The 49110-nt window shown below is 60.3% G+C and carries 48 protein-coding genes, 1 tRNA gene and 1 pseudogene (1 of these 50 running past the window's edge); 28 read left to right on the top strand and 22 right to left on the bottom strand.

What is annotated here, in order from left to right; genetic code table 11:
* Positions 1-17 precede the first annotated feature (17 nt).
* A tRNA-Met gene (locus FHT82_RS16440) sits at positions 18-94 on the top strand.
* 219 nt (positions 95-313) lie between these two features.
* Here the strand turns inward: FHT82_RS16440 and FHT82_RS16435 are convergent.
* The 4 genes from FHT82_RS16435 to FHT82_RS16420 form a co-directional block, all read right to left on the bottom strand.
* Entirely contained in the window at positions 314-556 is a 243-nt protein-coding gene (locus FHT82_RS16435) for a cysteine rich repeat-containing protein (protein WP_183732720.1), read from the bottom strand.
* Positions 557-724: 168 nt separating this feature from the next.
* On the bottom strand, positions 725-1264 hold the full coding sequence (locus FHT82_RS16430) for a hypothetical protein (RefSeq protein WP_183732717.1): 540 nt from the start codon (positions 1262-1264) through the stop codon (positions 725-727).
* 118 nt (positions 1265-1382) lie between these two features.
* Positions 1383-2720, bottom strand: a complete 1338-nt coding sequence (locus FHT82_RS16425) for an ATP-binding protein (RefSeq protein ID WP_183732713.1) — start codon at positions 2718-2720, stop codon at positions 1383-1385.
* A 2-nt stretch (positions 2721-2722) separates the two neighbouring features.
* Positions 2723-3439, bottom strand: coding sequence for a response regulator transcription factor (locus FHT82_RS16420; RefSeq protein WP_183732711.1), 717 nt, complete (start codon positions 3437-3439; stop codon positions 2723-2725).
* A 225-nt stretch (positions 3440-3664) separates the two neighbouring features.
* Between FHT82_RS16420 and FHT82_RS16415 the strand changes: the two genes are divergently transcribed.
* From FHT82_RS16415 to FHT82_RS16400, 4 genes are all read left to right on the top strand, one after another.
* Complete coding sequence (locus tag FHT82_RS16415; RefSeq protein WP_183732708.1) at positions 3665-4003, top strand: biotin/lipoyl-binding protein; 339 nt, start codon at positions 3665-3667, stop codon at positions 4001-4003.
* A 54-nt stretch (positions 4004-4057) separates the two neighbouring features.
* Positions 4058-4819 carry a hypothetical protein gene (locus FHT82_RS16410; RefSeq protein ID WP_246698142.1) on the top strand — a complete coding sequence of 254 codons (762 nt, stop codon included), beginning with the start codon at positions 4058-4060 and terminating at the stop codon, positions 4817-4819.
* A 240-nt stretch (positions 4820-5059) separates the two neighbouring features.
* A complete protein-coding gene (locus FHT82_RS16405; RefSeq protein ID WP_183732705.1) occupies positions 5060-5623 on the top strand; it encodes an ATP-binding cassette domain-containing protein in 564 nt (187 codons plus the stop codon).
* A gap of 90 nt (positions 5624-5713) precedes the next feature.
* Positions 5714-6403 (top strand): SH3 domain-containing protein, encoded by a 690-nt coding sequence (locus FHT82_RS16400; protein WP_183732702.1) that lies wholly within the window; start codon positions 5714-5716, stop codon positions 6401-6403.
* A 38-nt stretch (positions 6404-6441) separates the two neighbouring features.
* On the opposite strand, the gene pdxA is transcribed toward FHT82_RS16400, so the two are convergent.
* From pdxA to FHT82_RS16380, 4 genes are all read right to left on the bottom strand, one after another.
* Positions 6442-7434 carry a 4-hydroxythreonine-4-phosphate dehydrogenase PdxA gene (pdxA, locus tag FHT82_RS16395; protein WP_183732699.1) on the bottom strand — a complete coding sequence of 331 codons (993 nt, stop codon included), beginning with the start codon at positions 7432-7434 and terminating at the stop codon, positions 6442-6444.
* A 28-nt stretch (positions 7435-7462) separates the two neighbouring features.
* The gene (locus FHT82_RS16390) at positions 7463-8596 is read right to left on the bottom strand and encodes an iron-containing alcohol dehydrogenase (RefSeq protein WP_183732696.1); all 1134 of its coding nucleotides are present in this window, start codon (positions 8594-8596) and stop codon (positions 7463-7465) included.
* A 324-nt stretch (positions 8597-8920) separates the two neighbouring features.
* Positions 8921-10105, bottom strand: a complete 1185-nt coding sequence (locus tag FHT82_RS16385; protein WP_183732693.1) for an exo-alpha-sialidase — start codon at positions 10103-10105, stop codon at positions 8921-8923.
* 13 nt (positions 10106-10118) lie between these two features.
* Positions 10119-11024, bottom strand: coding sequence for a dihydrodipicolinate synthase family protein (locus FHT82_RS16380; protein ID WP_183732690.1), 906 nt, complete (start codon positions 11022-11024; stop codon positions 10119-10121).
* Positions 11025-11299: 275 nt separating this feature from the next.
* Between FHT82_RS16380 and FHT82_RS16375 the strand changes: the two genes are divergently transcribed.
* The 7 genes from FHT82_RS16375 (at position 11300) to FHT82_RS16345 (ending at position 18828) form a co-directional block, all read left to right on the top strand.
* On the top strand, positions 11300-12940 hold the full coding sequence (locus FHT82_RS16375) for an ABC transporter substrate-binding protein (RefSeq protein ID WP_183732687.1): 1641 nt from the start codon (positions 11300-11302) through the stop codon (positions 12938-12940).
* A 132-nt stretch (positions 12941-13072) separates the two neighbouring features.
* A complete protein-coding gene (locus FHT82_RS16370; protein ID WP_183732826.1) occupies positions 13073-14029 on the top strand; it encodes an ABC transporter permease in 957 nt (318 codons plus the stop codon).
* Positions 14030-14031: 2 nt separating this feature from the next.
* Positions 14032-14991 carry an ABC transporter permease gene (locus tag FHT82_RS16365; RefSeq protein WP_183732684.1) on the top strand — a complete coding sequence of 320 codons (960 nt, stop codon included), beginning with the start codon at positions 14032-14034 and terminating at the stop codon, positions 14989-14991.
* Positions 14988-15995, top strand: a complete 1008-nt coding sequence (locus tag FHT82_RS16360) for an ABC transporter ATP-binding protein (RefSeq protein ID WP_183732681.1) — start codon at positions 14988-14990, stop codon at positions 15993-15995. Before FHT82_RS16365 ends, FHT82_RS16360 begins: the two co-directional genes overlap by 4 nt.
* Positions 15995-16987, top strand: coding sequence for an oligopeptide/dipeptide ABC transporter ATP-binding protein (locus FHT82_RS16355; RefSeq protein WP_183732678.1), 993 nt, complete (start codon positions 15995-15997; stop codon positions 16985-16987). The genes FHT82_RS16360 and FHT82_RS16355 overlap by 1 nt, the downstream gene beginning before the upstream one ends.
* Positions 16984-18045 carry a four-carbon acid sugar kinase family protein gene (locus tag FHT82_RS16350; protein ID WP_183732661.1) on the top strand — a complete coding sequence of 354 codons (1062 nt, stop codon included), beginning with the start codon at positions 16984-16986 and terminating at the stop codon, positions 18043-18045. The genes FHT82_RS16355 and FHT82_RS16350 overlap by 4 nt, the downstream gene beginning before the upstream one ends.
* A gap of 24 nt (positions 18046-18069) precedes the next feature.
* Positions 18070-18828, top strand: a complete 759-nt coding sequence (locus FHT82_RS16345) for a FadR/GntR family transcriptional regulator (protein WP_183732658.1) — start codon at positions 18070-18072, stop codon at positions 18826-18828.
* A 28-nt stretch (positions 18829-18856) separates the two neighbouring features.
* Here FHT82_RS16345 and FHT82_RS16340 read toward each other — a convergent pair whose 3' ends face one another.
* Positions 18857-19744, bottom strand: coding sequence for a LysR family transcriptional regulator (locus FHT82_RS16340; RefSeq protein WP_183732655.1), 888 nt, complete (start codon positions 19742-19744; stop codon positions 18857-18859).
* A gap of 79 nt (positions 19745-19823) precedes the next feature.
* Between FHT82_RS16340 and FHT82_RS16335 the strand changes: the two genes are divergently transcribed.
* The 3 genes from FHT82_RS16335 to FHT82_RS16325 all read left to right on the top strand — a co-directional run bounded on the left by FHT82_RS16335 (position 19824) and on the right by FHT82_RS16325 (position 21678).
* Entirely contained in the window at positions 19824-20606 is a 783-nt protein-coding gene (locus tag FHT82_RS16335; RefSeq protein ID WP_183732653.1) for an MBL fold metallo-hydrolase, read from the top strand.
* Positions 20607-20654: 48 nt separating this feature from the next.
* Positions 20655-21368, top strand: coding sequence for an SDR family oxidoreductase (locus FHT82_RS16330; RefSeq protein WP_183732650.1), 714 nt, complete (start codon positions 20655-20657; stop codon positions 21366-21368).
* 64 nt (positions 21369-21432) lie between these two features.
* Positions 21433-21678, top strand: a complete 246-nt coding sequence (locus tag FHT82_RS16325; protein WP_183732647.1) for a 4-oxalocrotonate tautomerase family protein — start codon at positions 21433-21435, stop codon at positions 21676-21678.
* A 198-nt stretch (positions 21679-21876) separates the two neighbouring features.
* Here FHT82_RS16325 and FHT82_RS16320 read toward each other — a convergent pair whose 3' ends face one another.
* Positions 21877-23814 (bottom strand): mechanosensitive ion channel family protein, encoded by a 1938-nt coding sequence (locus tag FHT82_RS16320; RefSeq protein ID WP_183732643.1) that lies wholly within the window; start codon positions 23812-23814, stop codon positions 21877-21879.
* Positions 23815-24000: 186 nt separating this feature from the next.
* On the opposite strand from FHT82_RS16320, the gene FHT82_RS16315 reads away from it, so the two are divergent.
* Together FHT82_RS16315 and FHT82_RS16310 are read left to right on the top strand one after the other, a co-directional pair.
* The gene (locus tag FHT82_RS16315) at positions 24001-24300 is read left to right on the top strand and encodes a hypothetical protein (RefSeq protein ID WP_183732641.1); all 300 of its coding nucleotides are present in this window, start codon (positions 24001-24003) and stop codon (positions 24298-24300) included.
* A gap of 168 nt (positions 24301-24468) precedes the next feature.
* Positions 24469-26166 (top strand): hypothetical protein, encoded by a 1698-nt coding sequence (locus FHT82_RS16310; RefSeq protein WP_348647623.1) that lies wholly within the window; start codon positions 24469-24471, stop codon positions 26164-26166.
* Between the two features lie 247 nt (positions 26167-26413).
* Here the strand turns inward: FHT82_RS16310 and FHT82_RS16305 are convergent, their stop codons facing one another.
* Positions 26414-27436, bottom strand: coding sequence for an HAD family hydrolase (locus tag FHT82_RS16305; RefSeq protein ID WP_183732635.1), 1023 nt, complete (start codon positions 27434-27436; stop codon positions 26414-26416).
* Complete coding sequence (locus tag FHT82_RS16300; RefSeq protein ID WP_183732633.1) at positions 27405-28424, bottom strand: formylglycine-generating enzyme family protein; 1020 nt, start codon at positions 28422-28424, stop codon at positions 27405-27407. Before FHT82_RS16300 ends, FHT82_RS16305 begins: the two co-directional genes overlap by 32 nt.
* 227 nt (positions 28425-28651) lie before the next feature.
* Here FHT82_RS16300 and FHT82_RS30370 point away from each other — a divergent pair.
* Positions 28652-28768: pseudogene (locus tag FHT82_RS30370) on the top strand (transporter); the annotation flags it as partial.
* A gap of 37 nt (positions 28769-28805) precedes the next feature.
* Here FHT82_RS30370 and FHT82_RS16295 read toward each other — a convergent pair.
* From FHT82_RS16295 to FHT82_RS16285, 3 genes are all read right to left on the bottom strand, one after another.
* A complete protein-coding gene (locus FHT82_RS16295; RefSeq protein ID WP_183732630.1) occupies positions 28806-30017 on the bottom strand; it encodes an alpha/beta hydrolase in 1212 nt (403 codons plus the stop codon).
* Positions 30018-30117: 100 nt separating this feature from the next.
* Positions 30118-31221 carry a glycosyltransferase family 2 protein gene (locus FHT82_RS16290; protein ID WP_183732627.1) on the bottom strand — a complete coding sequence of 368 codons (1104 nt, stop codon included), beginning with the start codon at positions 31219-31221 and terminating at the stop codon, positions 30118-30120.
* Between the two features lie 69 nt (positions 31222-31290).
* Positions 31291-32202 (bottom strand): glycosyltransferase, encoded by a 912-nt coding sequence (locus FHT82_RS16285; RefSeq protein WP_183732625.1) that lies wholly within the window; start codon positions 32200-32202, stop codon positions 31291-31293.
* A gap of 283 nt (positions 32203-32485) precedes the next feature.
* Between FHT82_RS16285 and FHT82_RS16280 the strand changes: the two genes are divergently transcribed.
* Positions 32486-32782: a hypothetical protein gene (locus FHT82_RS16280; RefSeq protein WP_183732622.1), complete on the top strand. Its 297-nt coding sequence runs from the start codon at positions 32486-32488 to the stop codon at positions 32780-32782.
* 29 nt (positions 32783-32811) lie between these two features.
* Here the strand turns inward: FHT82_RS16280 and FHT82_RS16275 are convergent, their stop codons facing one another.
* The 4 genes from FHT82_RS16275 to FHT82_RS16260 all read right to left on the bottom strand — a co-directional run bounded on the left by FHT82_RS16275 (position 32812) and on the right by FHT82_RS16260 (position 38348).
* Entirely contained in the window at positions 32812-34263 is a 1452-nt protein-coding gene (locus tag FHT82_RS16275) for a hypothetical protein (RefSeq protein ID WP_183732619.1), read from the bottom strand.
* 133 nt (positions 34264-34396) lie between these two features.
* Positions 34397-35755 (bottom strand): polysaccharide biosynthesis/export family protein, encoded by a 1359-nt coding sequence (locus tag FHT82_RS16270; protein ID WP_246698150.1) that lies wholly within the window; start codon positions 35753-35755, stop codon positions 34397-34399.
* Positions 35756-35772: 17 nt separating this feature from the next.
* Complete coding sequence (locus tag FHT82_RS16265; protein WP_183732613.1) at positions 35773-36723, bottom strand: glycosyltransferase; 951 nt, start codon at positions 36721-36723, stop codon at positions 35773-35775.
* Positions 36720-38348 carry a Wzz/FepE/Etk N-terminal domain-containing protein gene (locus FHT82_RS16260; protein WP_348647622.1) on the bottom strand — a complete coding sequence of 543 codons (1629 nt, stop codon included), beginning with the start codon at positions 38346-38348 and terminating at the stop codon, positions 36720-36722. Before FHT82_RS16260 ends, FHT82_RS16265 begins: the two co-directional genes overlap by 4 nt.
* On the opposite strand from FHT82_RS16260, the gene FHT82_RS30690 reads away from it, so the two are divergent.
* Complete coding sequence (locus FHT82_RS30690; protein WP_301925011.1) at positions 38338-38460, top strand: hypothetical protein; 123 nt, start codon at positions 38338-38340, stop codon at positions 38458-38460. The genes FHT82_RS16260 and FHT82_RS30690 overlap by 11 nt on opposite strands.
* Before the next feature lie 98 nt (positions 38461-38558).
* Here the strand turns inward: FHT82_RS30690 and FHT82_RS16255 are convergent, their stop codons facing one another.
* Entirely contained in the window at positions 38559-39272 is a 714-nt protein-coding gene (locus FHT82_RS16255; RefSeq protein WP_183732607.1) for a sugar transferase, read from the bottom strand.
* A 460-nt stretch (positions 39273-39732) separates the two neighbouring features.
* Here FHT82_RS16255 and FHT82_RS16250 point away from each other — a divergent pair, with 460 nt between their 5' ends.
* From FHT82_RS16250 to FHT82_RS16230, 5 genes are all read left to right on the top strand, one after another.
* Positions 39733-40476 carry a Crp/Fnr family transcriptional regulator gene (locus FHT82_RS16250; protein WP_183732604.1) on the top strand — a complete coding sequence of 248 codons (744 nt, stop codon included), beginning with the start codon at positions 39733-39735 and terminating at the stop codon, positions 40474-40476.
* Positions 40477-40591: 115 nt separating this feature from the next.
* Positions 40592-41983, top strand: coding sequence for a glycosyltransferase family 4 protein (locus tag FHT82_RS16245; RefSeq protein ID WP_183732601.1), 1392 nt, complete (start codon positions 40592-40594; stop codon positions 41981-41983).
* Positions 41980-43224 (top strand): glycosyltransferase family 4 protein, encoded by a 1245-nt coding sequence (locus tag FHT82_RS16240; protein WP_183732598.1) that lies wholly within the window; start codon positions 41980-41982, stop codon positions 43222-43224. Before FHT82_RS16245 ends, FHT82_RS16240 begins: the two co-directional genes overlap by 4 nt.
* A gap of 77 nt (positions 43225-43301) precedes the next feature.
* The gene (locus FHT82_RS16235; RefSeq protein WP_183732595.1) at positions 43302-44783 is read left to right on the top strand and encodes a lipopolysaccharide biosynthesis protein; all 1482 of its coding nucleotides are present in this window, start codon (positions 43302-43304) and stop codon (positions 44781-44783) included.
* A gap of 50 nt (positions 44784-44833) precedes the next feature.
* Positions 44834-45664 (top strand): glycoside hydrolase family 16 protein, encoded by an 831-nt coding sequence (locus FHT82_RS16230; RefSeq protein WP_183732592.1) that lies wholly within the window; start codon positions 44834-44836, stop codon positions 45662-45664.
* Here the strand turns inward: FHT82_RS16230 and FHT82_RS16225 are convergent.
* On the bottom strand, positions 45661-46542 hold the full coding sequence (locus FHT82_RS16225; RefSeq protein WP_183732589.1) for a LysR family transcriptional regulator: 882 nt from the start codon (positions 46540-46542) through the stop codon (positions 45661-45663). The genes FHT82_RS16230 and FHT82_RS16225 overlap by 4 nt on opposite strands.
* A 99-nt stretch (positions 46543-46641) precedes the next feature.
* Here FHT82_RS16225 and FHT82_RS16220 point away from each other — a divergent pair, with 99 nt between their 5' ends.
* Genes FHT82_RS16220 through FHT82_RS16210 form a run of 3 tightly spaced genes read left to right on the top strand, consistent with a single transcriptional unit; the run spans position 46642 to position 49058 of the window.
* Entirely contained in the window at positions 46642-47421 is a 780-nt protein-coding gene (locus FHT82_RS16220; protein WP_183732823.1) for an SDR family oxidoreductase, read from the top strand.
* Between the two features lie 9 nt (positions 47422-47430).
* The gene (locus FHT82_RS16215; RefSeq protein ID WP_183732820.1) at positions 47431-48135 is read left to right on the top strand and encodes a ribonuclease activity regulator RraA; all 705 of its coding nucleotides are present in this window, start codon (positions 47431-47433) and stop codon (positions 48133-48135) included.
* Entirely contained in the window at positions 48132-49058 is a 927-nt protein-coding gene (locus FHT82_RS16210) for a dihydrodipicolinate synthase family protein (protein ID WP_183732586.1), read from the top strand. The genes FHT82_RS16215 and FHT82_RS16210 overlap by 4 nt, the downstream gene beginning before the upstream one ends.
* Before the next feature lie 41 nt (positions 49059-49099).
* On the opposite strand, the gene FHT82_RS16205 is transcribed toward FHT82_RS16210, so the two are convergent.
* On the bottom strand, positions 49100-49110 hold the 3' portion of the coding sequence (locus tag FHT82_RS16205; protein WP_183732584.1) for an NAD(P)-dependent oxidoreductase. The gene runs 949 nt beyond the window's last position; only the last 11 of its 960 coding nucleotides appear in the window; the start codon falls outside the window, past its right edge; its stop codon occupies positions 49100-49102.

Here is a 49110-nt window from a genome sequence, read left to right as displayed (position 1 = left end):
CGTCCGGAATGAAATATCGCGGGGTGGAGCAGCCCGGTAGCTCGTCAGGCTCATAACCTGAAGGCCGCAGGTTCAAATCCTGCCCCCGCAACCAAACTTTCCTTTCTTCCCCCGATACCAGGACCAGTTATCGCCAGCGCGAAAACGGCATCTTCCCTGGCAAGCGTAGTGCGTCGGCAGCTATGCTCACCATAAGGCGATGTAGCGGTTGAATGCCGGACCAAGGCTGATGTGAACTGGCCGCGCCATGTCGGCGAGGCCAGTTGCCTTCTGTCGGCGGGGATTCGCGCCGGGAAGGCGCGAGCTGGCCAGGTCAATTCGACTGACGGCTTGCCTTGATCTCCATCAGTTTGGCAGTGCAGGTCTCCGAGACGTTCGACGCGTTCTGCTGGAGGCATTGCAGCAGCCTTCCGCCGCCCGGCTGGACGCCGTTGCAGAGCCGCCGCACATCCGCTTCGCAGGCGGAGCGGATGTCTCGCATCTGTTGGCGGCTCACCTCCTGGGCATTGGCCGCGCCGGCAAGCGCCACGAAGGCGACGATCAAATAGATTTTCATTCCTGATCTCCCGAAAATGGGTTGCGTGAGAGGAAGGGCGGACGGGCCGCGGTGTGGTCTATGGGCGGCGGCCGTCCGTTCCGGCACTGGGGTACGTGCCGAAAGTCATAGCCGAGATGTGGTCAACGGAGGGAAAATGAATCGATCCGAAAACTCGGCCGAAGCATGTCACCCCCGGATGAGTCGCGGCATGCGGGCCGTTTCCAGTTGTTCCGCCGTCAATTTGGCGCGAAGGTCCGTGATCGCCTTCTTGAGTGTCTGCGCCTTGTCCGCATATCCTGCCATGACATCGGAAAGAGCCTCCGCCCGGCCGAATGCCTCCGGTCCCTTCAGGTCTTGATCGGGCGCCCCGATCACCGAAATGACCGCGTCGCGATCGGGAACCAACGCAAGCAAGGCCTCGGTATAGGCACGCCAGGCATCCTTCTGGTCGGCGCGGATGCCTATGGCCGTCTCCTGCGCCGAGAGCATGCCGGCAAGCCGAAGGCGAATTGCCTTGCCGGTATAATAATAGCGCAGATCGTCAAGGCGGTCGGCGAGGGCACGGATGTCGAGAAAACCGTTCCTGTACACCTCGAAACGCTGGTCGCCGTAGGTATCTTCGGCGGGGCTGACATTCGCGTTTTGATCCTGGGCCATCCCTGCCAGAGGGATGGCGGCAAGCAGCAGCGCGCCAGCGCCGACAGAGAATAGTACCGTTTTTTTCATGGCAACCTCCGTGGTTCGTTGATGGTGACACCATGAACGGCGCAGCTTGCGACGAATTTGCTCGCTTGTAGGAAAATGTAGCGATTTGTTGCTCGAAGGGCGGCATGTCCCGTCTGGTTCAAGTTGTCTCGAATAACGGAAGAGTAACAGTCACCAGACCGCCACGCTTGCCGTCCGCAAGCGTGATCGTCCCGCCTTGTGCTTTCAGAAGGGTTTGCGCGACAGCAAGGCCAAGCCCCGCTCCACCCGTTTTTCGTGCGCGGGATGGCTCTGCGCGAACGAAAGGCTCCAGCAGCAGCTCCCGTTCTTCTTTTGAAAATCCCGGCCCCTCATCTTCGATTGAAATTCTTGCCCGGCCTTCTTCGACCGCCATCGTCACATGCGCTCGCCGGCCATATTTGACGGCATTGTCGACGAGGTTGCCGATGATCCGCCGAAGCGCCAGCCGATCGCCGATGATCCATGTTTCGGCCTGCGTTGTGTCTGTTTCCAGAATGACAGGCAGGCCCGCGCTCCTGAAATCCGCTATTTCGGCGCGCAGCAATTCAGCGAGGTCGAGCATCTCCTCATTGAGCGCTCCGACACCCGCCTGCGACGTCAGAAGCGCATTGTCGAGGAGATCGATCATGTCCGCAATATCGGACGTGGCCCGTTCTCTTTCCGCGTCATCGGGCAGTTGTTCGAGCCGGAGCCGCAGTCGCGTCGCAAAGCTGCGGACGTCGTGCTGGATCCCCCCGATCAACGCCATACGGGAACGCGTCATGGCGTGAAGCCGGTTCTGGAGCCTGTCGAAAGCCCTGACCAGGGCGCCGATTTCCGGCGTCGTCGCGCGGGTAGGGGGAAGCGGGATCGGGTCGCCTGAGGGATCCATGCGGTCGACGGCGGAGGCTAGTCTGGTCAACGGTCTGATTTCCCGATGCAACATGTAAAAGGCGATGCAGGCGAACAGGGTTCCCAACAGTCCCGCCCCCGTTCCCGCCGGCAAACCATAAAACGTTACGACAAAGGGCGTGCGCGCTTCGGCGACGAGGATATTGCCGTTGTCGAGTGCCACCCAAAATTCGAGCGGCCGCGCTGTGCGGGTCCACAAGCCAGGTCGGAGGCCTTCGGTGTTGTGCCCTAACTGAATGTGGATGAGTTTTTCGCCAAGAAACTGCCGATAAAGCGCGAAATCAGCGCTATCGGCCAGGTCGTCGCCTGCAGCCGGCACAGATGAGCTGTCGGTGATCCGCACCTCCAGCATTGAGGATTGGAGAGCCGCGAGGGCGAGTTGCCGCTCGTCTGGGGCGATGTTGGATACGAGATCGATGATCGCCTTCAATTGTTCGGGCGGCAGACGGTTAGCGGTTCGCGACAGGTCGCTCGTCCAGTAGAAGAAGGCAATCAGAGTGATCCAGAGAGCGAGAAGCGCGCTCGCGCCAATCGCCAGCAGTCGCGCGGTCAGGCCGAAACGCATGTTTATGTGACCTGCCGGACTGGTGCGCTCAAAAGATAGCCGCCATTGCGTACGGTATTGATGAGGTTGCAGCCAGGACTCAGGCTGTCCAGCTTTTTGCGAACGCGCGAGACAAGAATGTCGACCGTGCGATCGAAAGGATCTGCGCTGCGCCCATGGGTCCAGTCCAGTATCTGGTCTCGCGACAACACGCGGCGCGGGCGCAGGACGAAACAGGCAAGCAGGTCGAACTCGGCGCTGGTCAGGGCAACGAGACCGCCCTCTTCGGTGCGGAGTTGGCGGGCGTCGAGATCGGCGACGAAACGATCGAATGCATAACGGCGCGAGGCAAGCTGAAGCGGTTGAGCGCCCGTCCGACGCAACAGCGCCCTGACACGCGCGAGGAGTTCCCTCGGCCCGAAAGGCTTGACGACATAGTCGTCGGCGCCGATCTCGAGCCCGACCACCCGGTCCGTCTCGTCCCCTTTCGCCGTCAGCATGAGGACAGGCAACCTCCGTTCCGACGCCAGCCGCCGGCAGATCGACAGGCCATCCTCGCCAGGAAGCATCAGATCGAGGATGACGAGGTCCGGCCTGATGCGCTCAAGCACCTTGTCCATATCCCGTCCATCCTGTGCCAGCTCCACGTCGAAACCTTCGCGATGCAGAAAATCGCCAACCAGCCGCCGGATCTCGGGGTCGTCATCAACGATCAGGATGGTTTTTGCCTCTTTCTCCATGATCTTCAACAGGACATTTCGCGGTCGGGAAATCAATAGGAAAACCCGCGCGTGTACAAAACGATACCGGCCGGAAAAATATCTCAACAACCTGAAAAGCCCGGTTGATGGCCCAGCAAAGAAATTTGCCGACGGTGGCAATCCCGGTTCCGGATGCAGTGGTTTCGGGCTTGGACAGCATCCCGTGATGGTGGCCGCGCCTTCGAAGGAGCGTCATCTCGTCCGATGCGCTATCTGATGCCCAAGTCCGAAGAGTTGATGCCGGTGGGCCGCCGCTTCTTCCAGGCGGACATAAAAGGCCCCGGCACATTGGACGCGATCATCAAGGCCAATGTCAGCTCCAGTTTGCAGGGGGTGATTACCGCCCTCCACGTCGACCGCAATGACATGCTGCGCACGGGAGAGATCATTGCCGAAGTCAACGCCGGTGAGTTGAAAGCGCAACTCAACGCTTCCCTTGCCTCGCAAGAGGCTGCGCGCAAGGTCGTGGAAGCGGCGCATGCCGACGGCCGACGTGCTGAAGCCACGCTTGCGAATGCCCGCTCGACGCTTGCCCGGCAGTAGGAGTTGCAGCGCGCCGGAACGTCGACGCGTTCAGCACTGGAATCGGCCCAAACCGTGGTCCAGCAAGCCGAGGCCGATCTCGCCAAAGCGCGATCCATCGTTCTGCAGGCCGGGGCACAGGAAGTCGAGGCCGCTGCAACGGTGGAAGTCAATCAGGCACAAATGGACAAGTCGGTGATCCGCGCTCCGATCGACGGAATTGTGGCGGCTCGCAACCTCAATCTCGGCGACATCGCTTCGCCCAAGGCGGGCGTTCCGGTCCCTTTTCGGAAAGCTCGGCGATATCCTCCGATATGGATCGCCGGGTGGAGGGCATTGCCGGCGTGGCCGATGTCTGCCGTTTCGTGCAGATCAGCCAGCAATTCGCCTTTCGCGATCGACAGCTGCGCCTCCATCACGGGTGTCGACTATCCGAAGGACCGCGGGGAATGGGTGCCGTTGACCGCCGGCCGGCATCTGGAAAACGGGCATTTCGAGGCCATCGCAGACGCAAGCATCGGGTTCGGTCTCGGCGACCGCGTCCGGCTGGGGCAGGACGATTATACCATCGTTGGCCTGACGCGAGGAATGGTCGACATGAGCGGCGATGGACTGCTCTTCGTTTCAGTGAACGATGCCATGGCGATCGCCCAGCGACGGACAAGCGAAGAGGTGCTGCTTGCCCGAAAGGAAACAGGCGGTAGCCGAAGCGCCGCAAACGGCAGTTCGGTGCAACAGGACAGCAAGATTGCCGCGACGCTGGTGACGCTCGAGCCGGCCGCCAGCGAGAAGCAGCTCGCGCGGCGATCATGGCCTGGGGAGATGCAAATGTTCTGAGCAGGGCCGATCAGGAAAATCTCCTGCTCAACCAGAGGCTCTGGCGGCTGAGAGTCCAAATTCTTGCCTTCACCGCGGTCCTTCTGGTGGTGATGGCCATCGTCATTTCGCTTATCATCTACATGCTGACCATGGAAAAGCGCCATCAGATCGCCATGCTGAAGCTGATCGGCGCACGCAGTGTCGTCATTGTCGGGACAATTGCCGAACAGTCCTATCTGATCGGGGCAGGTGGCCTGCATGAACGCTATGCCGATTCTATGCGTCCGCCACGCGTGCCGCCACTATCGCAGCGGCGAGACAGTGGTGCGCGCCCTAGACGGCGTCTCTTTCGATATCCATCCGGGCGAAGTCGTTGGCATTCTGGGACCCAGCGGGTCCGGCAAAAGTACGCTGTTACTGATTGCCGGCCTTTTGGAGCTGCCCACGACCGGCGAAATCTATATTCGCGACCGGCTCGTTTCCCAACCCGATGCCGACCTCGACGGCCTCCGTGACTTCAGACGCAACAATATCGGTTTCATTTTCCAGAAGGCCAATCTCATTCCGTTTCTTTCGGCGGTCGAAAACGTGGCGCTTGCGCTCGAGATCGACGATGTGCCGGCGCGCGATTATGCTTCGCAGCTGCTTGGCAGCGTCGATCTCGCGCATCGCGTCGACAATCTTCCGGCTCGGTTGTCGGGAGGCAGTGTGCAGGACCTCTTCGACCGGACGATCGAACTCAGGGATGGCGGGATTGTCGCCGAAAACGCCACCGGGCCGGGTGGGAGCGCCCCGGCTGATACAAATCGCAACAAAACGTAACGCCGGTGAAAGACCGCAGCTAACTTCGGGACCGATCTTCTCCTTATTCCCGCTTCGCCAGCCGGCGTTGCAACACGACAGGAGAACCCGATGCTGAAGAAATTGTTGCTGGCGCTGGCCATTTTTGCCGGCGCTTCATCCATCGCCGCCGCGGCCACGGTCGCGGTTGCGACGGGAAACGTCAACCTGAGAGCCGGTCCTTCGACCGGATATCCGGTTGTGACCGTTGTTCCGGCCAGCGCCCGGATTGTCACCCACGGATGCCTGACCGGGTATACCTGGTGCGACATAAGCTTTGCCAACTATCGTGGCTGGGTGGCGGCCAACTATATCCAGGTCGTCTACAAAGGCGGACCGGTGGTCCTTACTTCCGCAGTGGCGCCTTCCGTCGGCGTGACGATCATCGCCTTTAACAAGGTTTACTGGGACAACTACTATGCTGCCTATCCATGGTATCGAAGCTGGGCACGTTATTATCGCCCCTATCCGGCCTATCCCATCGCTCCTCCGCCACGCGTCACCTCCTATGATCGGTCTGTCAACTGCGCCGACGGAAGTTGCACCGCGACGCGTTCAGCGACAGGTGTCTATGGAGGCTCCACGAACCATACGCGGACGTGCAGCGGCGGGGAGTGCACGGCTACGAGGGAGACCGTTGGGCCGTACGGCAACAGTGCCTCACGCGTCCGCAACTGCAGCGCCAACACGCATTCGTGCAGCGTGACGAGAACAGGTCCGCGCGGTGGTACGGCGACCGGCACGCGCAGTTTTCAACGATAACCCCAGAGCCCCGGGACGGAACATGACCGAGATCTTCGTTATGCAGAGCCTCTTCGGCGCGGCGATCTCGCCATCAACCGTGCATAGGCAATCGCCGAGAGCATGTTGACGTGGTTGGCCTTACCGGTTCCGGCGATGTCGAAGGCGGTGCCATGGTCGACGGAGACTCGGTCTATCGGCAGGCCGAGAGAGACATTGACGGCGGTTTCGAAGGCGACGAGCTTGATCGGGATGTGGCCCTGATCGTGATACTGTGCGATCACTAGATCGAAGGCGCCATTATAGGCGCGGGCGAAGACCGTGTCGGCGGAAATCGGGCCTACCACGTCGATGCCTTTGGCCTGTGCCAGCTCGACGGCGGGTGCGAGGAATTCCGTGTCTTCTGTTCCGAAAAGGCCGTTTTCGCCGCAATGGGGGTTGAGACCGGCAACGGCAATGCGGGCCTTCTTGCCGAGGCGCACGAAGTGATCGTGGCCGGCCTCGATCGTTGCAAGCACACGTTCAGTCTTGGCCCGTTCTATCGCGCCCTTCAGCGAGATGTGGGTCGAGACATGGATGGTGTTCAGACGCTCGGAGGCGAGGAGCATGAAGGAGCTCTTGGAGCCGGTCAGATGCGCCAGCAGGCCGGTATGACCATCGTAATGGTGGCCGGCGAGGTTCATGGCTTCCTTGTTGATCGGCGCCGTGACGATGACGTCGGCTTCCTGCGACATTGCGAGATCAACGGCGCGAGCGATGTAACGGACGGATGCATCGCCAGCGGCTGGGCTGACCTTGCCAATCTCGGGGAGGGGAGCGTCCAGCGCGACCTCATCCACGGCGATGGTGTTTCCATCCTCGGAGGCGGAAGGGCCGAAGCTGAGGCTGATATCGGTTGCGCGTACGGCCCGTTCCAAGGCTTCCGTATTGCCAACGATGACGAAGTCGCGACGTTCGGCAGCCGGCAATGCAGCCAGCGCCTTGACGATCACTTCAGGGCCTACGCCGGCGGGATCGCCGAGGGTTACTGCGACTTTTGCATTTCTGTCCATCAGTCAAATTCCTCTTGAAAGCCCTGCCTCAATAGGCAGCCTCGTAGATCGAGCGTATATCAGTGCGCGTCAAGTCGCGCGGATTGTTATCCAGGAGCCTGCGGATGGCGAAGGCGTCGTCGGCCATGGCATCCAGATCATTTTCCGGCACGCCGAGGCCGGAAAGTGTCATCTCGATGCCAAGTTCGGCGCAGAAAGCATAGGCCGCATCAAAGACCGATTTGACGGTGTCGGATGTGTCATAGCCGAGTGCTTCCATCACCGCTTTCGTCTTTTCCGGCACGGCCGGCGTATTGAAAGCGAGAACATGCGGGAAGATCAATGCGTTGGCCGCGCCATGGGCTACATGCCAGCGGGTGCCGAGCGGATAGGCGAGTGCATGGCCGCCAGCCGTATTGACCGGGCCGAGGCAAAAGCCTCCATAGAGCGAGGCCAGCGAAAGACCGGCACGTGCTTCGGCATCCGAGCCGTCGCGCACGGCTCTTGCGAGATATTTGCCGACAAGCCGCGTTCCTTCGATGGCGTAGATGTCAATCATCGGGTGCGCCTTGCGATTGGTGAAGGCCTCGACACAATGTGCCATGGCATCGACACCGGTTGCAGCGGTGGTGCGGGCCGGGACGGAGAAAGTCAGGGAAGGATCTATCACGGCGATGTCGGCGAGCATGTGAAGGCTTTCGACCGCAAGCTTCGCCTTGGTCTCGGGATCGGTGACCAGCGCGCGGATACCGGCCTCGCTGCCCGTGCCCGATGTTGTCGGCACCTGCGCAAGCGCTACCTTTCGCGGCCCCTGAACCTTATTGGGGCCGACAACATCGCGAAGGCTCTGCGACGAGCCGGCGAGCACGGCAGCCAGCTTGGCAAGATCCATGGCGCTGCCACCACCGAAACCGACGATAAAGTCTGCCTGTGCAGTTTCTGCTGCTGCGAGCACCTTGTCGAGATTAGCGATATCCGGCTCAGGCGTCACGTCCGAGAAGACCGAAACGTCACCCTTCAGTTGCAACAGATCAATGCGTGTCGCGTTGAATGCATCCGAAATGACCAGTGTTCGGGAATAGCCCTTGTTTGCGGCCCAGGCGCCGAGCTTTCCCGCGGTCTCCAGACCGAATTCGATCAGGTGCGGCCGGACAACGGCAATAGGTGAATCCAAACTGACCATATGCGGTCCTCCTGATGCGCGACGGAACTGGGCCGTCAATGATGTAAATTTGTTATCCCGTCCGGTGATTTTTGGCAAGAATGAATGAGGAATTTTCTTGTTTTACAGTCCATCTGGGTGGTGAAAGTACCAGATTTAACGCTTCGAATTCCAGTCAACATATTAAAGTTAAATGTATATTTAGAAATTTGGTGATCGGCGGAAAGGGCAGTGGGACTTGTAAAAGGATTGTCGTGCATTTGTAAAAATAAGAATTCAGATGGGAGGGCCAAGTGCTTTCGCCGATCGGCCTCCCCCATGCGCTGCTTGTGATCTCGGTGGTCGTTAAGCGATTGATTCCAACGGAAGACGCACATATTTGATGGCGCGCCGGTAATAGGTATAGGCCACATGAAGCGCACCGTCCGGTCCCTGGGTGATTGAGGGATAGGAGAACTCGCGATTGAGCATGTCCTTCGAATTGTTGCTCAGGCAATAGCCGTCGCCTGTGTCGAGGTCGAATTTACGCTCGAAATGACCGTCTTGATCGGCGGAAACTGCGAGGCTCAACGGTGCGCGCGGAACACCCCAGACCGCTTTTCTGGTCGGCATATCGGTCGTTTCGACGGCAGCAGCCTTGTCGCTTTCAATCTCGTCATAGAGCGACTGGCGTCGGGCATCGGAGGAAGCGGCGCTGCTGTGGTTGTAAACCATTGCAACCCTCTGATCCTTAAGGCCAGCCGCCTGGATCGAGGAATTGTTGTTGGGCAGATTGGTCGGTCCCGGTGCGCTCCAGGTTTCGCCTTGGTCCGATGACAGGGAGGCGCGGATATTCTCGGAATAACGATCACGGAAAAAGGCGATCATCCTGTCGCCGTCGAGTGGCACGATATTCATGTGCACCGCGCCCAGGCTGCCTTCTATCTCTTTCATCTGCCATCTTTTTCCGCCGTCGCGGGAGATCAGCACGCCCGCCGTGTCGGCGTCGCCGTTCCAGCGCTGCCCAGGCAAACTGATGCAGCGGAAGATGGGAAGCAGCCAATCACCTCTCCCATTGACGACAATCTGCTGGCGCACGAATGTGCCGGGCAGGTCGCAGAGGATGGTGGGCGGTGCAAAGCTCTTGCCGCCATCTTCGGAGATGCGGCATTTGACAACTGCGCCGTCCTGATCGCCGGATGTCTGCGAGGTATAAATCAGCCAGACGTACCCATTAGGAGCGCTGAAAATCAGGGGATTCTGTTCGGATTTCGCCGGATCGTCAGACATTTTTTCCGGTTCGGACCAGCGGTTAGAACCAGGGGCCAACCGTGACATGTAAATTGAGATGTCGCCCATGCCTTCCATCGTGCCGCCGAACCAGACGCAGGTCAGGGTGCCGTCGGCAAGAAACGCCAAGTTGGCCGCGTGGTTCTGAATGCAGGGAGACGGCAGATAGGCATCAAAACGACCGGCCTGGGCATCATTTGCCCTGAGTAAACCGTCCATCAGCGCCGGAACGTCCTCCGGCTTCAAGCCTGTGGATTGCATGGCTTTTCCTCCCTTACGGCAGCTTTGCGTAGCTTTCGGCGAGCGCCGCATATTCGGTGTCATTGAGTGGCATCAGCGGCGGGCGAGTGCGCAGCCAGCCGACATTGCCGGTTTTCAGTCCCACCATCGCCTTGATGGTCGGGATCTGCACATAGGAGTTCGACAGGGTGCGGAAAGCGTTGATACGAGCCTGCGCTGCCTCGACATCTGCATTGCGTGCCTCGTCATGGACGTGGTCGTAAACCGTGCGCAGGGAATTTCCGACAAGGTTCGAAGTGGCGGTGATGCAGCCCGCGCCGCCGGCTTTCAGTAGCGGCAGCAGCAGCGGGTCGGCGCCGCAGAGCACGGAGAAACCCGGGCAGGTGGCGATAATTGCCTGCATGTTATTGAAATCGCCAGCAGAATCCTTGATTCCGACAACTGTATCCGGGAAGGCTTCGACCAGTCGGCTGATCAACGGAATGGAGAGCGGAACGCCCGAAACCTGTGGGATGTGATAGAGGATCACCTGCAGCCTGCTATCGCCGATCTTCTCCAGAATTTGGGCGTAGGCGGTAAAGAGGCCTTCGTCGGAAACGCCCTTGTAATAGAAGGGCGGCAGCATCACCACCTTGGTGACGCCGAGCGAAAGGGCGTGCTTCGTCAGTTCAACCGTGTCGGGAATGGCGACGACGCCGGTACCCGGCAGCAGCTTGTCCGCGGGAATGCCGGCTTTCAGCGCTGCTTCCAGAAGCATGTGGCGCTCGGCAGAAGAGAAGGAGTTCGCTTCGCCTGTCGTGCCAAGCAGTGCAACGCCGTGGCAGCCCTCTTCGATCAGCCGCTGGCAATGTTCGGTGAAGAGACCGAGATCCGGGCTGCCATCGGTGTTGAGAGGGGTGGTGGCGGCGCTGTAGACGCCTGTAATCTTGTGATTGCTCAAGGTATCCTCCTCGTCAGACCGGGCCTTCCCGGCACGTTCCTACGCTGTCGTATTCATCCCAATCGAGGTAGTTGTCAATCTTACAAATTTGAAATCTCTACATGTCAATTTTTAACATATTGATTTTATGCAATAAATAATTGCGATCCCTCGATTTAATGCTTCATCAGTTATTTTCCATTGACAGATTTACATTATCGCGCAAATGTCTGCGGTATGTCGCGCAGCTTCGGGGAGGTCTTTCGAAAGGCGCGCTATTTGCCATGGAGGAGCAAATGACAATTCGCAACGACCAAGACTTTTCGCAGATTTCCCGGCGTAACGCGCTGAAGCTGGGGCTTGCAGCCGGCGTTGGTTTCTCGCTTTTCGGCGCAAGCGCCCGCATCGTCATGGCGCAGGACGGCCAGGTCCTGAAGGCCATCAATCCTGCCTTCGACCAGGACTGGTCGCCGCTGCGCGGCGGCGGCAGAACCTTCCGCTGGAATTCGTTCTGGTGGGCTTCGCCGATGTATTTCGACGCCGAGGGTAAGATCCAGCCCTACGTCTTCACGAGCTGGGACTCGCCGGACAAGAAGGTCTGGACGTTCAAGATCGACCCGAAGGCAGTCTTCTCCGATGGCAGCAAGATCACCGCGGCCGATATCAAGGGCTCCTGGGAAGTTTCTTCCATGCCCAATACCAAGAACCAGCGTGTCGACCAGGTGCTGAGCAAGGTGCAGGGCTATAAGGAAATCTCTGCCGGCTCAGCCAAGGAACTGACCGGTGTAACAACGCCTGATGAATCGACTGTCGTCTGCACGCTGACGCAAGCAGATCCGATTTTCTTCATGCGCCTTGCCAACCACATCGTCCCGATCACCAAGGCTGCCCAGTCGCGCGGCAGCGATGGTGAGGAAGTGGCCGATTGGTACAAGCCCGATAGCAGCGCAGTCTATTCCGGCCCCTTCAAGCTGACTGCGCTCGATATTGATGCCGGCACGCTGACCTTCGAGCCGAACGAGAAATTCTTCGGACCTAAGCCGAAGCTCGCCCGCATCGAGATCAGCTCGATTGAAGACAATGTCACCGCGACCTCGCTGATCAAATCAGGCGAATACAATGCTCACACCGAGCTCGTCACCTCGACGATCATCCAGGATCTCGGCCCGGAATTTTCTGCCGGTCCGCTCATTCCGACCAGCCAGCATTTCTGGTTCAACACCTCGCGTGCACCGATGGATGATCCCAAGGTTCGCCAGGCGCTGATCATGGCGGTCGACCGCGACGGGCTGTTCAAGGCTTCCTATCCGGATGGTCCGCACAAGAAGGCCGACCAGATCCTGAATTCGGTTCCGGGTGCCGACAATTCCGGCTTCGAGCCCTATCCGTACGATCCGGCAGCGGCCAAGAAGCTGCTGGCGGAATCGAGCTATGGCGGTCCGGAGCGTCTTCCCAAGCTGCTGTTCGTCGGCATTTCCGGCCCGGCAATCCAGGCGGCTGCGCAGTTCATCGCCGAGCAGTGGCGCCAGAACCTTGGCATCACCGCTGTCGACATGAAGCCGCAGCAGGATGCCTATGCTGGTCCGGACCAGAATTCGGTTCAGATCTTCCGTGACGACGTCGGCACACGTGTTCCCGATGCCGTCTCCTATCTCGCAGGCTCCATCGCCTCTACCTCGTCAAACGCTCAGAACAAGCTCGGCGGATACAAGAACGACAAGGTGGACAGCCTGCTTGCAGAGGCAGCAACCAAGGCTGCCGACGATCCGGATCGTGTGAAGCTCGCGCAGGAAGCCCAGAAGGCCTTCCGCGACGACTGGGCCTTCCTCCCGTGGTATTCTCAGGCGATGTCGCGCTGGGCGACCAAGGACGTCAAGGCAATGGAAAAGAACCTCGACTGGCAGGTCGTGGCTCCCTGGGATGTTTCCATCGGCTAAGGCCGATAGCATGGCCGCATGACGCGGCTGAAGCAGCGGCGCGAAGGTCGCAAGACCTTCGCGCTATATTTCAAGAAGAACCGGCGGCTGCGGCCTCCCGCGGGATGCGCCGGGCAAGAATGGGAGGTGGCCTTGCTACGCTATGTGCTCACGCGGTTCGCCATCTGGATTCCGTCTGTCCTTGTCGTGATGATGGCCGTCTATGCGATGGCATTCTACGGCGCGGGCGATCCGATCAAGCTGATCTTCCTTCGCGCGCCTGGCGACGTCGCCTATAACCCGCAGCGTATCGAGGCGATCCGTGAAAGTGCTGGTCTCAACAAGCCCTTCATCGAGCAGTTCGGCCTTTACGTCTGGAACCTGCTGCACGGCCAGTTCGGCAATTCGCTGACATCGGGCCGCTCGGTCTGGGCAATGGTTTCTGCTGCTGCACCGGTTTCCTTCCAGCTTGCGCTCTGTTCCATCATCCTGACGACGGTCGTTGCGATCCCGCTCGGGATGATCGCCGCTCTGAACCAGAACAGCCGCGTCGACTATACGATCCTCGGTACGGCGCTTTTCCTGTGGGCGATCCCGGCCTATGTTGCAGGCCCGCTGCTGATGGTGGCGCTGATCGTGCTGCTGCCGATGATCAAGGTACCCTATGGCTGGGGCGGCGTCTTCGACGTGCGCATCATCCTGCCGCTCATCGTGCTCTCTTTCCAGCCGATCGCGCTGATCGTGCGCCAGACGCGCGCCGCCGTCATCGAGGTACTGTCTGAAGATTTCGTTCGCACCGCGCGTGCCAAGGGCGTGCCGGAAATCGTGGTGGCGCTAAAGCATATCCTGCGTCCGGTGTTGACGCCCATTGTGACCCAGCTCGGCCTCATCATGATCACCATCGTCAACGGTGCCATCTTCGTCGAGCTCGTCTTTGGCTTGCCTGGCCTTGGTCGGTTGACCGTGCAGGCGCTTACCAATTCTGATTATCCCGTCATTCTCGCGATCACCCTGATCGGATCCTTCCTGGTCATGGTGTCGAACCTGCTGGTCGATGTGCTCTACCCGCTGCTCGATCCGCGAGCCAATGATTCCAGAAGGAGCCGCTGACCATGTCCGCCATTCCTCTTTCGACGATCGACACGGCCGAGGAGCCGCCGGTCAACCTGTGGCGCGATGCCTGGCATCGCCTGAAGCGCAACAAGCTTTCGGTCTTCGGCCTGATCGTGATTGTGATACTTGCCTTCACGGCAATCTTCGGCCCGTATCTGACGCCCTACGATTACCTCAGCCAGGATCTCGCCTCGCGCAATGCGGTGCCGTCGCTCGCGCATTTCTTCGGTACTGACGACCTCGGCCGCGACGTCTTCAGCCGCATCGTGTTCGGTACGCGCACGGCCTTCCTCGTCGCTGTCATCGTCACATTTATCGCTGTCTTGATCGGACTGCTGCTCGGCGCTGTCGCCGGCTTCTTCGGCAATCCCTATGACCGGGCCATCATGTGGCTGACCGATGTGACAATGTCTGTGCCGAACTTGCTTCTCGTCGTCGTCATCAATGCATCGCTGAAGACGCCGATCACCAGGTGGATGGAGGCGCAGTATCTCGCGACCCTGAACCCCTTCTACCGCCAGACGGTCTGGGTGGATTTCATCCTGGTCTTCGGCTCGATGGCACTGATCTCCTGGCCGCCCTATGCGCGCCTTGTCCGCGCCCAGGTGCTGTCGATCCGCAATCGTCCCTACGTCATGGCAGCACAGGCGCTCGGCCTTTCCAACTGGATCGTCATTCTGCGCTATATCGTGCCGAATGCGCTCGGGCCGCTGATCGTTTCCGTCAGCGCCGGTCTCGGCACGGCAATGGTGCTGGAAAGCGCCTTCAGCTTCCTCGGCGTCGGCGTCAATCCGCCGACACCCAGCTGGGGCAACATGATCTCGGACGGTCTGCGCGTCTGGCAGCATTATCCGCATCTCCTCGCCGCTCCGGCGGCCGTGCTCGGTCTTGCCTCGGTGGCCTTCAGCTTCCTTGGCGACGGCCTCAACGACGCACTCAATCCGCGGGGCAGCAAATGATGAATGCAACGAGCAACGAACGCCTGCTGGACGTGAAGGATCTCACCATCGAGATCGATACGCGCCGCGGCCCGGCCGTCGTCGTCGACGGCATCGACCTCTACGTCAACAAGGGCGAGACGCTTGGCGTCGTCGGTGAATCCGGCTGCGGCAAGAGCCTGACGATGCTGAGCCTGATGCGGCTTCTGCCGAACAAGATCAAGGTGACGAAGGGTACGGCCAAGTTTGGTGGCCGCGACCTGCAGAAGATGTCGAACAGCGAACTGCGCAAGGTACGCGGCGGCGATGTCGGCTTCGTCTTCCAGGATCCGATGACCTCGCTCAATCCGGTCATGCGCATCGGCGACCAGATCTGCGAGCCGCTGATCTATCACCGCAAGATGTCGAAGAAAGAGGCGCGGGCTCGCGCCGTCGAGCTTCTGCGCCTTGTCGGCATTCCCGGGCCGGAAGAGCGGCTGATGGCCTATCCGCATGAGCTTTCGGGCGGCATGCGCCAGCGTGTGATGATCGCGATTGGCCTTGCCTGCAATCCGAAGCTGCTGATCGCCGACGAGCCGACCACCGCGCTCGATGTGACGATCCAGGCCCAGATCGTCGATCTGGTGAAGGATCTGCGCGCCAAGCTCGGCATGTCCGTCGTCTGGATCACCCACGACCTCGCGCTGATCGCCGGTCTCGTTGATCGCGTCGCCGTGCTCTATGCCGGCACGGTCGTGGAAGATGCGCCGGTGGGCGAGCTCTATGCTCGTCCCAGCCATCCCTATACGCGCGGGCTGTTGTCCTCGATCCCGAAGCTTTCGGATGCGCCGGCAAGTCGCCTGTCCTCGATCGGCGGCACACCGCCGGAGCCCGGCCGCCGTCCGAAGGGCTGCCCCTTTGCGCCGCGCTGCCCGCTGGCCGAAGCCGTCTGTCACGAGCGGGTGCCGCGGCTCGAGCCGATTGCCGGCAACAGCGCACATCGCGCCGCTTGTTTCGTCGTGCAGAAAATGCAGGAGGCTGCGTGATGGGTGTCCAACCGCTCTTGAAGGTCGAAAACCTCGTCAAGCATTTCCACGTCAAGCTCGGCGCCTTCGGTGAGCGCTCGGCGACCGTCTATGCGCTCGACAATGTCAATCTCGAGATCATGGAAGGCGAGACTCTGAGCCTCGTCGGTGAGTCCGGCTGCGGCAAGTCGACGACCGGCTTCACCATCCTCAATCTCTACAAGGCGACCAGCGGCAAGGTGGTCTACAAGGGCCAGGATCTTGCGACGCTGGACGAAAAGCAGATGCGGCCCTTCCGCCGCGACCTGCAGATCGTCTTCCAGGATCCCTATTCGACGCTGAACCCGCGCATGACGGTCGGCGAAGCGATCGGCGAGCCGATCCTCTTCCACAAGCTTGCCACCAAGGCCGAGCTGAAGGACAAGGTCGCGGCGCTGCTGACGGATGTCGGCCTGCCGACACGTTTTGCCCAGCGCTATCCGCATGAGCTCTCGGGCGGCCAGCGCCAGCGTGTCGTCATTGCGCGTGCGCTTGCCTGCCAGCCGAAGTTCATCGTCTGCGACGAGGCGATCTCGGCGCTCGATGTGTCGATCCAGGCGCAGATCATCAACCTGCTGCTCGACCTGCAGGAAAAATATGGCCTGACCTATCTCTTCATCGCCCATGACCTCGCCGTCGTGCGTCATATCAGCACGCGTGTCGGCGTCATGTATCTCGGTCGTCTGGCCGAGCTTGCGACGCGGGAAGAGCTCTTCGATAATCCGCTGCATCCCTATACGAAGGCGCTGCTTTCGGCCGTGCCGGAGACCGATCCGGAGCTTGAGCGCACGCGCAAGCGTCAGATCCTGCAGGGCGACGTGCCGAGCCCGCTGAGCCCGCCGACAGGCTGCCGCTTCCACACGCGCTGCCCGATCGCGATGGAGGTATGCAGTAAGGTCATTCCGGAATGGAAGGAAGCGAAGCCCGGCCATCTCGTTGCCTGCCATGCCGTCAATCCGGGGCAGACTTCATGACGCTGAAAGTCGCCATCATTGCCGACGACCTGACCGGCTCTCTCGATACGGGGACACCCTTCGTGGAGGCCGGACTGTCGGTCGCCGTCGCGATCGATGTCGAGGCTGTCGGCAAGGCGCTTGAGACTGGTGCCGAGGTTGTTGTCGTCAACACGGCTTCTCGCGGCTTGCCGGAGGAGGGCGCGGCCGCGCGCGTGCGGGTGGTGGCCGAGGTCCTGCGATCGGCAGGGTCGGCGATCTTCATGAAAAAGATCGACTCCCGGCTAAAGGGCAATGTTGCGGCTGAAAGCATTGCACTGGCGGACGTGCTCGGTTTTGAGAGCATCCTGATGGCGCCTGCCATTCCCGATCAGGAGCGCATTACCTATCGCGGTTGCGTGGTCGGGCGCGGCGTCGAGCATCCGTTGCCGATCGCCGATCTCTTTTTCGGATATGGCCGTGAGGTCATGGTTGCCGATGCTGAGGATGACGCCGATCTCGATATGACCGTTGCCGAAAACAACTGGCATTCGACACTTGCCGTCGGTGCTCGCGGCCTGGGCTCTGCGCTCGCGCGCCGGTTCGGCGAGGCGGCGCGGCTGACGCCGGAATTTCTTGCGACGCGGAAGACGCTGTTTGCCTTCGGCTCCCGCGATCCCATCACGGCCGTACAGATGGATCGTCTCGAAGCCTCGCATGCACTTCGCATCGTCGTCGATGCGCCGATGGGTGTGGTCGAAAGCGGCGAGGGGTTGGCGCTGCCGGCACTGCTGCGCTGTACGGGCGAGATTAAGAGCGATGCCGCGCTTGTTGCCGCTCGCTTTGCGCAGGGCGTGAAATCGGTCATAGATGATACGAACCCGGATATGATCATGGTGGGCGGTGGTGATACCGCGCTTGCCGTTTTTCGCGAACTGGGCGTTACGGTCCTGTTGCCGAAGGGGGAAATCGAGGCCGGTATTCCGTGGTTCGACGTTAAAGATATCAACGGGCGGCAATTTCGATGTGCCGTCAAGTCGGGGGGCTTCGGCAATTCCGATAGTTTGCTAAGACTGGTCGTTCGGAATCAGGCTGCGTAACGGATGCCAGCAGGGAGAATGAGAGTGGATGAAGCGAATGGCGGATCGGTGAATCCGGAAGCGGCACCGGCAGCCCGACCAGGCAGGGCCGTGAAGCTGGTCGACCGTGTCTTCGACCAGTTGATGGAACGCATCCGTGCCGGCAATTACCCGCCGGATTCACGCCTTCCGGGCGAACACGAACTTGCCTCGATGCTCGGCGTCTCGCGCCCGATCGTGCGCGATGCGCTGGCACGCCTGCGCGAGCAGGGGATCGTCTACGCAAGACAAGGTGCCGGTACCTTCGTCAGTGCGCATGGCTCGCCGACGGCCCAGCTTGCCTATTCGCCGGTCAAGACGATTGCCGATATCCAGCGCTGCTACGAATTCCGCCTGACGATCGAGCCGGCGGCCGCCTATTTTGCAGCCAAGCGCCGCGACGATGCCGCGATCCAGAAAATCGCGGCCGCTCTTGCAGATCTACGTGAGGCGACCAGCCATCAGCTGCACCGGGTGGATGCCGATTTCGTCTTCCACCGCGCCGTCACCGAGGCAGCCAACAACCACTATTACACCGCCTCGATGGACGCGCTGAAAGCGCATATCGCCGTCGGCATGCATCTGCATGGGCTTTCGTTGCTTGGTCCGCGGCCGGGCCTGGAGCAGGTGTACCAGGAGCATAACGAAATCTACAAGGCGATCGCCGAGGGCAGGGCGGAAGATGCCCGTGACCTGATGCGGGCGCATCTCGAGGGTTCGCGGGATCGCCTGTTCGAAGGCCGTGTGCTCGACCTGTCCTTCTGAGGAAGCCCGGCTTCGGGATGTCGAGGTCTCATTCCTCGAATAAAGCTTGTTCCGTCGCGAATATCTTGGTGATGTATTCGGCGACGGTGCGGATCGGCGGATCCTTGCGCTGCTGGCGTCGGGTGAGAAGCCAGGCTTCCCGCGGCGGCGGGACTAGTTCGAGCGGGCAGGGACAGAGGTTTCCTTCCAGACGGCCGATATAATGCGGCAGGAGTGCCAGACCTGCGCCTGACTTGGCAGCCATCGCCTGGGAAACCTGATTGTTGGCGCGGAAAGACACGCGCGCGTGCGAGAAGTGGCGGGCCAGCCAGATCGCTTCGGGCACATAGCCGTTCACCTCGTCAAATCCGACGAAGACGGGTTCAGCGCCGTTTTCGACCTGCCGGCAAACCTCCTGCGTTCCGTAAAAGCCGTATCCGATCGTCGCAAGTTGTTTGGCGATCAAATCGCCGTCCTGCGGTTTTCCTAGGCGTATGGCGATGTCGGCCTCGTGACGTTCGAGGCTTATGGTGCGCAGGTCAGTCGCGAGGTCGATATCGAGGCCCGGATATTGTTTGGTGATCTCCGCCAGACGGGGGATCAGGAAGCCCTGCGAGAGTGCAGGCGAGGCATTGATACGCACGAGTCCCTTCGGCGTGTCATCCTTCCAGCCGCGCCCGAGCGTCTGGACCGAGGCTTCCATGTCGCTTGCCGCCGTCAGTGCGCGCGTTCCAGCTGGGGTCAGCACGTAGCCGTCCGGGCGGCGCTCGACCAGTTTTTCGCCGAGCGTTTCCTCCAGTGAATGAAGCCGGCGGGCGATCGTCGCATGGTTGACGCGCAGCGTGCGGGCGGCGGCCGACAGGCTTCCGTGCCGTCCGAGCGCGAGAAACACCCTGATGTCCTGCCAGTCCGGCTCTGTGCGTTTTTTATCAGCCATTGACAAAGAATAGCGAATTTTTCGCAGAAAGGAACGGGACTAGACAGGAGGCGACCTCGAAACAGAAAGGTTGCCGAACATGAGTTCTTCCAGTCTCAAACTTACGCTTATCGGCGGACCGACCGTGCTGATCGAATACGGCACGCTCCGGCTTCTGACCGATCCGACATTCGACCCGCCGGGCCTCTACAGGGAAAAGCCCGTCCGCTTCGAAAAGACCTCCGGTCCTGCCTTGTCGGTCGAGGAGATCGGCCAGCTGGATGCAGTGCTGCTCAGCCACGACCAGCACCTCGACAATCTCGACAGTGCCGGCCGGGCGATGCTGCCGACGGTCGCCACCACCTACACGACCAAGGCCGGTGCAGAACGGTTGGGTGGCAATGCACTTGGCCTTGCTCCATTCGAAACCGTCACGCTGGAAGGCGCCGGCGGCGAGAGGCTGCTGGTCACGGCAACGCCGGCCCGTCACGGCCCTGTCGGTATCGAGCCGATATCAGGCGATGTCGTCGGCTTCGCACTCGGCCGCGAAAAGCCGGGCGACCTTCTCTACGTGACCGGCGACACGGTCTGGTACGAGGGCACGGCCGAGGTTGCGCGGCTCTTTTCTCCCAAAGTCGTGCTGTTGTTTACGGGCGCTGCCGAGCCCCGTGGCCGCTTCCACATGACGATGGGCAGCGAGGATGCTCTGGAGGCGGCCCACGCCTTCGCGAACGCGCTGCTCGTGCCCGCGCACAATGAGGGCTGGGTACACTTCCGCGAAAATCAGGATCAGCTTGCGCACGCTTTTTCAGTCTTCAACCTCGAAGGCCGCCTGAAGCTTTTCGAAAAAGGCAAACCGCTCGTCGTCGACCTGACGGCCTGAGCATCCCAACACATGGCGCAAAGCGCCGATCTTCCAAGGAGACATGTCATGAGCAATGAGCAGAAAGTCGCAGTCGTTACCGGTGCGTCGCAGGGTATCGGCGCAGGTATCGTTCAGGCCTATCGCGATCAAGGATATACGGTCGTCGCCAATTCCCGCAACATCCAGCCGTCATCCAATGCGGGCGTTATCGCAGTCCCCGGCAACGTCGGTGATCGCGCTGTGGCCGAACAGGTGATCAAGACGGCCGTGGAGCGGTTCGGTCGTGTCGACACGCTCATCAACAATGCCGGTATCTTCATCGGCAAGCCATTCACCGATTACACAGTTGAAGACTTCAACAATGTCATCAACGTCAACGTTGCCGGCTTCTTCCACGTCACGCAGTTTGCCATTGCCCAGATGCTGAAGCAGGGCCATGGTCACATCGTTCAGATCACCACGGCCCTTGTGGATCAGCCGATCGCCGGTGTTCCCACGGGTCTTGCGACGCTGACCAAGGGTGGTCTCGATGCCGTTACGCGCGGGCTCGCCATCGAATATGCCAAGAGCGGCATTCGTGTGAATGCAGTCGCACCCGGCATCATCAGGACGCCGATGCATGCGCCGGAAACGCATGATTTCCTCAAGGACCTGCACCCGGTCGGCCGGTTGGGCGAGGTGAGCGAAATCGTCGATGCCGTGCTTTATCTGGAGCATGCCGGCTTCGTGACCGGCGAGACGCTGAATGTCGATGGCGGCCAGCACGCCGGCCGTTGGTAATGGCTGCAAGGGGACGCAACGGACGGCGCGCCTGAAGAGCCCCCGTCCTTCAAGGAGAACGACAATGCCTTATGTGAATATCAAGGTGACACGCGAAGGCACGGCTCCGGGTGCAAGCAGCACCACGCCGGAACAGAAGGCAGCCCTCATCAAGGGTGTCAGCGATCTGCTCTTCGACATCATGGGCAAGCCGCATGACAGCACCTTCGTCGTCATCGATGAAATCGAGATGGAGAGCTGGGGGGTGGGCGGTCTGCCTGTGCCGGAATATCGCAAGCAGCTTGCTGAAAAGGCAGCGAAACAGAAATAATACGGAGCAATTCCAGCAGCAAAAGTGCTTGGCGGTTTTGCGCCCAGAATTGCGAAAACAAATAGCGTGGCGGCCGTCAGGGCCGCCATTCGCTTTGCAGTCGAGTGAAACGGAGGGATATCGCGTCATGGGCAACTGGCAGGACAAACGTATTGTTGACCTCTTCGGGTGTCCGGTCCGGACTCCGCGGCGGTCATCTCAGCCCTCCGTGCCGGCGGCCTTCGCCTGCTGGGCGGCGCGGAGCGTGGCTGTTGCGGCGGCAGCAGCGCCGTTCTTGTCGTCGCCGCCGACCTGCACCATCGGCTGGGCGAATTCGATGCCGTTGTTCTGGAAGGCTTCGCGGATCATGGCGTAGGCCTTGCGGCGGATATAGGTCTGCATGCCGGGCACTGTCGTCATGGCGAAGCTCAGGACGATGCCGTAGTCGCCGAATTCCTCGACGCCCTTCATCTTGAGCGGTTCGATGAAAAGCGGGCCGACCTCGGCATCTTCTTTCAACTCCGCGCCGATCGTCTTGGTGATCTTGCGGGCCTTGTTGATGTCGGTGTTATAGGCGACCGAGATGCGGAACTTGTCGATCACCCAGTCGCGGCTCATGTTTTCCACGGCGCCGAGCTCTCCGAAGGGCACGGTGAAGACGGGGCCGCGATGGTGGCGCAGCCGCACGGAGCGCAGGCTGAAGCCTTCTACCGTTCCCTTGTAGTTTTTCGCCTGTATATATTCGCCGACACGGAAGGCGTCATCGAGCATATAGAAAACGCCGCTGATGACGTCCTTGACGAGGGTCTGCGAACCGAAGCCGATCGCCACGCCGAAGATGCCAGCGCCGGCGATCAGCGGACCGATCTCGACGCCGAGCTGCGCCAGCACGATCAGGCCGGCCATGACCGCCACCATGACGGCGAGCGCGTTGCGGAAGATCGGCAGTAATGTCCGGAATCGCGCGCGTTTCGCCACTTCGGCAGGGGCGAGGCCGGTCGCATCTGCCGAGGTTGTAATGCTGCGGTCGATCCAGCCCTTGGCAAGCTGCCAGAGAAGATCGGCAATCAGCAGAACAATGATACCTTTCAGCAGTCCATGGAGGACGGCGGCTAAGGTCGTGTTCTGATTTGCAAGGGAATCCGGACTGAGGCGCCAGACGAGAGCCAGCCAGCCGACGGCGAGTGCTATGATGATCGCCCGGCTGCCGCGGACGAGCAATATGCTCCTGGCGCTTCCTGACGGCGCCGTCGTGAGCGCTGCCGCTGCTCCGCCTATGGCGCGCAACAGATCCGGCAGGACGAGAGCGTAGACGCCGAGCCAGAAAAGGCCTTGCAGATCAAGGCACCAGAGGATCCACAAAAGAGCGAGGAAGGCGGTGAGGCCTGTTTTTATGACAATGGATCGGGCCAATGCCGACCAGACCGTTTCGATCGCGAGCGCCAGCAGAAGAAGAGAAAAACAATAGGAGATGGCCTCCGTGACGGCCTGATCGACGCCAAGCGGTGCGCCGAGCGTCGCGGTTGCCGCGGCAAACAGTGCGATGCCGACAAAAAGCTGGGCGCGGATGGCGAGCGAGGGGCGGATGCTCTCCACGAGGCCAATCAAGACAGCGGCTACGCGGTAGACGACGAAGGCGGCCAGATAGGCGAGCAGAACCAGCCGTGCGAGCGGCGGCCATTCAACGGCGAAGAATATGATCGCAACGACCAGGGTGAAAACCGCGACCGGAAGAAGGCGAGCGACCGGGCCGATCGAGGGAGACCGGGCGCGCCTGAAGAGCCATTCGGCGGCCGCGCCTGCAGCGACCAGGCCGGCAAAAATCAGGAAGATCGGCGCATAGCCATGCGATACGGCATCCTGGCGAGCACGAGCGGCGCCTTCCGACACTTCGGAGGGGATGCGCGGAACTGCAGCAAGAATACCATGGATGCGCGAGCGCACCCGCGCTTCCCAAGTCGCAAAGCCTGATGGCTGGGCGGCTGCGGCTGTTGCGTCCTGCTCCTTCTTCCGACTTTCCAGCCAGGTTTGGATCTCGGGATCCTGCAGCAGGCCTATCAACTGGTCGATCTTTTGCTGGGGCGGCGGTGGCGCGGTTTGCGCCGCCGCCGCGGTCGCGACGAGGAAAGCGAGAAGAAATACCCCCAGCCTGATCATTTCCTATGTCTCCTTCCACGCTGGAAGGATGAGCACAGCCGATGCGTTTATGGGAGTACGTTACGGTAAACTCCGGCGTAAAGGCGGGGTAAGAGGCGTAAATGGCGGCGGATTTACGGTAACGTACTTCCATCTTGTACCTGTCACTCCATAGTCGGCGGGATGAGCAGGAGGCCCGAATCTCCAATGGGTAAGGAAGGAGGCATCAAGTGGAACGGCACGGAAACCGCACAGCGCGGGCTGTGGCGGCTCATGCTGAAATTGCCTGCAATGCGGGGCAGACTGCAGCTTCTCGCATCGAAATCCCGCTCGCTCAGCGATCTCTTTGAGGCTTATGAGGAAGCGAGCCTAGTCCTGGAACGCCTCATGCGACAGCCCGGGGAGGAGCATCGTCCTATGGTCGTGGAGTACGAGACCATCTGTGCCGAAATCGAATCCGATATCATTCAGTATGTTTTGGAGCGCGGCTCCAACGTGCCGAATTGAGGCGCTGACTCGCGTTAAAAGAGATCGCCTAATGGTTTTGTTAGAATTTTCAGTTGCAACCTCTCGCCGTCTCGGCGATAAACGTCCCTGTTATGCTTTAGCCTAATCAGCGCGTGCGGGGCGGTCATGGGTGCTGAAGTACACAACGCAAGGACATGCGAAGTATCGTTGTCGGAGGCCAGGGCGGAACTCGAACGAATTCTGTCCGATCCCAGATTCCATGCTACGGAACGACAACGGGCCATTCTGAGGTATCTTGCGGAACGGCGTTTCGCCGGCTGCGAGGAGGGGGTCAAGGCCTATTCCATCGCACTTGATGTCCTAGGGCGAGCGAGCAATTTCGATGCATCGAACGATCCGATCGTGCGCATCGAGGTGAGCCGGCTGCGTTCGTCGATCGAGAACTATTACGAGGCCTTCGGTGCCGAGCAGGATGTGACGATCCACATTCCCAAGGGTACTTATGTGACGCTTTTCCCTCGGTCACATGTGCCTTACGAGCATGACGAAGAAGAAGTGGCGCTGGAAAGCGATCTGCCCCAGGCGCCTGATGATGTTCCTGTTTGCCCGGCTGTGGAAGGCCCCGCTGCCGTTTCACGTTTTCGCCGGCCCCTGATGGTCCATACGGGGATGGCGCTGCTGCTCTGCGCGCTGATTGCTGCCGGCGTCGTTCTCTATGCCTCAAAGCCGTCCCTGACAGTCCGCCCGTCGGTCGCTCTTTCCATGGATGCGGTTGACACCAGGATGCAAGGCGAGGCCAGCCAGACGCGTGACATGCTGTTGACGGCGCTGACGCAATTCCAGACGCTGACCGTGGCGAAGGCTGGTTATGCCGGTGCGCGAGCCCAGAAGGCTGCAGGACGGGCCTATGAAATCGACATGAAATATTACGGCGATGGCGATCTCAGGAGTGTCTGGTGGCAGATCGTCGACAGCCAGTCCGATGATCTCCTGAAATCGGGGCTCGAAACGATTGCCATTGACGGAAAAAGCCCGGCAGCGACCCGCCAGGAGATCGTCGATGTTCTTGCGCGCCGCTTTGCAGCGACGCGTGGGGTGATCAACAATATCGAAACGCATGCCAGCAGCGCAGAGTCGATCGGTAACGCCTGCGTTCTGCGTGCAGAATATCAGCTCGATGACGGCAGTTCGGACAATATGGCCGCGGTGCGCTCCTGCCTCGAACGGACGCTTGCCGCCGATCCGAGCAATTCCGATGCCGAGGCGTTGCTTGCGCGCGTCCTTATCGCGCCGGAGGCCGCGGCCGGAGATGCTGTCGTGCGCGACCGTGCTCTCGGTCTGGCGAACCGCGCGGTTTCGATCGCCCCCATGTCGGATCGCGCCTATGTGGCGCTGATGATGGCGCAGTTCGCTGACGGACGCATCGATGCAGCGCTGCAGGCCGGAAATCGGGCGATCTCGCTCAACCCGAGTAATCCGGATGCTGTGGCAAAGCTCGCTTCCGTATTGTTTTCAGCCGGTTACTTCGACGCTGGTGTTGCTATGGCGCAGGATGCCGGCCGTGCCGTCGATATTGTGCCGCGCGACGCCATGCTCGTTCTTGCTCTCGATGCCTATCGCCGCGGCGACTGGTCGGAGGCCTCACTGCTTGCCGAGCAGGTGAATTGCACGGATTTCGTCGTGCGCGCCTTGCGCGCTGCCGCACTCGGTCAGCTCGGTTCCGATCAAGCCAAGGCGCGACTTGCCGATGTGCGTGGCAGGGATCCGGATTTCGAACGGACCCTGCGGCGGAAGCTGGAAGCAAAACGCCTCCAGCCGCTGCTTTCGGCTGAGATCGAGGCAGGTCTCGCCAAGGCTGGAGCGGTGTTCGCGTTTAATGACGTTACGAGTGCCCTCAACCCGTAAATAAGGTTGCGTTTACGGTAACCTACGTGTTCGACCTCGGCTTTCTGCAAGCTCGCCTTCGGTGGCCAGTTTCGCGGCTACAAATGGAACGACGCCATTTCCGCAATGGCCGGTTACCGCGCCCTCGGCGTGAACTACAGCGGCGACACCTTGACCAACGACATCGTCGAACATGGTCCGATTTTGGGTGTGGTCTTCCATTTCTAAGATTGTGCAAGGCGCTCGTGGCAACCAGGCGACCGCCTTGTCATTGCTCGAAGGCGAAGATCTTTCTCCAGTCGTTTTTCATGTCGACCACCAGCCAGTTCCGGCGCTCGGCCTCGTCCAGAGCTTTGTCCAGCTTTCCAAAGGCCGAATCCCGATCATAGGCATATTCACGATCGGCATCCGTGTGGTGGACCAGCATCGCGAAGCCGGGATCTTTGCCTGATGTCGTCCAGCGCATCATTTCGTAGTCGCCATCCGAATTGCCGGCCACGAAGATCGGCCGCTGACCGATGAACTTGTTGATGCCGACGGGTTTGCCGGGACCGTCGTCGATGAAATCGATCTTCGGCAGGCGTTTCAAAACCGGCACATCGTCGACGAGATCATATTCGGTGGCAATCGTGCTGCCGACGATCTGGTCGGGCGGGATGCCGTAAAGCTGTTCCGTCACCGGGCGCATGAACTCGACGCCGCCGCCCGAGACGATAAAGGTTCGGAAATCGTTGGCGCGCAGATAATCCAGCAGTTCACGCATCGGCAGATAGGTCATGTCGGTATAGGGCTTGCCGGTCTTGGGGTGTTTCGATGCCGCGAACCAGTCGGTGACGATCTTGGTGAATTCGTCTGACGTCATGTTGGCATGCGTCGCCATCACGAGGTCTACCATGCCCTTTTCACCGCCTCTCGCGACGCCTTTCAGGTCGCCGCCGAGGATGCTCTTGAAGGGGTCCCTGGTCTTCCATTCGGGATGCAGCGGCGCGAGCGTCTTGACGCGGTCGAGCATGAAGCCAAGCTGGACGTAATAGGGCTGCTCGGACCAGAGTGTGCCGTCATTGTCGAAGACGGCGATGCGGTCCAAAGGCGCGACATAACCCTCGCCACCCTCCGTGACGGTCGCCTTGACGAAATCCATGATGCGGGTCTTGGCGGGCGTATCGTTCCACGAAGGCAGCGGTTCCTGCGCGAGGACCGGGCTCCATGCCGCTGCGATCAGAAGGACGAAAGCGACGACGAGGGAGGCGAGGCTGGCGTCAATGGTTTGCGTGGACCTGCTTATGGGCATTCTCCTGAGGCATGGGCTCCTCGGACGCGGGTGCCCTTTTGATGCAGCGGAAACCGAGATGGCTCGTCGAGGTATCCTCCGGCTCGGCATGACGGGCGGCCGGGCGATAGCGGCGGCAGTAATTCGGTGCGCAAAGATGCGAGCCGCCCTTCAGCACACGGCGCGGAATACGGATATCGGGCTGGCGCGGGTCGTAGCTCGCCTCCACGCCTCCGCCGCGCGGATTGTTCGGAATGCAGCAGGCTTTTGCCGATGGTTCGGGATGGCGATCGGACCAGTAGTCCGCGGTCCATTCCCAGACATTGCCGATCATGTCGTAAAGGCCATAGCCGTTCGGCGGAAAGCTGCGAACGGGCGAGGTCCGTTCGTGGCCCTTCGGCTTCGTGGACTTCACCGGGAAGGTTCCCTGCCATGTATTGGCCATGGGAATGCCGCCCGGCATCAGTTCGTCACCCCAGGCAAATTCCGCATCGTCGAGGCCGCCACGCGCAGCGAGTTCCCACTCCGCTTCCGTGGGTAGTTCGAGCCCAGCCCAATCCGCATAGGCCTTCGCATCGCACCAGGCCACATGCACGACAGGATGGTCGAGTTTGCCGCGCAGGTCGCTGATGCCGCCGAGCGGCCGGCGCCAGTTCGCACCGAATTTGAACGTCCACCACTGCGTGATATCAGGCCCGCTGACGGTCTTCGGCTGGAAGAAGAGCAGCGATCCCGCACGCAACATCTCGGGTTTGGCGCCGGGATAATCCTTGGCGTCGGGAGTCTTTTCGGCGAAGGTGACATAACCGGTCGCCTTGACGAATTCCGTGAACCTGCGGTTCGTGACCGGGATCTCGTCGATCCAGAAACCGTCGACCTTCACGAGATGGGCAGGCGCCTCCTCCGGATAGTGATCGTTCGACCCCATGGTGAAGGTTCGTCCGGGAATCCAGACCATGCCTTCGGGTGCCCCGTTCGAGGCATGTGCGTCGCCGAATGCCAGTGCCATCGTCACCTCCGGAGTGTGAGCTGAAAGCTTCGCGCGTAAGCGCAGGGGGCGGAAGTACGTTACCGTAAACGCGTTCGCGTATGAGGTAAGGTCGGCGTAAATTTACGGTAACGTACTTGTTTGCCGGGTCGCGTCTATGTTCTCCTTACCACGGGTATCGGAGGGAATGATGGGCTGCAATCAGGTTTGCGTCTCGTCTGCTGGCGCTTTTGCCGTGGCTCCTCGGCATGATCGATGCCGCTGCTGCGCAGGAGTCCGACAGCGATCTTGCCAAGAAACTCAGCAATCCGGTCGCCTCGCTGATCAGCGTTCCCTTTCAGTTTAGCTACGACCATGGCTTCGGCGGTGTTGCCAGATGTAATGGCCGCGTAAACCATGCCGTTACTGTGTCAACGGCTCGGATTTCGGGTCGCCCCGCAGTGTATCTTCGACCTTCACCGGCTTTGCTGCGACCGGCGGACGTTCGGCGATTGCCAGCGGGGCGGCGACGGCCGTACCAGCGACCTTGCCCACTGTTTGCACCGTGCCGCCGACGACGGCGGCAACACCTTCGCCGAGGGTGATATTGGAATCCGTCAGAGGCTGGCCGGCTATCAGCCGTTGGCCGATCAGCTGAACGATCTCAGGGCTTTCGGCAAATTTGCCGTGGTTGAGCTTGTCGCCCGTGTCGACCTTCGTCAGATCGATCGCGGTAATGCCGGCCTCTTCCAGCCTGCTGCGATAGGGCTCCTTGGAGGGGTCGATGGCGCCCAGCCGGGATACTTTTCCGGTGATGAAGCTCGATACCGCCAGAGCCCGATCATCCTGCGAAACGAAGATCGTGAATTTCGGATGGGGCGTTCCCATCTCCACGAACTGCTTGGCGAAGACCTGTATGTCGATATCGGGCGAGGCAAGAATGACGTCACGGATCTTGGGGTTCACATGTCCGTCGCGAATGCCCATCTGGCGCAGGGATTCCATGGCGAGCCAGGTTCCCATGGAGTGGGCGAGGATGGTGATATCCTTGACGCTCGAATCCTGCGCGAGGATCCGTAGCGCCTGTTCGAGTGCGGTTCGCGAATAATTCGTGCTTTCCTTGTCGTATTCGTAAGCTGTCAGCTTGGCGCGCGAGGGCCAGGTGAAAAGGACCGGCGTGGCCTTCATGCCGCTGTCGTGGACGATCTGGGCCAGCCGGAACACGGAATCCTCATATGTATTGTTGAAGCCATGTACGAAGACGAGGGCATGTCCGTCTACAAGATGCTGTTTGAACCAGGCACGTCCATCTGTTCGCGTCTCGAGCTGCTGGACCCGCGTGACGGCAAAATCGGTTGCCGGGTTCGGCGGCAGCCGTTCGGGCCATTGAACAGTGCCGGCCGCACGTTTCGGCGGAATGGAAATGGCGATATCCGTCAGGTAGGGCTTGGGACTGCGCTCACCGTTAAAAAGCGTCGTAGGATCGCCGGAAGGCTGGCGTGTCGTGGCCACCAGCATGTCCACCTGCGACGTCTTCGGCGTGCTGGCCGTGAGAGCGATAGGGGTCATGACGCCAGTCGGATGGCCGCAGCCTGCAAGCACGCAGAACCCGGCGAGGAGAATGCGTCTCAGCATGATCGCTTCCTGATTTCACCAGAATGGCACCATAGACTGCACGATTGCGTGGGGAAGTAAGTTACCGTAAACGCGGGCGTTAATACGCGCCCGTAAAGCGTTAACGCGACGATGTTGCTTCGCCTGAGATGACATCGCCCCTTTGCACTGGAGAAGACGCTTTCTCAGGAGCGGGTAAGCTCTTCTGCCTCACTTCAGCATCGGAGGCGCTGCGCCAGTACTGCCAGCCTTCGCCCTGCAGGAGACCGTTGTCGGAGAGGTCCTTCCAGTGGCGGTAACTGCCGGTGCCGGTATAGGCGAAGTTCCGGGCGTCTTCGGGGGAGGAATACATCGTATATTCGGCGGTATGCTCCGAGCGGTTTGCGACGTCGGCGACCTTGTGGAGGAAGCTCGACAGGAATTTGAAGTGCAGGAGGGCACCGGTGATGCCGACGGCTCCGCGCATTTCGCCGAGGTTGAGGGAGAGCGGCCAGACTTGGTGCGAGGATTTGAGATAGAGGCGCTCGCCGGATACGTAGATCAGCGGGATCTTGTTGAGCGCCGGACCATCCCAGGTGCGGCCGCGGAAATAGACACGGCCGCGCACGCCGCCCTTGATCCAGATGGTGCGGCTGTTCCTGTCGAAATGCGATTCATAACCTGAGCGGTCGAAGAGGTTGCACACGTCGAGCGGATTGCAGCCGGGTTCGCAGATGTTTTCGCTGACGGGATTGCGGCTGTACATGTCGATCATGACCGAGCGCAACGAGCGGGCGCCGACGGATTCCATATAGGCGGTCAGCTGGCTGATCGAGCGCGTATCGCAATGCGGATAGACGAGAAACTCATCCGCATCGACATAGAGAACCCATTTTTCCTGGCAATGGCGGTTTATGACCGCGTTGATCCAATCATTGCCGAAGCGCGCCGCCTTGTAGGAGCCGGTGGCCGAAAGCAGCGAGACATCCTTCATGCCGGACAGGAGTTCGACTGTCCCGTCGCTCGAACCGTTGTCGATGCAGATGAAGTGCTCGACGCCGAGATCGCGATAATATTGCAGGAAGAACTCCATCCGGTGTCCTTCGTCGCGGATCACGCAGATCAGGACATGGCGGGCCTGCTTCAGGCTGTCGCGGAGCCCGGCATAGCCGACTTGGCCGGCCTTCAGCGAACGGCGCAGCCGAGCCTTGGCATAGTGCGAGATGCTGGTCGTCAAAGCGCTCATTTCTACTCCTGAACACTCGCGCCGGTTCTAAGGACCGGCTCTGCCTGCAGGGATCGGGCCGACTTTTCGTCAGCAGACATAGTCGCCGGCAAGCAGGGTCTGGACGCGCGGATTGGGTGTCTCATTCTGCAGGGCATGTCTCATGCGTTCACGCATCGAACGGTATTTGTAAACCACCTTGCGGTCGAAGCTGATGCCCCGGTACAGCGCGTTATAGGCAGGGTGGGTCCTGCGCAGATCGATGTAGACCTGGCTTTCGGTATCGCTCCACGGGAAGAACGTGCCGTGCCAGGGTTTGGGGTGTGCCATGTAGTGGACGATGGCGAGCGAGGACATGTCCACCAGATGCAGGAACTGTTTGGGGAAGTTCCAGCGGTTCGACACCAGGATGAGTGAAGAACCACATACATAGTTCAATGCGCCCTGATCATGCTTGCCATCGCAGGCGTCCGGGTTGGTGGCAAAGAGCTGCAGCGCTTCCGGCCCGATCCAGCCGTCGCGGTGGAATTTCAGAACGCCGGCATTGAAGTAACTGCTGTCCTTGCCGTTCTGCAGCAGGCCGTGGATGGAGGTGTAGTCGCGCGCTGCGAAGAACTTTCCGGGAGGGGCGAACGCATTTTCGAGATCGGCAAGGCTGCTGACGATCTGTGTGTCGCCATCCAGATAGATGATCTGGGTATAATTATCAGGCAGGATCTGGGCGAGTACGAGCTTGGCCATGGTGCTGACGCTGATACGGCCCATGAAATGCGAACCATCGAGCTTGCCGAGGGATTGGTGCAGTGCTTCCGTCGCATCCATCAGTTTGACACCACTCAACGCCAGCAGGCTCTTCAGCTCCTCGAAATTGTCCAAATGTTCTGACATGAGAACGCAAACATCCGTCTCAGGATTTGCAAATTTTCGGGCCTGCAGCGCCGAGAGAATAGTCGGAAAGGAATATTCGACATCCGTAACGTAGGCCACGCACTGATTACTCATGGTACAATCCTTCTCGTAGTTCTTCGTCGGCAACTGTCTTTATCGAGTCTGTAAAAAATTTCTCTTTGTCGAGGTGCTGTCGTGTACTTGTTGCAAGCGGGTAATTTCTGATCCGATCGGGAGTCGATCGTGTCTCGTCGGCGTTTTGATCACTGTGGATTGTGAGAATATTAACCATTGCTATCGCTCCACGACCAAACGCTGGGCGTTGTGGATTTAGCCCTGTAATGTGAAGATCGACATGGGGCGCATGTGGGACGATGGAAAGGAATAAGGCATCGCAATGCTGAACGGCACGATCATTGTGATACTGATTTCGCTCGCAGCCGGAGCGGCCATTCGCGCCTGGGCCTTCGCTATTTTCGCAATCGTTGTAGCCCTCGGTTTCGGCATCGTAGCTCATCAAAATGCGTCGCTGCTTGAAGCCGCCCTTTATGGTCTCGCTATCCTCGTGCTGATGCAGGTCTGCTACGTGACGAGCGTCTTCGTGGTCGGGCTCTGGCGCCGCAGCCGCAGGCGGACCAAGGATAGTGCGATCGCCGATCCGGCCCCTGTGCCGAGCAAGCAGCAGCAAAGCTGAGATCGCCGACATCTTTTCTGCCCCGCACCTCATCGCGATGAAAATACCGGCGTACTCATCAGAGATGCCGGTGTCCTCTGCAGACGGATCATGCGGTTCGGTTGCGCATAAGGGGCGGTCAGGCAACCGCTTGCAAGCCCGGCGGTGATGCTGAAAAGCAGGCCGAGGTCAGTGCTGCTTCCAGAAATCGTCGCGGAAGCAATCTGCGCGACGGAGGCGAAAACGGCGGCCATTCCAATTGCCCGGTTTTCACGGTTCGCCAGTTTGCTGCGGGCAGCAGCCGTCAGAAGACTGTAAAGGAAGAGCACGAAGAGAAGTGTGCCGGTGAGGCCGACGTTCGACAGAAGTGCGGCGGCGAAGCTCGATGTGCGAACAGTGCCGAGGCCCGCCCCGAAGGTTGCCGTCTCCACGAAAGAGATGAGCGCCAGCGTGTTCCAGGCGGTGCGCTCCTCGCCGGATTGCGATTCGAGCTTGTTGGCCAGAGTGATGTTCGCCAAATCGCCGACGGCGTTCCAGGCGCTCGGGATCAATGCTACAGCCATGATTACGCAGGGCACCATCAGCAGAGTGATCAAAAGGAAGGTCGCATAAGGACGGGTCGCCTTACCGCTTAAAAGCCGTTTGAGGCTGAAGAGGATCGCAACGCCGATCATGAAGAGGCCGGCGACATAGGCCGTCGTCGAGGTGCAGAGGATGAGGGTCAGGCCGATCGCTACCGTTGCAAAGCCGGTGAAGCGGCTCGGGAAACGCTCAAGCCAGAGGATGAGCGTGAAGCTGAAAAATACCAGAGCCGCGGCGCCGTAGGCGCTTGCTTCCGGGAAGGAACCGACAATGCGCTTGAAGCCGCCGATCACTTCGGCTGTGTGCATTGTGTAGTTGGCGTTGCGCATGAAATCGAGCAGGTCTGGCTGACCTATCGTGAATGTCGCAATGTCGAGCAGGGCGAAACCCAGGCACACGAGAGCTGTGACGATGAGTTGGCGGGCAATGAAGCGCCCATGTCCAAGCCGGGCAAGACCGCAGACGATGGCGAAGCAGACGAGGTCGCCGAGCAGGTAGACGGACTGCGTAATATTGGAGGAACCCGGCGCCAGCGGCGATGCCATGATCGACATCAAGCCGGAACTGCTGCGTGCGGATGAATAGACCAGCGTCGCGCCGGCAAAAATGCGCGGCAGGAAGAAGGCCGATACGGCGGAAAACAGAACATAGGCCGCAAACCAGAAGCCAGGGCCGGGATAGGCCAGGCTCGTCAGGGCCGCCTGTTTCTGGCGCGGACGCAGCAGCACACCGATCGTGACGAAAAGCAGCAGGAGGTGGCTCGGCTGAATACTACTGCCGCCGAGCGCCGGAAGCTGGAAGGCTGCGGCTGCGCCCAGCAGTGTGGAGATGCAAAGCGCCGTGATCGCGAAGCGCGATCCATAATAGACGAGCGTCAGGCCGAGCAGTAGGACGAGGAAGCCGATCGGTTCAATTGTCATGCCGCAACCTCCGACGCAGATCGAAGATACCCTGCCGCTACGCCGCGCAGGTCCTGCGTGCGGTACAACAAGACGGCAAATGCAGACATGAACTCAACTCCAACGCTAACAGGCATATTCCTATCGTGGTCTCCTAGTTTGATCCCGTCTGCGATACCCAGTTCGGACGGGGCGCATCGGTTCGGGCTACATTAGGAATGAGGGCGGCGGCTGGCTGTTGGGGCTGCGATGCAGCAGATGAGGCATCGGTAGCGGCCTCGACGCCGATCTCGATGATGTCATGCGGCAACAGGGCCGTGTTCTCGTCTGCGACGATATTGCTGTAGCTGCCGTCCTCGTTGCGGCGAACGATCTTGAAGTTCTTTTTGGTTGTGCCGAGGAGCGTCGATTCCGCACCCATGCGGGCGAGTTCGGCGCTGTATCCAGCCTGATCGCCGAGAAGCTGCGCCACCTGCATGTCGATCCCCGCCTTGTTGATCGCGAGGTTGATCGTATTCAGCTCCTGCTGGTTTTCGGCATTACGCTTGTTGATGATGTCGGCCTTTTCGCGCTGGCTCTCATTCAGACCCTGACGCGATTTAGTAAGCGCGATCTCCAGATCCAGCAATTCGCTCTGGGTTTCTGCCAAGCTTCGATCGACGGAAAATTGGCGGGTATTGCTGGTCAGGCCCTTGCTGACGAGGGTATTGACGTTGTTCAGTTCCTGCTGTGCGAGATCGATCTGCCGCTTCTGGGAAACGATCTTGGCCTCGAGAGACTGGATTTCCTGTGTGTAAAGACGGCTCAGATCATCGGCCGCCTCGACTTTACTGTTGGTCTCGACAGCCCGCAGGCGCATCAGGTTCAGTTCCTCTGCCTTGAGCTTGTCGATATCGGGTACGCCGGCGATCTCCGAGGGAATGCCGAAATCGGACTGACCGGCGATCTCGGCACGCAGGCGTGCTGCACGCATCAAGAGATCGCGTCGGTTCAGGACGGCTGTGCGATAGTCGCCGGCCGCCTGAATGCGGTCTCGGTCGTAGTAGCTGCTGTCGTCACGCGCCCGCATGTAGCCGCCTGCGATGCTGACGGCTTTGATGACGGTCATATTGGCCTCGAAGGGATAGCGTCCCGGCCGCTCGATACTGCCGTTGACGAAGATCGGCGCATGCTGGTCAATTTCGACGGCGATGAAAGGCCTTACCGGAAGATCGGCTTTTTCGGCCAGCGCGTCTGAAATGGCATCCGACAGCTGCTCGGTCGTCTGACCGGAGGCTCTGATCTGGCCGGCGATCGGGATCGAAAGATTGCCTGCGTCATCGACGCTGTAGGTTCCATCGAGAGCTTCCCAGCTCGCATATTTGGAATCGGTGGAACGCCATTCCACGACCCGCAGCTTTATCTTGTCCTCGGGGACGAGCGTATAGCTGTCGGCATGAGCAGCGCTCCATCCCATCGCGCAGGTAAAGACGGCGGCAAGGCCAACGAACGGAAGACGATCAAGGAAAGACATGGGCCACATAGCGTCTGTTACCTCCGTTTTGCCGCGATGGATGGCGAAGACATCTCGCGATTTGAGGACTGGCTGAGTTCGAGGATGCGCATGGGAGACGCCCGTCCCATCAGAAGATCGGACAAAGCCAGGAAATTGCCGTTCAGCCGGCCACGACGGTCGACTGCGCGATCATTGAGCAGGGCGCCGCGGGTGTTCGCCAGGATATTGCGGCCGATCTGAGCCAGGGCACGGGTCCAGGACATGGTGCCCTTGCGCATCAGATGCGCGGGATTTGCGACTTGCGAATAGCCGAGCCTCTTGCCGGGCTGGCGCCCGGACTTGACGCCGAGATGCACGCCGCAGGCGCCCGAAATACGCACCGACCGTCCGTAGCGGGCGATGGACCGGCTGAAATCGACGTCTTCCAGCCAGCCGTAAAGCGGCAGTTCTTCATCGAAGGCGAGTCCGTGGCCGACGATTGGCGCCAGTCGAACCGCCATGTTGCATCCGTAGGCGTTGTAGACTTCGGTCACCTGCTCGCCTCTTTCGCCCGCGGTCTTGATGACATCTATGGCTTCGGATTGGGTCAGTCCCTCGCCGAGAATGCCGTCGGCAAGAACGTCGCCGGTCGCGATGACCACATCCGGATTGTCGGCGAAAACGGCTGTCATGCGTGGAATGAAGCCGGGCGCGGGAATGAAATCGTCGTCGAGGAAGATCAGCACGTCCATGTCCGCGCCTGCAGCCTCAATGATTCGGTTGCGCTGGCAGGTCAGTCCGCGAGGGCCGACCATCAATTCCACGTTTTTGCGGTCGGCGAGCCCGGCAGCATCATCCAGGTTGGGGACGCAGATGATGATACGCTCCGGGTGAGGCCGGAGGCTGTCGATATAGGTTACCGTCTCCAGAAGCGTCGCCGGCCGGCCCGCGGAGGCAATGCCGACGGCGATCTTCAGCTTCGGTGCCTGTGAGATCGGAGCCGTCATGCCTGGACACTCGACGGTGTGTTGTTGACGATCGCGCCGAGGATTTCTGCGCCGACATTGCGCATGCTGTCGATGACGCGAACGGTCTCGTCGATCGAAGTGCGGCCGTAGGAGGTTACGACGAGAACACCGTCCAGCTCCGGGGCGATCGCATTGGCGTCCGGCGACGAGGTGAAGGCGGAAATATCGACGAATATGGCGTCGAATTCCTTCTTCAGATCGTTGAAGTTGAGCTGGGTGCGGCGCGAGCTCAGGCGGATGGCGGGTGTCACGGCGCGGACCCTGCCAAGCGGCAGGAACTTCAGCGTCGGCGTCAGCGAGAGGGTGGCGGTGCGGATCGCCTCGATATTGTCGAGCACATCGATCAGGCCGGCTGAACTGTTCGGCGCAATGGATCTGCTGAGCGAGGGTTTTGCCGCCGCAGCATCAATCAGCAGGGTACGCGAGCCTGATATCGCCGAGAGCACGGCGAGCTCGCAGGCGATGGTGGATGCGCCGCCGCCCGGGTTGACGGCAACGATGCCGATCACCACGCGCCGTCTGCGGCGGAAGCCGGTGACAGTCGCACCAAGTGCTGCCATTCCGGGGATCAGCGGATAGGCGACGGTGCCGCTGTCGTCGGCAGCAGGCAGCGCCGCCGCGCGGCTGGTTCTCTTTGCGCGTCCGAGAGGCGTGACGAAGGACAGGCCAGCCGCCTGTGAGAGTTGCTGTGTGCGCATGATGCGCCTGTCGCTGACGTGGCGGATCATGGCAAGGCCGAGGCCAGAACCGGCGCCGACGACCAGCGCGAAGGCGAGGATCAGCGAATTGTTCGGCCGCGCCTTGGAGAGCGGCGAGGTTGCCTGCGAAACGATGGTGGCGTCGGAGACCGGATAAGAAATGCGCTGCTTGGCCTCGGTGTATTGCGTAAGGGTGTTTTCGAAGAGGGTGCGGCGGGCGTCGGTCGCGCTCTGCAGCTCGGCAAGCTTGAACTGGTCGCGCGGATTTGCCTTGAAGGTGGCAAGCGCGCTTGCGGCCTCGGCAAGCCCGCGCTGCTGCTCGTTGACGAACTGTTCCAGCCATTCGCTATACTGCTGGGCCGCAGCAGCCTTCATCTGGACATTCTTGCGGATATACTGCTGGGCAACCGCATCGGCGATCTCGACCGCTTTCTGCGGGTTGGAGGCGGACGCAGATATTTCGAGGATCGTCGACTGGCCGATGCGGCGCATTGCGACAATATTGCGCAGCCGCGCGATTGCCCGATCGGTCCGTGGCGCTTCCCGGCTCGCCGCGGCGGGCTGGGCATCGCCCGAGGCCGCGTCGCCAGGTGCCGTTTCGGACTGTGCGGTAGCCGCCGGGTTGCCCGTCAGCCAATCCTTGACCTTGTCTTGCAGGGAAAGGGCCTGATCGGAGAAGGCCGGATCGTTGGCGAGATTCAGCGCGCTGGCGGCGCCGCCAAGGACGTCGCTGGACTTTGCTATTTCGAGCTGGGCATCGATGAAGGCGTCTTCGGCGAACGCCCTTTGAGCATCCGAGCCGTTCACCTGCGGGAAGACCATGAGCTGGGTACTGGCCACATAAGTCGGCTTGGCAATGAAGAGATAGGCAGCGGCGAGTGCGAGGAAGACCAGTGTGGTAAACACGATCCAAGGCCAGCGCATCCTGACGAAAAAGGACATGTCCCGCAGCGTCAGCGACGAACTACCGCTGGCAGTGGCCGGCAAAGATATCGGGGAGACGCTGCTGAAGACGTGATTTGAGTTCATAGTGTCCTGATCCAAGAGCGAGAGGGTCTTCTTCGTTGATATCAAGCAGGTGCGTATGGCCCAGGCGGGCCATACGTCGTTCTTGGATTAGTAGCAGCCGCGCTGCGAGAACAGGGCGGGAACGGTCTTCGCGATGATGATGAAGTCGCGCGTGAGCGACCAGTCGCGAATATACTGGACATCGAGCGCTACTCGATATTCGTAGCTGACATCGTTCCGGCCGCTGGTCTGCCACTGTCCGGTCAGGCCTGGCCTGGCGGCCATGTAGCTCGTTACATGTTCGCCGTAACGCGCGAGTTCTTCAGCCGTCACCGGCCGCGGCCCCACGACGCTCATTTCGCCGCGCAGGATATTGATGAGCTGCGGGAGCTCATCGATGCTGGACTTCCTCAGGATGTCGCCGACAGCGGTGATGCGCGGATCGTTCTTCAGCTTCCGCGTCGTTTCCCACTCGGCCCGCGCTGAGGGATTGGTGCGCAGCAACTCGGCGAGCTGAGCGGCGGCATCGGTCTTCATGGTGCGGAACTTGAGGCAGCCGAAGGCGGCGCCTCCATATCCAATGCGTGTATGCGAATAGAAGACCGGCCCCTTGTCGCTCAACTTTACGATGAGTGCCACGATCAGCATCAGAGGCAACAGCAGAACCAGAGCGGTGGTTGCCATCACGATATCAACCGCCCGCTTGGATGCCCTGCCGACCACGTGAGGCCGCGATACTATGCGACGATCGTTATTCGGCTCGGACTGGTCAACGTTCGGCCAGGGCTCACGAACTTCAATACTCTGTGCTTCCCAAGTCATCGACCGACTCCAAAAGTTTAGAACCTCATGAAGTTTGGTGCAGCGCAATGTGCTTGTCTGTGACCGCGGTCATAATGGTTAGCAAATTCTTTATGCTAATACTGTAACGCTACGGAATTCTCTACGAATTCGGCGGCTGGGGATTTCTGCACCCTAATTTATTCGAAAATTTAACTTAGATGGCGTCTTGCGCGCACGGCTGGAATAGATGAAGCCGGGCGTTGTAGCTATTTTTTGAACAATTTTAATCCTGATAGCCCCAAAAATGGGCAGTTGGGCGTAGTACTCCTCCTGAATTCGACGGATACTAGAAAAAATATAATCTATATAACTGGTGGTAATGTCACTATTATTTGAGATGCTCTTGTCATCTTCGATTGTTATTTGACTCTCAAGTTAGGACAATATAAATGATGCAGTGCAGCATCAGCTACGACCAATCTGTTTTTGTTGGGGAGTTATGCGCATGGACGGAGCTACACAAACGAGAGACTATAGAGTCGCGGTGGGCAAAGCGGCTATTAGCGTTGTTCCGGATACGTCTTTGAACAATCGCATCTCAAGTGACGACGACTTCCCGTTCTGCCGCGCGACTGTACGCAACTTCCGTCGCGGCGAACTTATTGCAGGCGCTGGAGTCTTTGTGGACATGTTCGCTCGCGTGCAGCGCGGGCTGGTCAGCGCCAGTACGATGCTGCCGGACGGCAGGGAGTTCATCGTCGAGATCATTCCGAGGGGAGGTTTGATCGGCGAGCTTGAAGTATTGCGCAAGCAAATGCTGAATCTGGAGTATAGAGCCAGTTCGGATTGCGAGCTTTACTTTTTCGAGGGCCGTCTGCTGCGGGAAAGGTACGCAACCGATCCGCAGTTTCAGGAGAAGGTCTTTTCGAGAACGCTTGCGCGCGTCTCCGAGCTGGAACGCCGCATCATTTCGAACGCCGGATCGAGCCTGCAATCGCGGCTGGCGGGAATGCTTCTGCGGCTATCTTCGGTCTACGGAAGGGACACGCCGGCCAACCGGGACGTGCTGGTAATCTCCCAGAACGATCTGGCGGCGACGCTTCCGGCTTCCCGTGAAAAAGTCAACCAGTGCTTGCGGCGCCTGCGTGAATGCAAGGTGATCGAAGGAGCCCAGGGCAGGATCCGTATCCTCAACCGCAAGGCGCTGGAAGCCTATGCCGACGGTGCAGTGTCGGCAAAATAATGCGCTTCGTCACGATCCGGCTGCCACCCGCAGCCGGTCCGTGACCACTCCACCCGCATGGACGGCGTCGGGGCCGTCAAAAAGCATCCATTGTGTCTGTCGTCGGAGAGCTTCTATGAACGACATCGGCCAATTGCGTCCTGATGAGAATGGATCTGCCGTTTCAACGTTACGGTGGCCGGCTTCCGGGCGCTATGCAAAACTATGGAGGGACGGCATCGCTGTGCGCCCAGCGCTCGACCGTGTGGTCATCATCGATGACTATTCCACGGCGAGGGGTGGGGCGACCGCGCTTGCGGTCCTGTCGGCGAAGCTCTTCTGCGGACTCGGCATTGCCGTGACCTATATCTGCGGCGACGATGGAGCGAACGAGGAACTTGCATCTTTCGGCGTTTCAATCGTCAAGCTGAACAGCCGTGACCTCTTGAATTCCAGCCGTGCCAAGGCTTTTGCGACCGGCATTCACAATCCCGCTGCCGGCAATATGATCTCCGCATGGGTGCGCGCCAACGATACGCCGAAGACTGCCTATCATGTTCATGGCTGGCATCAGATCCTGTCGCCGGCCGTCTTCGACGCACTCACGCCCGTTGCCGCCCGATGCGTCGTTCACGCACACGATTTCTTCACCGGCTGTCCCAATGGGGCCTTTTTCGATTACCAGGCGCAGGAGATCTGCAAGCGGCCGCCGCTCGGGACAGGCTGCATTGCCACCTCCTGCGACAAGCGCAGCTATGCGCAAAAGCTTTGGCGGACGGTCCGCGGCGCCAATCTCTTCCGCGCGCTCAGAAGCCGCCCCGCCTTCGGCAGGATCATCCTGCTCCATGAGAAGATGGCCGAGTTCCTTGTGGGCTCCGGCTACCAGCCGGAACGGCTCGTCACCATCCGCAATCCGATCGCGCCGCTGACGGCCGAGCGTGTCGCGGCCGAGGACAATGACGAATTCGTCTTCATCGGCCGGCTGGATGAGGAAAAGGGTATTGAGGATGCGCTTGCCGCCACGGCCAGGGCCGGTGTGAAGCTTTGCGTGATCGGCGACGGGCCGCTTATCTCCAAGATTACGGCGGCCGGCGATCATGTGAGGGCCATGGGCTGGCGGTCGCATGCCGAGATCGGCCAGATCATCCGCACGGCAAGCGCGCTCATCATGCCGTCCCGCTATCCGGAGCCGTTCGGCCTCGTGGCGATCGAGGCGACTCGCAGCGGCCTTCCCGTCATCATGACCAAGGGCGCCTTCCTTGCCGAGGAAATGGAGAGGGCCGGAATGGCGATCTCCTGCGACACGACGGACGAGGAAGCCTTCGCCGCAACGCTGACGGCCTTCCGCAACATGCCGAGGGAGGATGTCCTCCTCATGAGCGAACGCGCCTTCCGGCTGTCGCCCAATCTGGCAACGACGCATGAAGAATGGCGCGATGCCCTTCTCGCGCAATACCGCAGTCTGATTTCGACACAGGTGGTGCCCGAGCCGAGGGGTGGGGCGATCGTACAAGGAGCGTTCAGGTGATTGTCAAAGCAGCAAGCTCTCTCCCCGAAGCAATGGCCTTCCGGGGCGATGCGCCCGTCGTGGCAAGAAGCCGTGCCGTCGAGGCCGGCAGCAGGGCCGATGCGAAGCCGCTTCGCGTCGCTATCGTCCATTACTGGTTGGTATCGATGCGTGGTGGCGAAAAGGTGGTGGAAGAGCTCTGCCGGATGTTCCCGCAGGCAGACATCTTCACGCTGGTGTATAATCCTGATCGTACCAGCGATTTCCTGAACAGCCGCAACATCCATACGTCCTTCCTGCAGAAGATTCCGCGTTCGACGCGCCATTACACGAAGATGCTGCCGCTCATGCCCTTTGCGCTCGAGCACTTCGACCTTCAGGACTATGATCTTGTCATTTCAAGCGAATCCGGCCCCGCCAAGGGCATCATTACGCGGGCGGATGCACTTCACATCTGCTACTGCCATTCGCCGATGCGATACATCTGGGATCAGTTCCACTTATACCGGCGCGGTGTTTCCTGGATCGGCAAGGCAATGATGTCGATCACGGCTCCGATGCTGCGCGCCTGGGACGTGACGACCGCCTCGCGCGTCGATACGTTCGTGGCGAATTCCAGCTATGTCGCGGGCCGTATCCGCCGTTTCTATGACCGTGACGCCGTTGTCATCTATCCGCCGGTTGCGACCGATGATTTCGCGATTGGGCAAGGCAAGGGCGAGTTCTATCTCTATGCGGGCCAGCTCACCGCCTATAAGCGGCCGGATATTGCCGTGAAGGCCTGCACCGAAATGGGACGCAATCTGGTCGTGATCGGTGAGGGCGAGCAGGAAGCCTACTTGAGGTCAATTGCCGGACCGACGGTGCAGTTCCTCGGCCATCAGCCGTTCCCGGTTCTGCGCGATCATCTGTCGCGCTGCCGCGCGCTGTTGTTCCCCGGCATCGAAGACTTCGGCATTCTGCCGGTGGAAGCGATGGCGTCCGGCCGGCCGGTTCTGGCTTTCGATGCGGGCGGCGCGCGCGAAACCGTTTGCGCACCGCATGTCGGCTTCCGCTTTGCGGACCAGACTGCGGAAGCGCTGACGGAAACGATCACTGCCTTCGAAGCGGTCGAGGATACGCTCGATCCGGCGGCGATCCGTAACCATGCCCTGAGATTCTCCGCAGCGGTTTTCCGCGATCGCCTCGGCACGCTCATCGATGAGCAACTCGTCAAGCATGGCCATCAGGCTGTAAGCCCCGTCAGGAGGAAAGTAAGCTGACACGCACAAAAAAACCGGAGCGGCGGCACCCGGCGTTCCCCAGAAGAGGTTCGTTGCTCATGGCCAAGGAATAGATCGTGTCAAGCGTATCGCATAGAACTGCGACAGCCAGCATCTGGACAATCAGCGGAAAATTCCTGGCACGACTGCTCGATTTCGTGAGCCTGCTCATTCTCGCAAGACTTTTGAGCCCGGCAGATTTCGGGATCGTCGCCATTGCCACATCGGTTCTTGTGATCGTCGAGGCGATCCTCGACCTGCCGCTCACTCAGGCGCTGGTGCGCGTTTCCTCGCCGTCCGAGCGGATGTTTGCCACAGCCTTTACATTAAGCCTCATCAGAGGGACGGCGATCAGCCTGCTGATGATTGTCATCGCCTGGCCGATGGCTCTCATTTACAACGATCCGCGGCTTTTTACGCTGGTTGCCGTAGTTTCGATCGCACCCGCGATGCGCAGCGTGATCAGCCCACGCATGGTGCTTTTCATGCAGCGGTTCGATTTCCGGCGCGAATTCGCCCTCGATCTCATTGCCAAGGGATCGACGCTGATCTGCGGCGTCGGCGTCGCGCTTGCGACCGACAGCTACTGGGGGCTGGCGATCGGGGCCGTCGCGGGACCGACGGCGGCGACCATCGTCTCCTATATCTTTGCGCCGATGCGACCGAGGCTCAGCCTCTCGGAATGGAAGCACTTCCAGGACATGATCGGCTGGAACACGATTTCGCAGGTTCTCAACTCGCTCAACTGGCAGATGGACCGGCTGCTGCTGCCGCGCTTTACAAGCCTTTCCACCTACGGCGCCTTCAGCGTTGCGGACAATCTCGCAGGCATTCCCTATCAGACATTCGTCGGCCCGCTGATGCGCCCGCTGATGGCCGCCTTTTCCAATGTCAGCGACCGGGGCAAGCAGATTGCCGCCTATCTGAAGGCGACCAATGCAATCATGGTCGTCGCGTCACCCATCCTGCTCATCATCATTTTCCTGGCCGAACCGATCCTGCGCATCGTCGTCGGCGAGAAGTGGGCCTTTGCGGCACCGATCCTGCAGTGGCTTTGTATCGTCAGCCTGATCGGCCTGCCGACGACCATCATGCCGCCGCTCGTGATGGTTCTCGACAAGACCCGTTATGTGGCGTTGCGGATGTTTGCTGAATTTGCAGTGAGGGCGCCGGTTACGGTGCTCGGCGTGATGATGTTCGGGCTTGACGGTGCGCTGGCGGCGCGTGTCATCGCCGCCGTCGTTTCCTATCTTGTCTGCCTTGTCATCACGCAACGGTTGATCGGTGCCGCGATCGGCGCGCAGCTTTACGTGTTCATCCGGCCGCTTACGGCCTGCCTGCCGATGATTGGTTTCCTGCTTTGGGTTCAGCCCGTTTTGATCGCCATGCCGCTCGGCATAGAACTCGTCATCGGCGTCGGCCTCTGCAGCGGTGGCGCGCTGGTGATCTTCTGGGTTTTCTCCCTGCTCTTGTGGCAGGCCGTCGGGCGGCCCGACGGCCTGGAAGCCATCGTCATCAGGAAGATCACGCCCCGGCGCAACGGGGTCGTCGTTTCATGATCTGCTCGCTAAACCCCGCGACGGGGTCGAAATCTCCGGGAGGGAGAAAAATGCGTCACGCGAAATTCGCCGGAAGATTTGCGCTTCTGATTGTCATCGGCCTTTTCGGTCCGCCAGGCCCTCGGCCCAGCGAAGCGGAAGAGCCGCTCAACCTCGATGATTTCCAGATAACCTTTGCCGAAGACTTCGACACGCTCGACGTTTCGGCATGGGGCGAGACCAAATCGCGCTGGATTGCTCATACGCCGTGGAACGGCGATTTCGGCGATGCGCGCTTTACCGACCCTATGGACGGTTTCCCCTTCACGGTCGATAACGGCATTCTGCGGATCGAGGCGCGGAAGGAGGCAGACGGTAAGTGGCGCTCCGGCCTGCTTGCCTCGACCAATCCGAAGGGGGAGGGGTTCTCCCAGAAATTCGGCTACTTTGAAGCACGCATGAAGCTGCCGCCCGGCAAGGGCGTCTGGCCGGCCTTCTGGCTGATTGGCCTCGACCGGTCCAAATTCACTTCGGAAATCGATGTGATCGAATATTACGGTCGCGCACCCGGCGAGTTCAGCATGGGGTATCACGTCTGGCGTCCGAGCAACCAGCATACGACGGATGGCCATCTGACGAATGTGCCCGAAGGTTCGCTCAGCAGCGACTACCATACGTTCGGTGTGGATATCGGCCCGCAGAAATCGACCTTCTATCTGGACCGCAAGCCGCTGTGGAGTTTCGATACACCGCCGGAATTCCAAATGCCTTTCTATCCGCTGGTCAATCTTGCACTCGGGCCGGGCTGGCCGATCGATGAAACGCCGAACCCGTCTTACCTCCTGGTTGATTATATCCACGTCTATCAGCGCAAAAGCTTGATGTCGGCGAGTAACGGCTAGGACCTGCTAGCGGCTTGCGAGCGTTTCAGTGCATCGAGCACGATGCCGGTCAGCCGGCGCGATGGCGAACTGCGTGGCCAGAGTAAACCGACCTCGCGTGGGGGGAAGGACACCGGCAGTTCGAGGATGGCGATGTTGAGGCCCTCCGGCCACGGTCTAGCCCAATCCGGCACCAGCGAGACGCCGAGCCCGTTGGCGACCATGACCGAGATCGCTTCAAGGGAATCGAGTTCCAGACGTTCGGCCGGTTTCAAGCCTTGTTTCTGAAGATATTCGTCGGCAAGACGTCCGCCCCAGTTGTTCCGGTCGTAGCGGATGAAGGGACGGGTCTTCAGGAGAGCATGCGGGTTCTCGCCCCGGCAGTCGGCGGGGGCAAGAAGAACCAGGCGTTCGGCCCGCAGGAGTTCCCACTCCAATGTCTTCGGTATCGGAAAGGGCGGCTTTACGAGGATTGCCGCGTCGATATGCCTGTCCATCAGCTGCTGATAGAGATCGGTGGAGGGGCCAGGCAGCAGGAAGACCTCGACAAGCGGCATGCTGGCGAAGACCTCATGCAAGGCTGTCGGCAGCAGTCCGGTTAGCGCTGTCGTGATGGCCCCGAGGCGAAGTTCGCCGGAGGGCAGGTCGGCATTGGCGAGACTCTTCAGGTCGCGGACCTCGGCGAGGATCTTGCGGCTTTTTTGGATGATGGCATGGCCGGTGTCGGTTGGGCGGACACGACGGCCGACGCGGGTCAGCAACGGCACGCCGACATCGTCTTCCAGCGCCTGCATGCGCTGGGCGACCGCAGCAGGCGTAATGCCGAGGCGGCGGGAGGCCTCGGCCAGCGATCCGAGCTCGGCAACCAGCAGGAAAGTATCGAGAAAGCGAGTTTCCATAAGAAGAGTTTTTCTATCTTCTGAAATCATAAAAAGCGAGATTTTTCTTCTTCTTGGGATCGCCATAATAAGAGCGAAACCGGAGTATCTGCCTTGGACATGCAATTGAATGGAAAGACCGCGCTGGTATTCGGCGCTGGTGGTGGACTGGGCGGGGCGATTGCCCGCTCGCTGGCTGCGGAAGGCGTTCGCGTCGCCGTTGCCGATATCGACGAAGCCGCTGCCGCGAAGACGGCGGAAGCTATTGTTTCCGCAGGGGGCAAGGCGCTCGCCATCGGCTGGGATATCGCCGATCTCTCCGTCATCGAGACGAGGCTGGCTTCGATCGCCGAGACCTTCGGACCGGTCGATATCCTCGTCAACAATACGGGCGGACCGCCACCGACGCCGGCTTCCGGCCAGGCGGCGGAGACCTGGTCCAAATATTTCGACATGATGGTGCGCTCGGTGATTGCCGTAACGGATGCCGTCCTGCCGGGCATGAAGGCGAGCGGCTGGGGCCGCATCGTCACGTCGACATCATCAGGCGTCGTAGCGCCGATCCCCAATCTCGGCATCTCCAACAGCCTGCGCCTGGCGCTGGTCGGCTGGTCGAAGACGCTTGCTCGCGAAGTCGGCCGCGACGGAATCACCGCCAATATCGTGCTGCCGGGCCGCATCGCAACCGGGCGGATTACCTTCCTCGATGAACAGAAGGCCAAGCGCGAGAACCGGCCCGTAGAGGAGGTTACGGCGGAAAGCACGGCCTCTATCCCGGTTGGGCGCTACGGCCGGCCTGAGGAATATGGCGACGCAGTTGCTTTTCTCGCCAGCCCACGCGCATCCTATATCACCGGCTCCGTCATTCGCATCGACGGCGGCCTCATCCAGAGCATATGAGGTGCAATGATGTCTCTCGATCCAGCGGCCATCGAAATCCTGAAGGGCGTCTCCACCGCGACGTTGACGACCGTGCTTCTGAAAAAGGGGCTCAGGAATATCTGGATGCGCGGCACCAAGCCGTTGAAGCCTGGTCAGGAACGGGTGGTCGGTCCCGCCTTCACGTTGCGTTTCGTGCCGGCGCGTGAGGATCTGGCAACGCCCGAAAGCTGGGCTTCGCCGATTTCCACGCGCGCGGCAATCGAGGACATGCCGGAGGGCTGTATTGCCGTTGTCGATGCGATGGGCGTGCAGGATGCCGGTATATTCGGCGATATCCTCTGTGCCCGGATGATGAAGCGTAAGGTGGCCGCCTTGATCAGTGATGGTGTCGTGCGTGATCTCGAAGGCGTACTTGGTAGCGGCTTGCCTGTCTGGTGCGACGGCATGGCCGCGCCGCCTTCCGTCGCCGGGCTGACCTTCGTCGGCTGGCAGCAGCCGATCGCCTGCGGCGGTGTCGCGGTTTTCCCCGGCGATATCGTCGTCGCCGACAAGGATGGCGCCGTGCTCATCCCGACCGCCCTGCTCGATGCCGTGCTTGCCGAAGCGCCGGAGCAGGAGCGCATGGAAGGCTGGATCATGACCGAAATCGACCGGGGCGTACCGCTTCCCGGTCTCTATCCCATGAATGCGGAAACGAAGGCGCGCTATCAGGCGTGGAAGGATGCACAATGAGCTTCGGAATTGACGCGAAGGGCGTCTATGCAATCGCAACCACGCCATTCCTGCCTGATGGTACCTTGGACACGCCATCGATCGACCGGCTGACCGATTTCTATCAGGATAGCGGCGTCACCGGCATGACGATCCTCGGCATCATGGGCGAAGCGCCGAAGCTGGAGCCTGCGGAATCGCGGGCGATCATCCGCCAGGTCGTCGGCCGCTCAAAGGTGCCCGTTGTCGTCGGTGTCTCTGCACCCGGCTTAGCGGCGATGCGCTCGCTCGCCCGCGATGCGATGGACATGGGGGCTGCCGGCGTCATGATCGCGCCGACGCCGGCGCTGCGCACCGACGAGCAGATCGTTCAGTATTTCGCGCAGGCCGTCGAGGCAGTCGGCACGGATGTTCCCTTCGTGCTGCAGGATTATCCGCTGACGCTGACGGTCGTCATGTCGGCCAGCGTCATTGCCAAGATCATCTCCGATCATCCTTCCTGCGTCATGCTCAAGCATGAGGACTGGCCGGGGCTGGAGAAGATTTCGAAGCTGCGCGCCATGCAGAAAGCCGGCGATTTGCGTCCCTTCTCGATCCTTTGCGGCAATGGCGGCATGTTCCTCGATTTCGAACCGGAGCGCGGCGCAGACGGCGCCATGACCGGCTACGGTTTCCCCGACATGCTGGTCGAGTTGGTCGGCCTCTTCGCTGCCGGCAAACGCGACAAAGCGCATAATCTCTTCGACGCGCATCTGCCGCTGATCCGTTATGAGCAGCAGCTCGGCGTCGGTCTCGCCGTCCGCAAGCATGTTCTCATGCGCCGGGGTGTCATCACCTCGGATGCGCAGCGCAAACCAGGAAGCGCACTCAGCGCCACGGCGCGCGCCGAGGTCGATTATCTGCTGCGCCGTCTCGCGCGGCATGATCCGCGCGCACCCGTCTGACGAACATGGCTCCTCGCGGTCGAGCGGAGAGCCATTCGTGTTCAGAATGCGG

Source organism: Rhizobium sp. BK275 (assembly GCF_014193555.1).
Taxonomy (GTDB): Bacteria; Pseudomonadota; Alphaproteobacteria; order Rhizobiales; family Rhizobiaceae; genus Rhizobium.
Note: the sequence above shows the minus strand (reverse complement) of the source record. Positions and strands in the feature narration are given on the sequence as shown.

What these genes read in the sequence shown, in the direction of transcription:
- FHT82_RS16435 (WP_183732720.1), bottom strand. Translation starts at nt 556, where the DNA reads ATGAAAATCTATTTGATCGTCGCCTTCGTGGCGCTTGCCGGCGCGGCC.
- FHT82_RS16430 (WP_183732717.1), bottom strand. Translation starts at nt 1,264, where the DNA reads ATGAAAAAAACGGTACTATTCTCTGTCGGCGCTGGCGCGCTGCTGCTT.
- FHT82_RS16425 (WP_183732713.1), bottom strand. Translation starts at nt 2,720, where the DNA reads ATGCGTTTCGGCCTGACCGCGCGACTGCTGGCGATTGGCGCGAGCGCG.
- FHT82_RS16420 (WP_183732711.1), bottom strand. Translation starts at nt 3,439, where the DNA reads ATGGAGAAAGAGGCAAAAACCATCCTGATCGTTGATGACGACCCCGAG.
- FHT82_RS16415 (WP_183732708.1), top strand. Translation starts at nt 3,665, where the DNA reads ATGCGCTATCTGATGCCCAAGTCCGAAGAGTTGATGCCGGTGGGCCGC.
- FHT82_RS16405 (WP_183732705.1), top strand. Translation starts at nt 5,060, where the DNA reads ATGAACGCTATGCCGATTCTATGCGTCCGCCACGCGTGCCGCCACTAT.
- FHT82_RS16400 (WP_183732702.1), top strand. Translation starts at nt 5,714, where the DNA reads ATGCTGAAGAAATTGTTGCTGGCGCTGGCCATTTTTGCCGGCGCTTCA.
- pdxA (WP_183732699.1), bottom strand. Translation starts at nt 7,434, where the DNA reads ATGGACAGAAATGCAAAAGTCGCAGTAACCCTCGGCGATCCCGCCGGC.
- FHT82_RS16390 (WP_183732696.1), bottom strand. Translation starts at nt 8,596, where the DNA reads ATGGTCAGTTTGGATTCACCTATTGCCGTTGTCCGGCCGCACCTGATC.
- FHT82_RS16385 (WP_183732693.1), bottom strand. Translation starts at nt 10,105, where the DNA reads ATGCAATCCACAGGCTTGAAGCCGGAGGACGTTCCGGCGCTGATGGAC.
- FHT82_RS16375 (WP_183732687.1), top strand. Translation starts at nt 11,300, where the DNA reads ATGACAATTCGCAACGACCAAGACTTTTCGCAGATTTCCCGGCGTAAC.
- FHT82_RS16365 (WP_183732684.1), top strand. Translation starts at nt 14,032, where the DNA reads ATGTCCGCCATTCCTCTTTCGACGATCGACACGGCCGAGGAGCCGCCG.
- FHT82_RS16360 (WP_183732681.1), top strand. Translation starts at nt 14,988, where the DNA reads ATGATGAATGCAACGAGCAACGAACGCCTGCTGGACGTGAAGGATCTC.
- FHT82_RS16355 (WP_183732678.1), top strand. Translation starts at nt 15,995, where the DNA reads ATGGGTGTCCAACCGCTCTTGAAGGTCGAAAACCTCGTCAAGCATTTC.
- FHT82_RS16350 (WP_183732661.1), top strand. Translation starts at nt 16,984, where the DNA reads ATGACGCTGAAAGTCGCCATCATTGCCGACGACCTGACCGGCTCTCTC.
- FHT82_RS16340 (WP_183732655.1), bottom strand. Translation starts at nt 19,744, where the DNA reads ATGGCTGATAAAAAACGCACAGAGCCGGACTGGCAGGACATCAGGGTG.
- FHT82_RS16335 (WP_183732653.1), top strand. Translation starts at nt 19,824, where the DNA reads ATGAGTTCTTCCAGTCTCAAACTTACGCTTATCGGCGGACCGACCGTG.
- FHT82_RS16330 (WP_183732650.1), top strand. Translation starts at nt 20,655, where the DNA reads ATGAGCAATGAGCAGAAAGTCGCAGTCGTTACCGGTGCGTCGCAGGGT.
- FHT82_RS16325 (WP_183732647.1), top strand. Translation starts at nt 21,433, where the DNA reads ATGCCTTATGTGAATATCAAGGTGACACGCGAAGGCACGGCTCCGGGT.
- FHT82_RS16320 (WP_183732643.1), bottom strand. Translation starts at nt 23,814, where the DNA reads ATGATCAGGCTGGGGGTATTTCTTCTCGCTTTCCTCGTCGCGACCGCG.
- FHT82_RS16315 (WP_183732641.1), top strand. Translation starts at nt 24,001, where the DNA reads ATGGGTAAGGAAGGAGGCATCAAGTGGAACGGCACGGAAACCGCACAG.
- FHT82_RS16305 (WP_183732635.1), bottom strand. Translation starts at nt 27,436, where the DNA reads ATGCCCATAAGCAGGTCCACGCAAACCATTGACGCCAGCCTCGCCTCC.
- FHT82_RS16300 (WP_183732633.1), bottom strand. Translation starts at nt 28,424, where the DNA reads ATGGCACTGGCATTCGGCGACGCACATGCCTCGAACGGGGCACCCGAA.
- FHT82_RS16295 (WP_183732630.1), bottom strand. Translation starts at nt 30,017, where the DNA reads ATGCTGAGACGCATTCTCCTCGCCGGGTTCTGCGTGCTTGCAGGCTGC.
- FHT82_RS16290 (WP_183732627.1), bottom strand. Translation starts at nt 31,221, where the DNA reads ATGAGCGCTTTGACGACCAGCATCTCGCACTATGCCAAGGCTCGGCTG.
- FHT82_RS16285 (WP_183732625.1), bottom strand. Translation starts at nt 32,202, where the DNA reads ATGAGTAATCAGTGCGTGGCCTACGTTACGGATGTCGAATATTCCTTT.
- FHT82_RS16280 (WP_183732622.1), top strand. Translation starts at nt 32,486, where the DNA reads ATGCTGAACGGCACGATCATTGTGATACTGATTTCGCTCGCAGCCGGA.
- FHT82_RS16275 (WP_183732619.1), bottom strand. Translation starts at nt 34,263, where the DNA reads ATGACAATTGAACCGATCGGCTTCCTCGTCCTACTGCTCGGCCTGACG.
- FHT82_RS16270 (WP_246698150.1), bottom strand. Translation starts at nt 35,755, where the DNA reads ATGTCTTTCCTTGATCGTCTTCCGTTCGTTGGCCTTGCCGCCGTCTTT.
- FHT82_RS16265 (WP_183732613.1), bottom strand. Translation starts at nt 36,723, where the DNA reads ATGACGGCTCCGATCTCACAGGCACCGAAGCTGAAGATCGCCGTCGGC.
- FHT82_RS16255 (WP_183732607.1), bottom strand. Translation starts at nt 39,272, where the DNA reads ATGACTTGGGAAGCACAGAGTATTGAAGTTCGTGAGCCCTGGCCGAAC.
- FHT82_RS16250 (WP_183732604.1), top strand. Translation starts at nt 39,733, where the DNA reads ATGCGCATGGACGGAGCTACACAAACGAGAGACTATAGAGTCGCGGTG.
- FHT82_RS16245 (WP_183732601.1), top strand. Translation starts at nt 40,592, where the DNA reads ATGAACGACATCGGCCAATTGCGTCCTGATGAGAATGGATCTGCCGTT.
- FHT82_RS16230 (WP_183732592.1), top strand. Translation starts at nt 44,834, where the DNA reads ATGCGTCACGCGAAATTCGCCGGAAGATTTGCGCTTCTGATTGTCATC.
- FHT82_RS16225 (WP_183732589.1), bottom strand. Translation starts at nt 46,542, where the DNA reads ATGGAAACTCGCTTTCTCGATACTTTCCTGCTGGTTGCCGAGCTCGGA.
- FHT82_RS16220 (WP_183732823.1), top strand. Translation starts at nt 46,642, where the DNA reads ATGCAATTGAATGGAAAGACCGCGCTGGTATTCGGCGCTGGTGGTGGA.
- FHT82_RS16215 (WP_183732820.1), top strand. Translation starts at nt 47,431, where the DNA reads ATGTCTCTCGATCCAGCGGCCATCGAAATCCTGAAGGGCGTCTCCACC.
- FHT82_RS16210 (WP_183732586.1), top strand. Translation starts at nt 48,132, where the DNA reads ATGAGCTTCGGAATTGACGCGAAGGGCGTCTATGCAATCGCAACCACG.